The following is a 52,093-nucleotide window of genomic DNA, read 5'->3' as shown; positions in this document are numbered from 1 at the left end:
TCACCACGCCGAACCGCCAGCACACCACCAAGATCAACTTAAGCTACGTGGCATTGCCCTACTGCCGCGACTCCGTACTCAGTTGCGGATGAACAGACGGACGGACAGACGGACAGACCGTCAGGCAGACCAACAGACAGACCGTCAGGCAGACCAATAGACTGAGTCGCGCTTCTGACCTGGTGTTATGCGAGTGCTTCCGTGGATACGTGCGCAGTTCGCCCTCGCACGCGTACCGTGGAGATGCACGCGCAGTACGGGATCGTGCCCGAGTCCTAGCGTCGCAGGTACCCGTGACCCTGGAGCCATTCCAGTCCCAGCACTACGAAGCCGGATCGGCAGGCGAGGCGTAGGCGGCGGGACACTCCGAACGTCCTGGGAGTGTCCATGTTGCTTCTGTCCGTGCTGGTCGTGTGCGTCGCCTTCCTCATCGTGGTGAGTGGCTGTGCCGCGCACGTCGCCTTGTTCAACACAGACAAGCGGCGCCGAGCTGACGGCGCGAAGGTCCTCGGAATCACCTGGCGACCTACGGCAATCGCTAGCTTGGTCCTCGTAGCCGTGAAGCTGCACGAAAGCGGCGTGATCTAGCAGCGCTCCGGCGGTGCCGTCCGCAACGTGTCGTGGACGGCACCGCACCGGTTCGGCTCACGCCGCCGAGGCCACCAGTTCGCCGAATTCAGCCTCGCGAGGCCTCGGGACGCCGGGCAACGGCAGCAGGAGCTGCCCGGCGCCCGCCCACGTGCGGCCGATGCGCACGGGCTCGGCGAGCATGATCGGCTCGGGTTCAGGCTCGGCCCGTCGACGACGCAGGGCTCGGCGAGTGCGTTCGTAGTCGGTGTGCGCGGTGCGGCACAGGTCGCAGCGGCACCCGTGCTTGGCGTAGCGCGGGTTCGTGCCGTGCGCGGGCAGCACCGCGGGCAACTCGTGCCCGTCGCGCTCGGCGAGTCGCAGGCGTTCCTCGGCGTCGAGTCCACCCCACAGCCCCCAGGCTTCGCCGGTCGCGAGCGCGCTCGCGAGGCACTGCTCGCGTACCGGGCACCCGGCGCACAGCGCGCGACATTGGGCGTCCTCGGCGGGCGACTTCGGCTCGATGAAGTCGAGGTCAACGCGGCCCTTGCACGCCGCTCGGGTCTGCCACTCAGGCAGTCGGGGCAGCATCGAGCAGCCTCCGCACGGTGTCGAGCGCGTCGTCGAGCGCTTGCGTGATCGGGGAGTAGGCGACCAGCAGGGCGAGCGCGACCTCGGCGTCGTAGCGGTCGCGTGCCTGGTGGTGGGTGAGCGCGCGGTCGAGGGTCTCGGCCACGCCGGTGAGCGCGTCGCGGGTTTCGTCGGTCATCACGCGGCCTCGCTCACCGGCTCAGCGAGCGCGGCCAGCAGCCACGGCAGAGCGGCCGAACCTGTTGAGGCACAACGCCATTGCCGAGAATCCGTAGCGCGGCACTGCGTGAGATGCCGGGAACGTCGGTGACCCATCCCGGTTCGACACCCTGCATCCACTCGACGAACGCCGGGTTCAGGACCCGGTCGGCTCGTCGTCCGTCCACAGTGGGCGCAGGAGCGACTCGTCCGAGACGGCGTTCCCAGCGTTCGATGGCGGGTGCGTAGCCGCCGAAATCCACGCGGCTGGAACCTCGTCCCAGCTCGTGAACTCGTGCGGCAGCGTCCCGGAGGCCAGTTCGAGAGCCTGTTCGAGGCTCGCCCCCGAGGCGCCGCCCTGCTCCGCCGGACGCTGCGCCCACCGGACCCCGGTGCGCTTGGTCGCCGTGCGCGGTGTCGGCAGAAGCGCCGTCGGCTCGACGAACTCGCGGGCGAGCGTCTCCAGCGACGGGCGCACCGCCGCGCCGGGCGTCGGTGACTGGTTGGTGCCGTAGGGCGTGGCGCTCGCGGTCGGCAAGAGCTGCACCATCGTGCGCAGGTTCGGACTCCCGTCCCCGTGATGCCCCGGCCCGAAGCGATCCGACGACGTCGGAGTCGGCAGCAACGACGAAGATCCGGAAGCGTTCGTGAGGGGCGCCCACGTCGGCAGCGCGTAGGCCACACCACGCCGCGTCGTACCCGAGGTCGGCCAGGTCCGCGAGAACAACGCCGAGTGCCCGCATAGCTGGGCCTGCGTCGTCTCCCAGACACCACGGGCAGGGTTCCACCTGGCCATCGGCTCGCGCACTCAGCAGACCTCGCACGTTCTCGGCGATGATCAGCCGAGGGCGGAGGATGCTCGCGGCGTAGACCATCTGGGACCACAGCCCCGAACGGTTGTCCGGGCGCAGGCCTGCCCGCTTGCCCGCCGCGCTCAAGTCCTGGCAGGGGAACCCGCCGAGGAGCACGGCGACGTGCTCGACCTGCTCCCAGTCCACGGCCGCGATGTCACCGAGGTTGGGCACGCCCGGAAACCGATGCGCGAGCACCGCCGAGGCGTCCGGGTCGTTCTCGACGTGCCACGCGACGGTGCCGCCGAGCACGGCCTGAACGCCCAGGTCGAGCCCACCGAACCCTGAGAACAACGACCCGATCGCCGGCCCGTCGCCGAGAAAATCGACGTCGCCGAGGACACTCGCGGCGCCCGATTCTGACCCCCGATAAATGAGGCTTACCGGCGGCCAGACCTCACGCCGAGCAGCCTCGCCGACGTCGTCCTGACTCACCGAAGTTGGCGCCGGGCGCGGGGAATCCGGCGCAGCCTCGCGCCGTCTCACCGAACCTGGCGCGGCGTCGTCGCCGCGCTGCGGCGATGCCAGGTTCGATGAGACCGGCCTCGCGTGCGCGCGGAGCGGCCCGCGACCGGTCGCCGCCGCCGTCCCGAAATCCTTGTGCGTGTCCATCTCGTCCCCCAGGTGGTCAGTCATCGCGCGGCCGAGAACGCCTCGGCGAGCCGGGCGTCGTGCGCGGGTTGCTTGGTAAGCGGCTTGCCGCCCGGCCCGGTGCAGCGGGCGCCCGGCGGCGCCTTGCACCACGGGCAGGCCACGGCGAGGTACACGCGCCGGGCCTCGGCCTCGGTCTCGACGTGCTCGGGGTCGGCGCCACGGGCGAGAGCGAGCGCGGCGGTGACGCGAGCGACGCCGGAGCGGATCGAGCGCACGAGGTCCTAGGGCCGCTGCTCGATGGCACGGGCGCGCAACGCGGCGTTGTGCTCGCGCTCGGCGTCCTCGCGCCGGGCAGCGCGCCACGACTCGACGATGTCCGCGGGCATCACGGTTTCGGTGCTGCGTCGGTAGTGCTCGCGCAGCGCGTTCTCGGCGGCGGAGTACGGCACGTCGTCGAGCACGTGCGCCCACGTCCGCACCTGCATCGTGCTCCCGGCGCTGATCTTGTTGTCGAGCGTCGAGGCGATGCCGAGCAGCCGGGCGACCTCGGCGGCGTTCATCGCCGAGCCCCGTCGAGTGCGAGCAGCTCGGCGTCGACGACCTGCCCGTCGCCCTGGCCCTCGCGCTCGAACTCGGCGGCGAGCGCGAACCACCCGGCAGCCTTGGCGTCCCGCTTGGACAGCCCGGCGGGCGCGGCCGTGGTCTCGGCGTGCCGGACTCGGACGGCGTCGGCGTACAGGTGCGGCAGCAGACCGGGAGCGGCGCCGGGGCGGCCGTGCCACAGGTCGAGCGCGGCCGTGACCGTGTCCGGGTCGGCGCGGTCGGCGAGCAGCCCGTCGACCTGCTTGCCAAGCGCCCGCACCGTGTTCGTCGGGTACGGCGTGCCGACGGAGCGGTGCCACCCGGCGGTGAGCCGGTAGGCGTCCGGGCGCACGGCGGTCGCGGCGAGAGTGCCCGCGGTGACCCCGACGCCTCGCGTGCGCGTGCGCGCGTGACGCTTTTCTTGAGTTGGTAGTGAGTCTGGGTGACTACTCCCCTTACCCCCTACCCCCGCGTTTGACGGGAACCCTTCGGCGAAGGGTTCGGCGAACCCTTCCGACGGGGGGTTCATCAGGGGTAGGCGAGGACGAGGTCGAACGTGAGCTCGTGGGTTCCGTCTGGTGGTAGGTGGAAGTGCCGTCGAGGGTGTCGGCGACCGCGTCGGCGTGCACGTGATCGAGGCGCCGCAGCTCGGCGGCGAGCACGGCGCGCAGCCTCGGCGACTCGACCGCGAGGGCGTACCGGAACGCGGCCTTGAGCACGTTGGGTTGCTTGGCTACGCCGTCCTTGCGCAGGAACGCCCGCACGAGCACCTCGTCGGTGTCGGCGTCGACCACGGCGAACCGGGCGCGGTCCAGCTCGGCGAGCGCGGCCTCGATGTCGGCAACGCTGGTTGCCGAGCAGCCGCGCGCCCACCTGCTCACCGTGAGCGGCAGGACTCCGGCCTGGTTGATGGTCGGCTGCGAGAGCAGCAGGAAGTACAGCCGCTGTGCCTCGGGCGAGAGGGCGCGGAAGTCGTCGTCACGCCAAATCGCGGTCAGGATGCGTGCGTGTTCGCGGCTCACGCGGACGCACCTCGCAGGTGCGCCTCGGGCGCCGTAGGGCCGGCGGTCATGACGGCGATCGGGGCCTGTTTTGCCTGCTCGGCGGCACAGGATGCGCATCACCTCGGCAGCCTCGGCGGGCTGCAACTGGTCGAGCGGACGGCGGCCGACGAGGGCGGCCTCGACGGCAAGCGCGTCGAGCAGCCTCGGCTCGGCGGGCACACCGGTAGAGCTGATGGTCACGGTGAATCCCCCAGGAAGCGGCGAGCGCGGGCGTGCGCCATCGCGCCCGCCGCAAGATGACGACGGACTTCGTGGGATGTGGGTGTGAGCGGCTAGGCGGCCGACTGCGCGGGGTTCGCGACCCAGACGCGGTTACGGCTCGCTCGCCGACTGCGTCGTCGGCTGCGGTACTCGCCGCACGGCACGATCCGGCGGCGAGCGGCCCACGTGCCGATCAGGCTCGGCAGCACGTTCGGCGAGTGCGCCTCGATTCCTGTCGGGATGCCGCGCCGGATGTCCTCGGCGGTGAACGGCTGACCCGAGGCGACCAACTCGTCGAGCACGACCTCGGCGGCCTCGCGATGGCGACGGTGCGCGGCGACAGCGGCGGCGAGGTTGGCCTCTTGGCCCTGTTTGCGGTCGGCGAGGCCGAGCTGAAGCTGATCAGTCACGAAGTACCTCCCATCGCGGTGGGTTGTGGTCGAGTTAGCGAGCCCACTCGCCGAGGTCGGCGAGCAGGTGGTGATGCCGGGCGACCTCGGCGGCTCGCTCGGCAGGGTCGAGCCGGGCGAGCGTCGGACAGGTCGGGCACTCGGGGCAGCAGGGCACACAGTCGACGGCCGCGCAGCAGCCGCCGGGGAGGTGGTCGCCGCAGCACGCGGCAGGCACCTCCGCAGCGATGAGATCGGCGGTCACGCGGCGACGTCCGCACGAACCGGCGAGGGGCGCAGCGAGGGCGCCGCGCCGTTGCGACCAGGCACCCGGATTGCGACCGACTCGCCGTTCACCAGTGCCCGGCGGTGTCGTCCGAGCGCGTCGAGCACCTCGGACGTCGCTTGCAGCTTCACGGCCTCGGCGCGCTTGTGGTCGGCGACCGCAGCCCGGTACTGCTCGGCGAGCCTCGGCTCGATCTCGACCTCGGTGTCGTCGATCTCCGGGTGCAGCGCACGCACCGCTCGATACGTCGCAGGGTGCTCGTCGATCTCCGGGCGCACACCACGGTCGACCGAGTCGAGGAACTCGCGCGCGGCGGCGCGCAAGGCCTCGGCCTCGGAGAGGTTCCACTCGACGACGTACTCGCGGAACTCCAGGTTCGTGGTCAGCACCGCGACGTGCGCACGGTTCAGGCCGAGCGCGTCGAGCTGCCACATGACCTGACACCGGACGTAGCTCGGAACCTCGTCGGTGCCGCGCCGACCTCACTCGAACAAGTCGGCAGCGGTCTTGATCTTCAGCAGGGACCGCTCACCGAGCCCGGTCAGCATCCGGTCCGGCGTCGCGAGCTGCCACGGCCGTTGGCGGTTCGCCCGCATGCCGGTGCGGCGCACGCGGTACTCGGGATGCTGCTCGGCGAACCACTCGGCGATGACGGACTCAAGCCGGTGACCACGGCGCATCGCATCATTGCTCGGCGCCGAGGCGATGAGGCCCCGTTTCCTATTCCACAGAGAGAATACCGATTCATACGGCGAGACATTCATAACTGCGGCGATCTCTGAGCCCCCAAGGCCCATTGACCGAACCGCGTTCCATTCGCGAGAACCAGGCTCGAACGAGCCGACACGTACAGCGGGAGCCTTCACGCGGCGGCTCCGTTGTCCGTCCCGTCGACCTCGAACACGTCCTCAAACGAGACGTGGAGCTTGCTCAACGTAGCGGCGATTAAGGAGTTACCCGGCAGCTGCTCGCCGTCGAGCACCCGACCGACCGTGGACTGAGCGACACCGAGGTGCTTGGCGCGCGCATACCTGGATCTCAGGCCTTGCGCGTTTCCGATTCTCTCCAGCGCACCCGTGCGGATACGCACCTGTGCAGCCATCCAAACCCCCAGGCCGATTCGTGTACGGAACGTTCCCCGTTCACGATCACGACCCTACGTGCGCAGCTGGACAGGGCTCAACGATTGCGTTAACGGAAGTACCTGACGAAACCAACCGTCGACGCGCGTAGTGACGTAGGCAACTGCGCCGAACGGGTATGCGTTCGACCCGTCCGTTCTGTCCTGTTACGTCGGCGGGAGGTAGTTCGTTGCCGCGGCGTAACCAGCCACGGATAACATGGTTGAACCATCAAAGATCATGTGACGCAAGGGGAAAGATCGGCGCGAGATGTCCGTCGAGGAGCAATACGGCGAGTCGTCTGCGTGCGAATGACTACAATGCGCTTACTTGCGCAGATGGAACGGTTAGTCAAGCCTTGGCGACAACCTGTGTTTGTCCGAGGCGCCGAGTTGCGCCTAGATACAGTGATTGAAAACACATTGCTACGCAGGTGCGCACATGCATAACCGTTTGGGTCGGACTGAATTTTGGGCACTGATTATTGAGGTTGCATTGCAATGATATGTGTCGGATTGATGCTTGCTTAACCTAAGAAACTTCCCGTGTGTCTTAGTTGTGCATGGCGATCGCTTGCGGTCTGAGAGCTGCCCGAGATCGGTTGGTCCCAGGGGCTTGGGTAGCGGCTTTGAAGATCCACTTCTCACCCTTCACACATGCCACTTGCGCTCGTCTGTATGCTGGTGTTTGACCAGGTAAGTACAGCGCTAGTGCTGGTACGCCTTGTAAGCGAAAGGTTAGGGGTTCGATTCCCCTCGCCGGCTCTTGTACAACGAGGGTTCGCCCAGGTGGGCGGGCCCTCGTCTCAATTCGACGTGACAGTTCGTCAGCTTTTGCGAACGAGTCCGGTAAAGCCCGCGACACTCAGCGTGGCGAAAGACCAGCCGAGGATCTGCACCACCCAGCCTGCTCCTGTCGCCCACTGTCCGGCTGGTCCGTTCGCCAGTTCGCATCTCGGTGTGCCTCCGAGCTTGACGAGCGGGATCGCGAGATCCGCCGCAAGACTGATTCTGTTCACCGGTGAACAGGCGTCAGCTGGGCGATCTTTGGCCGGGGTCAGGCCGTTGAACTCTCCCGCTGTCCACACGAGACAGAGCGCGAGGACGAAGGTGATCAGCAGGCCGGCGACGGCTCTGGACGGTTTGTAGCCGTAGCCGAGGGTGACGCCGAGGAACCAGTGCCACAGCTTGTTGCCGGGGTCGCCTCTCCGTCGCAGATCTCGCTGCTGGGCAATCAGGACCTTTCGTGCGGTGTGTTCGTGGCCAGCGGCGCGATGGACGGCGGCAAGTTGTTGGTACGGCTGGGCTTCGTACCCGGCCGTGTGAGTGTTCAGCATCTTGAGCCATGCGCTGGTGTTGGATGGGGGCTCGGGATAGGTGAGGCCGTTGATGGTCAGGACGAAGTCTTCCGTCTCCAGCAGTGCTGGCACATTGAGGCTGAGCGCATCTCCGACCTTGGTACGGACGAGACTGAGCTCAGGGCCCGTTCCGTTATTGATCAACTTTGTCGGACGGAACGCCAGTTCGCTGTTCACGCTGGTGTCGCTGACCTCCACCGCAGCCCTTCGACTGGCAGCTTCGATGACGGTGTCGGTGACCACGACGCTCGCGCCTATCACCGCCTTGTTCAGCACCAGAGCTTGACCACCGTGGTTTCGAACACTGCCTCTGACGCCAAGACCGGCGCCGGTATGCGTATCAACCATCCGAATCGCGCAATCGGAGGCATGGTGAGCGAGCACGTCGAATCCGTCGTCAAGCCGCACTTCCTGGCGGAACTGTGCGCCGTCGAGATTGATCGCGGTTTCCTCCCAGCTGCGCACTACTGCGCGTCTCATCAGCAGGCTGCCGGCCGAAGCCTCTATGAGTCGAACTGCGGTGCCGCTACCACCTGCCTTGATGAAGACCTCGTCGAGGAAGATGGCGCCACCAACCCTGGCGCTGTTGGCGAGCAACGCCCCACCTGACTCGTTGACGATCACGGCCTTGTACAGCTGAAGATCGCCGCCGATATCGCAGCCGTCGAGCCAGAGTGTCGTGGCATACAGCCCGCTCGCGGCCACGGCTCGGTTGACCCGCAAGCCCCGCCCGTACATCAGGCCGACGCTGCTCCCGTGGATTAGCAGCGGGCCGTCGATCGATGCGTTGTCGAGGTTCAACGACTGTGTTCGGGCGTTCCGCATCCCGAAGTAGCGAACGCGCAGTCCGGCGGCATCGAGGCTCGGCAGCGTGGATCTGTCGAATGTCAGGGAACGGAGTTCGGCGTCGCAGACGGCTGGCGTCTCCTCGAACATGCACTTGTCCAGTTCCAGCGATGTCTGGAGGTGGAGATCGATGAGATCGAGACGACCAGTGACGCGTGCTCCATGCACCCTCACTCCGCGGGGATCAACGTCTCCGGCCCTAAGCAGGTCGCGGATCGCCTTCGCGGGGAGGGTGTTGTCGCCGCGCCGCGAGAGATCGAGCACCTCGCCGGCCTCGGCGGCACGCCTCAGCTCCTGCTCCGTCTCACCAGGACGTGACATCGTGTGCACCATGTCCTACCTCGCGGATAGCGCGCGCTACGACCAGATGACGTACCGGCGGACGGGCCGCAGCGGTCTCAAGCTGCCTGCCATCTCGCTCGGTCTGTGGCACAACTTCGGCGGTGACCGGCCGTACGAGCTGGGCCGCGGCATCGCGCGGAGGGCGTTCGACCTCGGTGTCACGCACTTCGACCTCGCCAACAACTACGGTCCGCCCTATGGTTCGGCGGAGATCACGTTCGGGCAGATCCTGAAGGATGATCTCAGGCCGTACCGCGACGAGCTGGTCATTTCGACCAAGGCGGGCTACGACATGTGGCCGGGTCCGTACGGGGAGTGGGGCAGCCGCAAGTATCTGCTCAGCTCGCTCGACCAGTCGCTGAGCAGGATGGGCCTCGACTACGTCGACATCTTCTACTCGCACCGGTTCGACCCGGAGACGCCGCTGGAGGAGACGATGGGCGCGCTCGTCTCCGCGGTGCAGCAGGGCAAGGCGCTCTACGTCGGCATCTCGTCCTACTCGCCGACGAAGACGCGTGAGGCGGCCGAGCTGCTCAGGTCCGCGGGTGTGCCGTTGCTGATCCACCAGCCGTCGTACTCGATGCTCAACCGCTGGATCGAGCCGGAGCTGCTGGACACCCTGGAGGAGGTCGGCGCGGGCTGCATCGCGTTCTCGCCGCTCGCGCAGGGCATGCTGACCGACCGCTACCTCAACGGGATCCCCGAGGACTCCCGTGCCGCGCAGGGCAAGTCGCTGTCGACCGACCTGCTCACCGAGGAGAACCTCGGCAGGATCCGCGCTCTCAACGACATCGCGAAGTCGCGCGGGCAGTCGCTGGCCCAGCTCGCGCTGACGTGGACGATCCGCGACCCGCGCGTCACGTCGGCGTTGATCGGTGCCTCGTCGGTCGGGCAGTTGGAGCAGAACCTCGCCGCACTGCAGGCGCCGCCGCTGACCGACGACGAACTCGCCGAGATCGACAAGTACGCCGTCGAGTCGGGCATCGACCTGTGGGCGACCAGCTCGCAGGCGGAATGAGCTAGCGCCGCCGGGGGAGACGGATGGTGAAGACCGTCGACCCCGGCCGGCTGGTCAGCTCGATCGTGCCGCCGTGGGCCTGGACCAGCGACTGCACCACGGCGAGACCCAGGCCGCTGCCGCCGCGCTGGCGGTTGCGCGAGTCGTCGACGCGGTAGAACCGGTCGAAGATCCTCGCCTGGTCGGCCTCCGGAATTCCGGGGCCGGTGTCGCTCACCTTCACCACCGCCCAGCCGTTCGACGCCGTCACCTGCAACGACACCGAGGTGCCCGCAGGGGTGTGCACGGCAGCGTTGGTCAGCAGGTTGTCGAGCACCTGCCGCAGCCTGGTCGCGTCCGCGCGCATGATCACCGTGTCGGCGTCGACCTCCAACGGGTGCGACGGACGGGCCGCGCGGAACGCGTCGGCGGCGGCCTCCGCGATCGCCGCCAGGTCCAGCTCCTCCGGACGCAGCGGTGGCTCCGACTCCGCGGAGTCCAGGCGTGCCAGCAACAACAGGTCGTCGAGCAGCACGCTCATCCGTGCCGCCTCCGAGCGCAGCTTCTCCAGGTGCTTCTCGCGTTCGCCCGGTTCGTTGGCCGCCGCGTACCGGAAGAGGTCCGCATAGCCGCGCAACGACGTCAACGGCGTGCGCAGCTCGTGGGACGCGTCGGCGATGAACCGGCGTAGCCGTTGCTCTGCTGCAGTGCGCGCGGCCAGTGAGGTGTCGATGTGCGCGAGCATCTTGTTGAACGCCTCGCGCAGCTCGTCGACCTCGACGCCGCCGCCGTTGCCGTCGACGCGCACGGTGAGGTCGGCCGAGTCGGTCAGGTCCTGCGAGGAGATGTCGTGCGCGGTGTCGGCCATGTCCGACAGCGGTCGCAGGCCCCGCCGCAGCAGTGCCTGACCGCCGACGACCAGCGTGACCAGCGCGGCCAGGAACGCGATCACGATGACGGTGATCAGCTGCGAGATGGTGCCGTCCCTGTCGTCCATGGGAGCGGCGCTGACCAGCACGATCTCGTTCGCTTTGATCGGGCACGCGCGCAGCCGGAACTTGCCCTGGCCGCGCAGGTACTCGGTCGAGAACTGTTCGGTGGTCAGCGCCTTCTTCGCGAGGTCGTCGAACTCCTCCCGGTCCTCGGGCTGCTGCTCACCCGGCTGGGCCTGCAGCCGGCCGTCCTGCACCTTGTAGACGACGGCGTACCAGGTCGGCGGAAGCTTGGTGACCTTGTCGTAGTACTCGACGTCGTGGGCGGCGCTGGTCTGGCTCATGGCCATCTGGTCGTCGAGCCGCTTGTCGAGGAACGTCTTCATCGACGTGACCATGACCGCGCCGACGATCGCGAACACCGCGAGGGCCAGCGCGCCGAGACCGAGGGCAAGCCTCGTGCCGAGGCGGAGCTGTGTGGTCATTCCGCGGCTCGGCGGAGCACGTACCCCACACCGCGCACGGTGTGGATCAACGGCTCGCGGCCGTCGTCGAGCTTGCGGCGCAGGTGGGAGATGACCAGCTCGACCACGTTCGAGCGGCCGCCGAAGTCGTACTCCCACACGTGGTCGAGGATCTGGGCCTTCGTCAGGACGGCGGGCGAGCGGCGCATCAGGTACCTGAGCAGCTCGTACTCGGTCGGGGTGAGGGTCACGAGCCTGCCGCCGCGGCGGACCTCGCGCGTGTCCTCGTCCATCACCAGGTCGGCGACCTTCAGCACGGAGCGCTTCCACGACGGACCTGTCGAACGGCGCAGCACGGCGCGAAGCCTGGCCATCAGCTCCTCCACCGAGAACGGCTTCACGAGGTAGTCGTCGCCGCCGCGCGTGAGTCCCGCCACACGGTCCGCGGTGCCGTCACGAGCTGTCAGGAACACCACGGGCACCATCGCCCCGGTCGCCCGCATTCGATCAAGAACAGTGAATCCGTCCAGGTCAGGCAGCATGAGGTCGAGCACGACGATGTCCGGCTGGAACTCGGCGGCCTCTCTGAGCGCGTCCTCACCGTTGAGCGCGGTCGCTGCCTGCCAGCCCTCGTACCGGGCGACCGTCGCGACCAGGTCAGCGATGTGCGGCTCGTCGTCCACGACGAGCAATCGAACCGAGTTCCCCTTGTCCACGTGCTCATGGTGCGTCACCTGGTGCCCCGCCCGCTCGATCGACAGGAAGTCGACAGCCCGTGCAAAGCGGAGCCACAGCTCGGACGCCCAGGATCGAGAACGACCGTCCGAAGAAGACAGACCGAGACCGCTGACCGAGGAGCTCGCCGTGACGACCACCCTGCAGCAATCCGCGCGACCGGCTCCGGCCGGCCGTGCGACGCCGCACAAGGTGCTGGCCAAAGCCGGCCTCTACGTGTTCCTCCTGGCCAACGCGGCGTTCGTGACCTACCTGTTCAACGCCGCCGGTGTCGGCTCGAACAAGCTCGTCAACCTCGGCCGGCTGGCCGGTCTCTACGGCGCGCTCGCGATGGCGTTCCAGCTGCTGCTGGTGGCCCGGCTGCCGTGGCTCGACCGGCGGCTGGGCATGGACAAGCTCACCTCGTGGCACCGCTGGGTCGGGTTCACGATCTTCTGGATGCTGATCGGTCACCTCGTCTTCATCGCGTTCGGCAACGCGGGCTCGGACGGGCCGATCGCCGAGATCGTGCGGCAGGCGACCGAGCTCGAGGGCATCCTCCGCGCGCTCGTGGCGTGGGCGATCATCATGGTCGTCGGCGTGGTCTCCGCCCGCTTCGCGCGGCGCAAGCTGGCCTACGAGACCTGGCACTTCATCCACCTGTACACCTACATCGCGATCTTCCTCGCGTTCACGCACCAGGTCGCGGTCGGCAGCACGTTCCGCAAGTCCGCGCTCGCGACCGGCTACTGGTGGGCGCTCTGGGCGTTCGCGATCGGGTCCGTCGTGATCGGCCGGGTGGTGCTCCCGTTGTGGCGCAACTGGCGGCACCAGTTCCGGGTCGCCGCGGTCGTGCCGGAGGCGCACAACGTCGTCTCGGTCTACATCGAGGGCAAGGACCTCGACCAGCTGGGCGCCAAGGCCGGTCAGTTCTTCCTGTGGCGCTTCCTCACCAAGGACCGCTGGTGGCAGGCCAACCCGTTCTCGCTGTCCGCGGCGCCGAACGGCAAGTACCTGCGGCTCACCGCGAAGGCGCTGGGCGAGGGCAGTGCCGACATCCGCAACGTCAAGGTCGGCACCCGCGTGTTCGCCGAAGGCCCGTACGGCGCCTTCACGACCATGCACCAGACGAAGCCGAACGCGCTCCTCGTCGCGGGTGGTGTCGGCATCACGCCGATCCGCGCGCTGCTGGAGGAGATCAAGGGCCACGTCGTGGTGCTGTACCGGGTGACCGACCCGCGCGAGGCCGTGCTGCTGCGCGAGCTCGAAGGCCTGGCGCAGGCCAAGGGCGCGGTGCTGCGGCTGGTGACCGGGTCCTCGAAGACGATCACGGCGAACGGTCCGTTGCTCGGGCCGAACAACATCGCGGCGCTGGTGCCGGACGTGGAGGAACGCGATGTCTTCATCTGCGGCCCGAACGGCATGACCAACGCCGTGGTCCAGAGCCTTTCCGAACTGGGAGTGCCCAGCAACCAGGTCCACGCCGAGCGCTTCGCGCTGGCCAACTGAGAGGGTTCGACGACGTGAAGAGGGCAATTCCCGTTCTGGCGCTGAGCGTGGCCGGCCTGGTCCCGGTGTGGCTGTACTCGCCGGGTCCCGCCCACGAGGGCGAGATCAACGAGGCCGCCGCCGCGCCGGAAGCCCAAGCGCAGACCCAGACCCAGACCCAGACCCCGGCTGCCCCGAAGACGACCGGCTCCGCGCCGAAGACGACCGGCTCGACACCAGCACCCCAGCAACAGCAACAGGCGCAGACGAGGACCGTGTCCGGCCCTGCGGTGAACACCTCAGAGGGCACCGTGCAGGTCCAGGTCACCTTCCAGGGCACCAAGATCACCGACGTGAAGGCCCTGCGGGCCCCGAACAGCAACCCGACCAGAATGGCGCTGCCGTTGCTGCGCGAGTCGGCGCTGAAGGCACAGAGCGCGGACATCGACACGGTGTCCGGCGCGACCGCGACCTCCGAGGGCTACAAGCAGTCGCTGCAGGCCGCCATCGACGGGGCGCGGTAGGAATGCCGGTGCGGCGCGTCGAGCACATCATGGGCCTGCCGATCTCGGTGGACCTGCGTGACGGGGACGCCGCCCTGGCCGAACGGGCGTTCGCGTGGTTGAGGGAGGCGGACGACCGGTTCTCGCCGTTCAAACCGGACAGCGAGGTCTCCCGGCTGGACCGGGGTGAGCTCACCAGGGAAGAGCTCACCCCGGACCTGGTCGAGGTGCTCTCGCTGTGCGACTGGTACGAGGAGTCGACCGGCGGCGCGTTCACGGCGACCGTGCCGGGACGCGGGCTCGACCCCTGCGCGGTGGTGAAGGGCTGGGCCGTGCAGCGCGCCGCCGACATCCTGCGCGAGGGTGGAGCGACGACGTACTGCGTCAACGCCGGTGGCGATGTCGTCACGGCCGGTGAGCCGGAACCGGGAAAGCCTTGGCGCGTGGGCGTTCGCCATCCCGACATCGCGGATCAGGTCTGCGTCGTGCTCGGCGTGCGCGACGGAGCCGTTGCCACGTCAGCGTTGTACGAACGCGGGCAGCACATCCTGGACGGCCGCACCGGCCGGCCGGTCGCGGGAATTCTGTCGGTGACGATTTTCGCCGAGGACCTCGCGATCGCGGATACCACTGCCACAGCAGCGTTTGCGCTGGGCAGGGACGGGATCGAGTGGGCAGCGGCACAGGAGGACTGCGAGGTCTTCATCGTCGACGAAGATCGCCGGGTGTTCTCGAGCCCTGGACTTCCCGTACACATCTGTTAACATGCCCGCCCAACGGAGCGTTGACTCCGGGGCACGGATTTCGTTGATCAAGAGCTGGATCGGAGCTCGCGCTCGGGGCAAGTCCCGGCCTGCTGTCGACCAACTACTCGTGCGGAACAGCCCGTGGACGAGCGAATTCGGGAGCGCTCCCCACGGGCTGTTCCTGTTCTCCCGCAACGATGATCGGCGGAACCTCGACGTCCTTCGCCGGCACGAGACGCGGGCCGTCCGGGCCGTGGACCGCACGCGGTTCCGGGAAGACGAAGAGCAGTGCGAGGAACAGCACGGCGGCGACGGCGATCGACAGCGGCAGGCTGACGTCCACACCACCGGCGAGATCACCCAGCGGCCCGACGAACTGCCCGGGAATGTTGGTGAAGAGCACGCCCACGAGCGCCGCGACCCACCACGCCGTCATGCCGCGCCAGTTCCAGCCGTGCGTGAACCAGTACCGCCCGCCGCGCTGCCGCCGGTTGAACACCTGCAGCGCCTCCGGGTCGTACCAGCCGCGCCGGGTGAACAGGCCGAGCATCATCACGACCATCCACGGCGTGGTGCAGGTGATGATCAGCGTGGCGAACGTCGAGATGCTGCGCACCAGGTCCAGTCCGAAGCGCCCGACGAAGATGAACACGATGGCCAGCGCGCCGACGAGCACCGTCGCCCGCACCCGTGACAGGCGCGGGAACACCGACGAGAAGTCGAGGCCGGTGCCGTAGAGCGCGGTGGTCCCGGTGGACATCCCGCCGATCAGGGCGAGCAGGCACACCGGCAGGAAGAACCACTGCGGCGCGATCGCGAGCAACCCGCCGACGAAGTCCTGGGTGGCCGGATCCACATAGGACGGTGCCTTGGCGGCGATGATGCTGGCGGTCGCGAGGCCGAACACGAACGGCACGAGCGTGGCGACCTGGGACAGGAACGCGGCGGCGACGACACGGCGATGCGGTGTGCTCGCCGGGATGTAGCGCGACCAGTCGCCGAGGAACGCGCCGAACGAGACCGGGTTCGACAGCACGATCAGCGCCGACCCGATGAACGCCGGCCAGAACAGGTCCTGGGTGATCGTGCCCGCGTACGACGGGTCGAAGCCGCCCGCGAACGCCAGGACGCCGAGCCCGAAGAGCAGCGTCGCCGACACGACGGCGATCTTGTTGACGAAGAGCATGAACCGGAACCCGTACGTGCACACGATGAGCACGAGACCGGCGAACACCGCGTACGCCGTCGCGTAGGCGAGGGTGCTCCGCGGTACCCCGAACAGCCGGTGTGCGCCGCCGACCAGCGCGTCGCCCGAACTCCAGACCGCGAGCGAGAAGAACGCCACCGCGGTGAGCAGCGACAGGAACGAGCCCACGATCCGTCCGTGCACACCGAGATGCGCCGACGACGAGACCGCGTTGTTCGTGCCGTTGACCGGTCCGAAGATCGCCATCGGACAGAGGATCAACGCACCGGCGAGCACGCCGAGGACGGTCGCCGCGAGCCCCTGCCAGAAGGACAGTCCGAACAGGATCGGGAACGCGCCCAGCACGCAGGTAGAGAATGTGTTGGCACCGCCGAAGGCCAGCCGGAAGAGGTCGAACGGGGTCGCGGTGCGCTCGGCGTCCGGAATCCGCTCGATCCCGTTGGTCTCGACCTGGGTGAGCGGCGGCGGTTGCTCGGCCATATCGGTCTCCTGGACGCGGCGGCAGCTGGTGCGCCGACGCTACAAACCGCGCCGTGACCTCGAACACTGGACGTTTCATCCAGCTGGCGGCCTCAGATTGTGCGAATCATCCCAGCGCTGACAGTACGCGGGGCCCTTTCGTACTGCATGAGCGCACGCGGGGGCCCCGCGTTTCCTTCTGGGGAACGTGGGGCCCCGCGTGCCGAAAGCAGCAGGGGGTTAAGCGTAGCGGTCCTCGTTGAAGTCGAGGTTCACGGCGGAGCGGCCCAGGTCGCGGCCCATCTCGTCCAGGAGGTCCACGAGTTCCAGGCCGCTCAGCCAGTCGCGGGGCAGAGCTTCGGTGCCGTGCAACGCGCCTAGCACGTTGCCCGTCAGCGCCGCCGTCGCGTCGCTGCCGCCGGAGTGGTTGGCGGCAGCGCGCATCGCGTCCACGAACTGCACGGGCTTCGGGTGGGTGAGCACGGTGTAGACCGCGATCGCCAGCGCTTCCGGACCGGTCCAGCCGCTGCCTAGCCGGTCGACGCGCACGGACGACTCGCCGTCGTGCTCCTCCGCGAGCACCACGGCGCGCGTCAGCACCGTCGCGGTGTACGTGTCGTCGCGCAGCACGCGGCCGATGACCTGGTCGATCGCCTCGCGCAACGGCCTGCCCTTCACCGCGAGCAGGTGGATCAGCAACGCGAGCGCGCCGCCGGACACCCAGCCGCCGGTCCCGCCGTGGGTGATCGCCGCGAACCGGCAGCCCAGGTCGTAGGCGATCGCCGCGGACGGTGCGAAACCGGCAGGCGCGGTGCGCGTGACGCCGTTGCAGCCGGACGACTCGTTGTGCGGGTTCTGCGGTGTGGACATGGTTTCCGCGGCGAGCGCGCGCAGGCACGTCAAACCCGGCGACCGGCTCTCGTACAGCCGTTCGTCTGCGAGCAGCCCCACCGCCCCCTGCTCGGGGGCCGGCTGCTGCTGGGTGATCAACCAGCGCCGGTAGCTGTGCCACACCATCTCCGACGGCTCCCACTCGCCGGTGCGCTTCCCGCGCACCCACGCGCGGAGGTAGCCGTCGGCGGTGAAGAGCGTCAGCTGGGTGTCGTCGGTGACGAGGGCGGGCTTCGGTGGTGCGAGCACGCCGCCGGCACCGTGTTCGCGCTGGATGTCGGCCCAGCCGAGGTACTGCACCGGTGCACCGAGCGCATCACCGAGAGCGCCGCCGAGGAGGCACCCGGCGCCGCGGTCAACCACGGAGTCACGATCTCGCGGCACGGTTGAACAGTAGCGTCCCGCGAACTTGAACCGCACTTGTATCTGAGACCCCGGCTCTCGCACCTGTTGAAGTGACGAGGTCAGCGGGCGTGAGGGAGGGGCATGCGGAGCAAAACCGGACTCGAGTTCGGCGTGCTCGGTCCACTCCAGGTGCTCGCGGACGGCCGGCTGATCCAGCTGGGCCGTCGCGGCATGCGCGGGCTGCTGGCCATGCTGGTCGTCGAGGCGAACCGACCCGTCTCGATCGACCAGATCGTCGACGCGCTGTGGACGGACTCGCCGCCTGCAACCGCGCGGACGATCGTGCACGGGTACGTCTCGCGGTTGCGCAAGGTGCTGGAGGAGGCCGACCCGTCCGGCTCTGCGGTCATCCGCACCACGCCGACCGGGTACCAGCTGACCGTCGACCCGTGGCGTCTCGACCTGCACCGCGCCCGGCAGCTCGTGGCGTCCTCCCGCGGCAAGCCCGCCGCCATCAGGGCGGGCTTGCTGCGCGAGGCGCTGGGTCTGTGGCGCGGGCCGGTGCTCGCCGACGTGCCGGGTGACCCGATGACCTCCGATCTGGAGGAGCTGCGGCTGTCGGCGCTGGAGGAGCGCATCGACGCCGAGCTGGAGCTGGGCCGCCACCTGGAGCTGGTGGGCGAGCTGAGGGGCCTGTGCACCGAGTACCCGTACCGGGAACGTCTGGTAGCGCACAGCATGCGCGCGCTGTACCGGTCTGGGCAGCGGGCCGACGCTCTCGATGCGTACCAACGGTTCCAGCGCCGTGCCAGTGAGGAGCTCGGCATCGATCCCGGTCCGCAGCTGCGGTTGCTGCACGAGCAGGTGCTGCGCGACGACCCGGCGCTCAGCCTGATCGGCCCGGTCGAGTCGCGTCCCGTCGCGCCGCGTGCGGGCATCGTGGCCCCCGCGCTGCTGCCCGCCTCCGCATCCCGGTTGTTCGGCCGTGACGACGACAAGGCGTGGCTGGACAACGTGTGCGCGGCCAGGAACCTGCTCGGCACGACCGTGGTGGTGCTGACCGGCGCCCCCGGTGTCGGCAAGAGCGCGCTCGCGATCACGTGGGGGCACGAGAACTCCGAGATGTTCCCGCACGGCGTGCTGTTCGCGTCGCTCGGCGACACCGAGCCCGGCGAAGTGCTGACCAGGTTCCTGGTGGCGCTGGGCGTTCCCGCCGACGGCGTGCCGGTCGCGGTGGAGGACCGCGTCGGGCTGTACCGGTCGCTGCTGAACCGCCGCCGTGTGCTGGTGGTGCTGGACGACGCGACGGGCTTCGAGCAGGTGCAGCCGCTGCTGCCGCCGGGCTCGGGCTCGGTGGTGCTGGTGACGTCGCGGTCGAAGCTGGAACGGCTGGTCGTCACGAACAGCGCTCGGGTGCGCAAGCTCGGGCCGCTGGACGACGAGGCCGCGCGCGAGCTGGTGGACGACGTGCTGGGCAAGCCGTTGTCCGCGGAGGACCCGGTGGCCGCCAGAAAGCTCGCCGAGCTGTGCGGAGGGCTGCCGCTGGCGCTGCGGGTGGCCGCGGCCAAGCTCGTGATCAGTCCGGAGTGGACGATCGAGGAGCTGGTGGGGGAGCTGGCCGACGACGGGCACCGGTTGCGCGGCTTGGACCTACCTGAGGCAGGCGTGGGGGTCTCGCGGGCGCTGGACCTGTCGACCCGCGACCTGCCGTCCGAGCTCGGCGAGGTGTTCAAGTCCGTCGGCATGGCGCCGGGTCGCTGGATGTCCTCGCACGCCGTGGCCGCGCTGACGCGCACGCACGTCGACTCGGCGCGCGACCGGCTGGCCCAGCTGGTCGGCGTGAACCTGCTGGCCGAACCGTGGCCGGACGGCTTCACGATGCACGAGCTGGTGCGGCTGTACGTGCGGGGAGCAGGCCGCCCGGACCTGGACTCGTTGCGGCGCCTGGTGAACTACTACCTCGTCGCGTGCGACCACGTCCGCCGCGCCATCCGGCCGGCGCGCGACGGGCTCGACTTCGCGTTGGGCGACAACGGTTCCACCGCGCTGCCCGCGTACGGCGACCCGATCGCCTGGTTCGACCAGGAGTGGCCCAACATCGTGGCGGTCGTGCACGCGGCCGCCGAAGCGGGCCTGCACGACCAGGTGTGGCAGCTCGTCAGGCTGTTGCACCACTACGCGACCGTGCGCGCGCTCACCGGGGAGTGGGTCGCGCTGGTCGGGTTCGGCCTGGCCGCGGCCGAGGTGACGGGGAGCCGCCTCGGCCAGGTCCTGATGCTGGACACGACCTACACGACGAACGCGAGGCTCGGACGTCCAGTCCTGCTGCCGGACGCTCGCCGCGCGCACCGGCTCGCGACGGAGCTGGGCGAGCGCCAGTACCTGGTGCTGACGCTCGCCCAGCTCGCGGACGTGCTGTTCCGGCTGGAGCACCACGACGAGGCGTTGCTGCACTTCTGGGAGTCGGTGCAGCTCGCGCAGCAGTCCGGTGACGTCGTCGGCGAGGGCCACGGGCTCAACAACGTGGCGCAGGTCGAACAGGCCCGTGGCCGCGTGGACGTCGCGCTGCAGCACCAAGCCCACGCCGTCGAGGTGTACCGGCGGTCCGGCGACCAGATCGCGTTGATCAGGGGCCTGGCCAACCTGGCCGAGCTGCACCTGCAAGCGGGGTCACTGGACCAGGCCGAGTCGTTGGCGCGGCAGGTCGTCGACCAGGCCGCCGTCGCCGAGGCCACGTACCTGGAGGGGTTCGGTCGCCAGGTGCTCGGCGGGGTGTTGCTCCGGCGGGCGGAATGGGTTGCGGCAGCAGCGGAATTGACCGAGGCGCTGCGCCTGTACACGCAGGTCAACTCGGCCCGCGCGGTCGAGGTGAGGACCGCTCTGGACTCGTTGTCCTCGGAGGTTTAGCCACCGTTTAGTCGTCTGGTCCCAAAACATGGGAATGTGGGAGGTGCAGGCCGCCGAGTGGGGGATTACCGAGGGGGTAAGGCGCCTGCGACGAGAAGGCCCGACCGGCATTCGGGGGAGAGTGCCGGTCGGGCCGCTTTCGTCACTGGAAGTTCTCGCCGGTGGCCCTGGCGACGGGCAGCAGCTCCGGCCGCTTCGGCGCCAGGCCGTCACCCATCGACTCGCCCCGCAGCTGCCTGCCGATCCACGGCACCACGTGCTCGCGGGCCCACTTCAGATCGGCCTTCCGCTGCGTCACCCAGTCCGTCTGCTCAAGCGCGGGCCACGGCTCGTTCCACGAGTGGTCGTCCGTCAGCCCCAGCACTTCCGCCGTCTTGAGCGCGACCCGCTGATGCCCCTCTGGCGACAGGTGCAGCCTGTCCTCGCTCCACGCGCGCCGGTCGTGCAGCACGTGCATCGACCAGAGATCGACCATCCGGCAGTGGTACCGCTCGGCGATCGACCACAGGTGCGAGTTGTAGATCGCGACCTTGCCGCGGATGCTGCGCAGCAACGGCGTGGCGCGCGTGTCGAAGCCGGTGAAGATCACGACGTCGCACCCGGCCGACCGGAGGTCCGCCACCGCCACCTCGTAGACCTCGGCCAGCGCGTCCGGATCGCTGTTCGGGACCAGGATGTCGTTTCCGCCCCCGCAGAACGTCACCAGATCCGGTTTGAGCGAGATCGCGAGCGGCACCTGCTCGTCGACGATCTCCTGCAGCATCTTGCCTCTGATCGCGAAGTTGGCGTACCTGAACTCAGGCGCCTTCGCGGCGATCATCCCCGCCAGCCGGTCGGCCCACCCGACGTAGGTGTCTCCCGGGCCTGGATCGTCCATGCCCTCGGTGAAGCTGTCCCCCAGGGACACGAGACTGTTCCATCGCAGCAGCACAACATCCCCCTCACCTAACGCGACTCCTGCCTGACCTGCCCCGCCCGCGGCTCCCGATCGCAGGCGACTGGTTAGCATGCACAACCAACCGCTGGTTACGCCACCGTCGGTTACGGCATCGTAAGTTTCGTTCGCTCTGGGTGACGATTCTTTTACCACTCGATCGAGCGAAGCTTGAGGTGGATCCGAGGAGATCCGGGGGATTCGTCTCATTCGGTCGCTACCTTCTGGCGCGTGCGTTCTGGTTTGCCGCTTCCTTCCCTTTCGGTGGGTGTAGCGCTTGTCACAGTCGGCGTGCTCGCGGGGCTGGCGATGTCCACCGGTGTCGTGCCGGGGCCAGGGCCCTCGGGTGGTGGCGGCGCCGAGGAGCCCGAGGTGGCTCAGCTCGGCGGGGATCAGCCGCCCATGGAGTTCACGCCGGTGCCGTCGGCGGTGAAGGTGGCGCCCTCGCGGCCGTCCTCCGCCCGGCCGGTGGTGACCCCGCCGCCGCATTCCAATCCGGTCGTCACGCCGGAGGCCGCCGAGCCGCGGTCGAGCGTGGTGGTGACGACCGTGGTGCCGTCGGTGTCGCTGCCGGCGATCTCGTCCGAGCCTCTGCAGAGCTCGTCTTCCGCCCCAACGGAAAACCCCCGCAGCGACGTCGGCGCGTGACGTCGCTGCGGGGGCCGTTGGGACCTTTCCGAGGGGGAGCGCCGCCGCCGATCAGCTCCCCCTCGGAAAGGGGTTGGGACCACTGCCCGGGACGCCGCCGCCGATCTGCCCCGAGCAGTGGGGTTGGGACCGTCTCAGGGGGCGCCGCCGCCGATCTACCCCCTGAGACGGGGTCTTCACCTCACCCGCTCGCCGCCACGTCCAGCGGGGACGCCGCGGCGGGCTGGTGATCGTCGTAGGCCGAGCGCAGCCTCAGCTCCGCGCCCGGCGAGGCACCGATGAAGTCGAGTCCGGCCAGCGCGGCGCCCACCACCGGGGGCACGTCGACGACTCGGACCTGGGCGAGCGGGGCGGCCTCGAGCACCTTCTCGCGGACAGGGCCCACCACCACCTCGCCCGTGTTGGTCAGGACGCCGCCGCCGAGGATCACGTCCACCGGCTCGTCCAACAGGTCGAGCTTGCGCATGGAGACGGTGGAGAGCAGCACGATCTCCTCGACCAGGCGGTCGACCTGGGCCAGCGCGACGGCATCGCCGCGGGCGGCGACCTCGAAGACCAGGGGGCACAGCGCGTGCGGGTCGAGTGCGATCTCCTCGAAGTGGATCTTCTCGACCACCGTGAGGATGGACTTCTCGCCGTAGTGCTCCAGCAGGGCGGGCAGCAGCTCGGTGGGCTTGCCGCGACCGTCCTCCGCGCGGACCGCGTGCCACAGTGCGTCGTTGCCGAGCTGGCCGCCGCCGCCCCAGTCGCCGGAGATGGCGCCCAGGGCGGGGAAGCGGTGGGTGCGGCCGTCGTGGGCCACGCCGACGGCGTTGATGCCGGCGCCGCACACCACGGCGACACCGACGCCGGACGTGGTGCCCGCGCGCAGCAGGGCGAACGTGTCGTTGCCGACGAACGTCGTCGTGGACCAGCCTCGCTCGGAGATCGCGCGCGTCAGGTCCTCCTCCTCGCGGGGCAGGTCGGCCCCGGCGAGGAAGGCGGCCGTGTGTGCGGCGATCGGCTCGTCGGGGGACAGTCCCGCCTGAGCTGCGGCCTCGCGTGCCAGTCCCTCGAACACGTCGAGTCCGCGCTTCATGCCCACGGTCTGCGGCGGGGCGCCGGGCCCGCGCACCTGCGCGAGCACCTTGCCGTCCGCATCGACCAGCAGCACAGCGGTCTTGCTGTTCCCGCCGTCGATGGCGAGCACCCGGTCGGTCATCGGTTTCAGGCTCCCTTCACCCACGGCAGCAGATCGCGGTTCTGCGCGATCAGCTCGTCGGCCAGCTGGTCCGCGATGGCGTGCTGGCCGATCAGCGGGTGGGCGAGCAGCGCGTTCGCCACGCGGTCGCGACCGCCGTGGAGCGCCGCCTCCAGTGCCAGGTACTCGTACGCGGTCACGTGCGAGATCAGGCCGGAGATGGAGGGCTCCACGGGGCGGACCGGCAGCGGCACGCCACCAGAAGAATCCACAGTGGACGTGACTTCGATCACGGCGTCGTCCGGCAGGAACGGCAGCGTGCCGTTGTTCTGCACGTTCACCACGTGCTTTTCGGCCTCGTCGCCGCCCGTCAGGGCGTGCACCAGCTGCACGGCCGCCTCGGAGTAGTAGGCGCCGCCGCGCTGCGAGAGCTGTTCCGGCTTCGTCACGACCGACAGGTCGCCGTAGATGTCGAGCAGCTCCTTCTCCACCGCTGCCACGACTTCGGCGCGCGGCGGCTCGGTCTGCTGCTTCTTCACGACGGCGTCGTGGTTGTAGAAGTAGTTCAGGTAGTACGACGGAACCATGTTCAGGCGCCGCATCAACGCGCCGTCGATGCCGATGTGCTCGGCGAGCCCCTCGACGTGGTCGAACAGCAGCTCCGGCAGCCGGTCCACGCCGTCGACGTAGACGCCGCGCTCCCACGTGAGGTGGTTCAGGCCGACGTGCTCCAGCTCCACTGTGGACGGGTCGACGCCGAGCAGGCCGGAGGTCCAGCGCTGGAACGTGATCGCCACGTTGCACAGGCCGATCGCCTTGTGCCCGTGCTGCAGCAGCGCCCGCGTCACGATGCCGACCGGGTTCGTGAAGTTCACGATCCACGTGTCGGGCCCGGCGATGCGACGCACCCTGTCCGCGATGTCCAGGACCACCGGCACGGTCCGCAGGGCCTTGGCGAGGCCTCCCGCGCCGGTGGTCTCCTGGCCGACGCACCCGCAGGTCAGCGGGAACGTCTCGTCCGAAGCACGCGCGGCCTGGCCGCCGACGCGCAGCTGCAGCAGTACCGCGGACGCGCCCTCGGCGCCTTCTTCGAGCGACGTGGTGGTGCGCACCTTCGCCGGGTGACCCGCGTGCTCCAGCAGGCGCTGGCTGAACGGGCCGACGATCGACAGGCGGTGCTCGTCCGGGTCGACGAGGACGATCTCGTCCACCGCCAGGCTGGTGCGACGGCCGGCGATGCCGTCGATCAGCTCAGGTGTGTAGGTGGACCCGCCACCGACGACGGTGAGTTTCATCCCTTGACTCCCGTGAACGTGATTCCCTTGACGAACGACTTCTGGGCGAAGACGAATAGGACGACGGCCGGGATCATCGTCAGGAACGTCACCGCCATCGACGAGTTCCACTGGACGATGTGCATGCCCTTGAACGTCGCCAGGGCCAGCGACAACGTCCACTGGTCCTTCACCTCGCCGGTGTAGAGCAACGGGCCGAAGTAGTCGTTCCAGGTGAAGAGGAAGCAGAACAGCGCGGTGGCCGCGATGCCGGGCTTCGCCATCGGCACGATGATCCGGACCAGCGCCTGGAACTCCGAGCAGCCGTCCACCCTTGCCGCGTCCACATAGGACTGAGGGATGGTGAGCATGAACTGGCGCAGCAGGAAGATGCTGAACGCGTCGAACAGGAAGTACGGCACGATCAACGGCCACAGCGTGCCCGTCAGGCCGAGCGAGGACCACGTGTCGTACAGCGGCACGGCCACGACCTGCGGTGGCAGCATCATCGCGCCGATGACGAGCAGGAAGGCCAGGTTCCGGCCGCGCCACTGGAGCTTCGCGAGCGCGTAGGCCGCGGGGATCGACGAGATCAGCATGCCCGCGGTCGCGAGCAGCGAGTACGTGAGGCTGTTGACGAGATACTGCAGCAGCGGGGCCTTGTCGAAGACCTCGACGAAGTTCTCCCAGTGCCACTCGCGCGGCCACAGGTCCGCGGTGAACGCCTGGTCGTCGGACATCACCGCGGTGAGGAAGACGAACACCACCGGCGTGGCGAACATCAGGCCGAGCGCGAGGCCGATCGCGTGCGTGGCGACCCAGTTCAGGAAACCGCCGACATCGCGCTTGCGTGCCGGCTGCTCCGGGTCCGCGGTGACGTCGACCGGTGGTTTGGTCAGCGTGGCGGTCATGCTCCCGGACCTCCTTCCTCGGCGGTGGAGTTCTTGCGCATCCGCTGCACCAGCACGATGGTCACGGCGAACGAGATGACGAACAGGACCGTGGCCATCGCGGCCGCGTAGCCCATGTCGAAGTAGCGGAAGCCTTGCGTGTACAGGTAAACCGGGAACGTCAGCGTGGAGTTGTCCGGGAAGCCGAGATATTTGGTCGATCCCGTCGCGTCCGCGGCGCCCGAGCCGGCCGACCCCGCGACGACCGCCTGCGTGAAGAGCTGCAACGCGAGGATCACCGAGTTCACGATGCCGAAGAGCAGCACCGGGGAGATCGTCGGCAGCGTGACGTGCCACCAGCGCCGGATCGGGCCCGCGCCGTCGAGCTCGGCGGCCTCGTACTGCTCCTGCGGCACGTCGAGGATCGCCGCCAGGATGATGATCATCAGGTCGCCGGAGATCCACAGCATGATCGCGGTGATGCCGGGCTTGGCCCACGCCGGGTCCGAGAACCACAGCGGCGAGTCGATCCCGAAGACGCCGAGCAGGTTGTCCACCGGGCCGCCGTTGGGGCGCAACACCATGAAGAACACGAGTGTCGCGGCCACCGGCGGCGCCAGCGAGGGCAGGTAGCAGAGCGTGCGGATCAACCCCACGCCCGACTTCAGACGAGCGATGACCGATGCCACGCCCAGCGCGAACACCGTGCGTGCGATCGTGAGCACCACGACGAACCACAGCGTGTTCGCGATCGCCTTGGTCAGCAAGGGATCCTTGAACATGTACGCGTAGTTGTCGAGGCCGTTGAACTCCGGCGCGTTGATCAGGTCGTACTTCGTGAACGAGAAGACGACCGTGGCGACCAGCGGGTAGCCGAAGAACAGGACGAAGCCGATGATGGCCGGGGCCATGAACCCGAGCACGGTGAGACGGTGGCGGGCACGTGCCCGCCCCCTGCCGGGGGCGGGACGGGCGCCGAGCGTGGCGGTCATCGTGCGAATCCCTACTTGCCGCTCTTGGCGATCTGGTCGTCGATGTTCTTGTCGACTTCCTTCAGACCGGCGGCCAGGTCCGGAACCTTGCCGGAGGTGTACGACACCGCGAAGTCCGTGACCGCCTTGATGTGCGCGTCACCGATCGGGGTGACCGGGTTGCCCTTGAGCTTGTCGCTCTTTGCGAGGTCGATGAACGTCTTGAACTGCTCGTCCACCTCGAGCTTCGGGCTCTCCATCGCGGCCTTGGTGCTCGGCACGTTCTTGATGGCGTTGGACAGGTCGACGATCGTGTCGGTGTCGAACGACAGGTGCTTGATCAGCTCCCACGCGGCACCGGGGTTCTTGGCGCCCTTGGGAATTCCCATGATCGTGCCGGTGGTGAACGCGGTGCCGTAGTCGGCGGGCTTCCAGGTCGGGAACGGAGCCGTGCCGAACTTGATCTGCGGCGCCTGCGCCTTGAGGAAGGCGGTGCGGTACTCGCCGTCCATCATGATCGCGATCTTGCCCTGGTGGAACGCGTGGTCAGCCGAGTACTCCTGGCCCAGACCGGCGCGGAAGCGCTCCAGCGCGTCGAAGCCGTAGAAGTCCACGAGCTTCTTCTGGAACGTCATCATCTCGGTGAAGCCGGGCGAGGAGGCGAGCGCCGACTTGCCGTCCTTCTCCCACTCGGCGCCGAACGACGGAGCCAGGATGGTCGGGCGGTTGGCGTAGAAGCCCATCGTGGGCAGGTAACCCGCGACCTCGATGTCGCCGTTCGGCGCCTTCTTGGTCAGCTTCTTCGCGGCTTCGAACAGCTCGTCCAGCGTCTTCGGCGGGGCCGTGACGCCGGCCGCCGACATCATGTCCTTGTTGTAGTACATGGCGTAGACGTCGGTGAGCATGGGCATCGCGCAGCGGTTGCCCTTGTACTCGGTGTACTCGCGGACCGCGGGCGAGATCTGGTTGAGGTCGACCTTGTCGCGCTCGATGTAGGCCTTCAGCGGCTGGAACGCGCCGGAGGAGCAGAACTGGCCGATGTTGTCGGTGGTGAACGACAGCGCGACGTCAGGCGTGTTGCCCGACCGGATGCCCGCGGTGATCTTGTCGTCGTCCTGCGAGCCCTCGTGCTTGATCTCGATGTTCGGGAACTTCTTGTTGAACGTCTTGAGAGCCTTGGTGACCTCTTCGTACTCGCGGTCGGAGTAGTTGCTCCAGACCGTGAGGGTCAGCTTGTCGTCCTTGCCAGGAGCAGCTGCGGCGTCGGAACTGGCGCCGCCACCCTTGCCCGCCGCACATGCGGTGAGGGTCAGCGCTGTAGCCATTCCTGCGGCGACACAGAGCAAGGCAGCACGGGTGTGCTTGCGCATGTGCACTCCTTCTCGATCAACGTGGGGACCCGGCGACCACAGGGCCGCGGAATGGAGCCGTGGTGGCTGCCGGCAGGCCGAACACCTGCTCGCGTGCGACGGCCAGCGCCGAGTGCAGTGCGCCGCTGCGCACCGGCTTCCCGGTCACCAGGGCCAGCTGGACAGGCGTCCTCGGCACCACCAGTTGCCGCAGTTCCGCGGCGACGAGATCGTTCAGCGTGGCTCCCCCTGCCTGGGCGATGTCGCCGGACAGGAGGATGAGTTCCGGGTCGAGCACCGCGACGACGCTGGCCACGCCCGTGGCGATGCGCCTGGCGAGATCGACCAGGAACTCCCGGCCCGCCGGCCCCGCGGCCAGCGCCTTGCGCACGGCACCGTGACCGTTGCGCGCGGCGAGCCCGTGAGCCCTGGCGAGCCTGCAGATCGATGCGTTGCTGAGCAGCTCACCGAACGTGCCGCCGGAGCGGTCGGTGTCGGTGTCGGCGGAGGCGCGGTCCGGGATCATCAGCCCGTCGATCTCGCCCGCACCACCGGAAGCGCCCTTGAGCAGCACTCCGTTGATCACGACGGCGGCACCGACGAGGTCGGCGGGCCAGATGACGACGAAGTCGCGCACCTCGGTGGCCCGTCCGGCGACCATCTCCTCCAGCGCGACGAGGTTGACGTCGTTCTCGACGCTCACCGAGGTCGCGAGCTGCTCCCGCAACCGGCCGGGCATGTCGAAACCGCACCAGCCGGGCAGATGTGGCGCGTAGGCGAGCTCGCCGTTCGCGGGGTTCACCGCGCCGGGACAGCCCACCACGACGTGCAGCAGCTGGTCGGGCTGCAGGCCTGCCTGCCCGCACGCCTTGCCGACCGCGCTCACGAACGCCTCGAGCACACCGTGCTTGGCGGGCATCGGCGCCTTGTGCTCGGTGAGCACGGTGCCGGAGATGTCCGCGATCGCGATGTCGACCGTCTCGGGGGTGAGGTCGACTGCCGCGATGTGCGCGAGGGCCCCGTTGACCGACCACAGCTGGGCACGAGGCCCGCGTCCACCACCGCGCAGTCCGTTGCGGACCACGGTGTCGGCGGTTTCCAGCCGGGTGAGCAGCTGTGCGGTCGCCGGCTTGGAGAGACCGATCAGGCCCTCCAACTCCGACCTGGTCAGCGGCCCGTTGCGCAGCAGAGCCTCGATGGCTGCGCGGTCGTTGATCTCCCGCAGCAGTCGTGGGCTTCCGGCACGCATTAGGTCGCTCCTGTCTGTTAACTTTCCAGACGATTTCCGTAGACGGTAGTGACCTGGTTCACCGCGGTCAATCCCCGATATGGGTCCGTTACCTGACTTAGGTTCACCTAAGGCAGTCTGGAAGCATGACGGACGTGCGCCAGGAGTCGCTCGCATCACTGCTCGGAGGCCGGGGCGGCGCCCTCGACGCCTCCCTGCCGCCTCTGGCGTTCGTCGCGGGCTGGCTGCTGTGGGGCCACTCGATCGGCGCGGGAGCCGTCGCCGCCGTGCTGTGCGGCGTGGTCATCGGCGTCGTGCGCTTCGTGCGCGGCGAGAAACCCCGTGCCGTGGTGCTGTCGGTGCTGCTCGTCGTGGCGGCGTCGCTGATCGCGCTCTACACCGGGCGCGTCGAGGACTTCTTCCTCATCCAGCTGCTGTCCAACGTGGCCTCGGCCCTGGCGTGGGCGGGCTCGATCGCGGTGCGCTGGCCGTTGCTCGGCGTCGTGGTGGGGACGTTGCTGGGCCAGAAGACGCGGTGGCGTCGAGATCCTGCCCTTCTGCGCGCCTACTCAGTCGCGTCGTGGGCCTGGGTGGGGCAGTACGTGCTGCGGGTCGCCGTGTTCACGCCGTTGTGGCTCGACGCCCAGGTCGTCTGGCTCGCCACGGTGCGGGCGGTGCTGTCGTGGCCGCTGCAGATCGTCTGCATCCTGGTGTCGGGATGGCTGCTGCGGCGGGCGCTGCCCGCGGGCCATCCCGGCTTCCGGCATCCGCAGGTGCCCGCCTCTTAGCTGTCCAGGCTCCATGCACTCACGCCTCACGTGATTGCGGATTTGCCGGACAAACCGTCACGATGGGTGACAACCTCAGTGGGAGGGGAGCCCATGACGGTGGAAGATCAACGATCTGAGGATCGGGATCCGGTGGTTGCCGCGCAGGACAAGCCGCCTCAGGCACTGGGGACCATGATCACGACGGCGGTGATGACCGCTGCGATCGTGCCGTTCGTGCAGGAGCTGGCGAAGAGGGCGGCCCAGGACTCCTACGACGCGACCCGGACGCTGCTGCGGCGTCTGTTCCGGGAGGCGCGGACGAAGAGCGGTGACGGTCCCGGACAACTGCTCATCGTCAAGGACGACGACCCCGGTGCGAAGGCGGTCCTGTACGCCAAGCCGGACATGTCGGACGAGGCGATCCGCGCCCTCGCCGAACTCGATCTCGACGGGCTCACGGCCAAGAACCGGAAGAAGCCGGACAAGGTCCGGATCTTCTGGGACGAGGCGGCAGGCCGGTGGCGCGTCGACCGGAAGTGACCGCTGGGGGAACTGGTGCTGTTGGGCGCGATGTCCTGCGAGTGCTTCCACTGCGTGGCCTACCGCGTGGTGCACAACGAGAGCCAGAGCAGGGATTTCATCCTGTCCGTCGCCGGGACGACGTGCCCGCTGTGCGGGGTGCGCACCGAGGAGTTCTACCTGGTCGCGGACACGGTCGACATCCAGCACGTCGAGAGCGGCACCGGGACGTGGAACCTCGCGACCGGGCCGGACGGCGGGTACGCAGGGTTCGGTGGCAAGCAGGAGAACGCCTCGCGCGGTACTTCGAGCGCTGCGCAGCGGTTGCGCCGGCAGCTGGCCGAGCAAGCCGATCAGGAGAAGCAGCGGATGTGCCGGCTGATCACGGACTCGGCGCAGGCCGGCGTCGCGTTCACCGTCGGTGACAAGGCTGAGCAGGACGGTCGCCTCGACCAGGCCAGGCGTGCGTTCGAGGTGTGCGCCGGCACCGGTGGCCGGGAGTCGTTCCAGGCCGCGCTGCGCCTCGGGCAGCTCTGGGAGTCGGAGCAGGACCACCGGTCCGCCGCGCGGTGGTACCGGCAGGCAGCGGACGCGCCGGACGCGGAGCTGCGGGCGGCGGCGAACCTCCTCCTCGGCAGCGCCCGCCAGAAGATCGGCGAGGTCGACGCCGCGGAGCGGGCGTACCAGCGAGCCGTGGACTGCGGCACAGGCTCCTTGCAGGCGCTGGCCGCTCTCCGCGTCGGCATGTCGCGCCACGACCGAGGCGACCGCACCGGAGCTCGCGACGCCTACGAACGCGTGATCGCGCTCGAGGACGAGGTGGCCTCGCCCGACGCCGCGCTGAACCTCGGCGCGCTGGAGGAGGAGGCCGGGAACTGGGAGCGGGCCCGTGAGCTGTGGGACTACGCCCACAGCTGCGGCGCTCTGGAGACGAGCAGGCTGGCGGCGTTCAACCTGGGGCGGTACTGGGCGCACCGGGGCAAGCGCCGGAGGGCCCGCAAGTTCTACCGGATCGCCGAGCACTCCGAGAATCCGGAGATCGCCGTCCGCGCCGCGAGGGAGTCCAGGTGACCGGCCCGCCCTCTCCCGTGGAGCAGGAGTACCGCGACCTGCTGGCCCGCCACGGGTTCGCGCACCTGCTCGATCCCCCGGATCCCGAACTCGTCCGCGAGTTCGTCGAGCGGCTCAGCGAGACCGATCGCGAGTTCCTCGGGAACGACTTCCTCGACGAACTCCGGGCGAACGACTACCGGCAGCCGTACCACAACCGGTTCGACGAGGCCCACCAGAACATCCGCAGGGCGCTGGCCGCAGGCGGCCTCGAACTGCCGGGTGAGGTGTACGTCGGCGAATACCCGCACCGGTCGTTCAACGCGCAGGCAGTGGCAGGCCGGACCGGCACGCTGATTCTGCTCAACACCGGCCTGCTGACACTGCTCGATCGGGTGGGCACGGCGATCGGCGCTTCCCTGCTGACGTTCGGCAGGACGCCCGACGGGCGCATCACCAGGGCGACGGCGACACCGAGCCAGGAACAGCAGCGCGTCTCGGCCACCACCGTGTTCGCGGAGTCGTTGGTCACCTACCTGGCCCAGGACGGCGTGCGCCTGCCCGAACGGTTGTCGACACCGTTCGACGAACGGGGCATGTTCGGCTTCCTCATGGCCAGTTCTGCCGTGAACTTCACCGTGGGCCACGAGTTCGGCCATCTCCTCGCCGGACACCTGCACGAGACGACGGGGCACCACGACATCCGGGACTGGCGGGCCGAGAGCCTGCGCCGAGAGCACGAGGCGGACGAGCTGGCGGCGCTGCTGTTGTTGCGCGGCCTGGACCCGTCGGCGGATTTCCTGCACCGAGCGCTCGCGGTCGCCGGACCGTTCCTCTTCCTGGCGCTGGACCACCTCATCACCAGGGTGCAGCAGGAGATCTACGACCTGCCCGACGGAGTGATCGAGCGGACCCACCCGCCGTCGGACGAACGCGCTGCCGCGGTGCGGGCCGTCTTCACGGAGCTGGGCGATCCGAACGCTCTCCAGTTCGCGGATGCCGTGGTGACCTGGCTGTCGGGGCGGGAGGACGAAGTCCTGGCACACGTGCGCCGGCTGTTGGCGGACTAGGCCGGGCGTGGAGCCCCCGGTCCGAGCACGTCGACGGCCGCGAGCCAGGCCGCACCCGCCGCCCCCTCGGTCGCCATGATCACCTGAGCGTTGCAGCGAGTGAGCAGCTCCTGCTTCAGATGCGTGCCGACGGGGGTCTTGATCAGCGAGCCGACCAGCACGATCGGGGAGGTGTCGGACGGTGAGCGGACAGCAGAAGCCGTGTTGGCGAGCAGCCGGGCGGCCGAGGCCACGATCGTCAGCGCTTCGGGATCGCCGTGGTGGTAGGCGGCACTGACCAGAGGGGCGAACTGGGCCAGCGCGATGGGCGGCCTGGCGTTGACCGCGTTGATCAGCTGACCGCGGGTGCGTGCTCCGGCGGCGGTCAGCACCGCCGTGGCGAGGCCTTCGAGCGGGGCGTCGAGGTCCAGCAGCCGCAGCGTCGCGCGCACGGCTTCGCGGCCCAGCCAGAACGCCGAGCCGTCGTCGCCGATCAGCCAGCCGTAGCCGCCGGACTGGGCGACCATGCGGTGGCCCTCCACGCGCCCGGCGATGGAACCCGTGCCCGCCACCAGGACCGTGCCGTCCGGGGACGACGTGCCGGTGGCGAACGCGGCCTCGCAGTCGGTGATCACGCGCATCGGGCAGTGCAGGCCCGCGCCTTCCCAGGCCTGCTGGAAGAGTTCCAGGACCGCGGGGTCGGACATCTTCGAGGCGCCTGCCATGCCCAGGACGCCGGAGCGGACCTTGCGGGAGTCGAGGCCGTCCAGGGCTTCGGCCAGCGCCTCGCCTATGTGGGCCGCGGCGACCGAGGGCGGGTGCGAGTTCGGGTTCGCGCCGCCCGCCACGCCCTGGCCCAGGCGGGCGCCCTCGAGGTCCAGCACCAACGCCCTGGTCGACGTGCCGCCCGCGTCGAGTCCGACCACCAGATCCATATCGACCGAGTATGCCGAGAGACGCTCCGCTGGGGCACGCCCAACCGGGTGTCACCTGGTCAGCGCGCGGTTACCCGTTGCGTTGTGGTGGAACAGCACCAACGATCCAGCCGGAACCCGATCACCCGGATGGACCACAGTGGACAGTGACGGGACGAGCACCTCGTAGGAGAAGACGGCGGAAGGAGCAACGTCGATCAGCTCGTCGGAGTCCGCCGGTGCGGTGTAACGGCCGTCTACGCCGACGGTGTAGGTCACCGGGCCCTGCGGCAGCACCGACCGGGACACCGGCAGCACCACGACGTCGCTGTCGAACACGTTCGTGTCGGAGCTGCCGTCCAGGCCGTTCAGGGGCTGCTCGTCCACGACCTCGTCGGTGCCTGCCACGACGGTGCGTGCCAGCCAGATGTCGGCCGTCACCTCGTCGTCGGCGTTCGTCGGCTTCACGGCCGTGGTGACGAAGTCCTTGCCGCCCACCGAGAACCGGACCTGAGGCTTGGTGTTGCTGCCGAGGTTGGTCCACGTGTTCCAGGTGGCGATGCCGAACGCCAGCAGGTCCGGCGTCGCCGTCGCGCCGACGTACCTCAGGTCGCCGCCGCGGGCCGTGCGGTTGACGGCGCAGTCGTCCTGCACGCCCTGCCCGCAGTCCGGCAGCCGGTCGGAGCGGGCGCCGAGCCGCAGGACGGTCATGCGCGCGCGGTAGTCCTGCTGGTCGAGGCCCTGGCCGACGACCCGCCCGGCGACGACGCTCAGGCGCGACACCGGCTTCGGCGCCGCGTACACCGGCACCCGCAGCGACCGGTCGCCCGAGAACATCACCAGCCCGGACGCCTCCGCCAGGAACTGCCGCCCGTCCTCCAGCGACACCGTGGGGTCCGGCGTCTTGCGCAACGCCGCCGGGTTCGAGATCCGCAGCTGCACGTTCACCGGCGACGACCCACCCGCCGGCACCACCACGTACGGCGGAGTGACCTGGAAGGACACGCCGGGAACCGACGTGATCGGCTCGTACCGGGCGTGCAGGCGGACAGGAGCGGATCCCTTGTTCACCACCCGGACCGTTCGGCCGTCCAGCAGCGGGCCACCGACCTCGACCGTGCCGAACGACGCGTCGCCCAGCGCCAGCACGTCGGCCGACAGCGCCGCGAGCCCGTCGACGCGACCGGCGCCGACCCGCATCGGTGCCTCCCGCACGCCGTCGGCGGACCGGATCACGCCGGAAGCGGTGTTCGTCAGCGCGGCCTTGATCTCCGCGACCGTCCACTGCGGATGAGCCTCGCGCAGCAGTGCCGCGATCCCCGCGACGTGCGGCGACGCCATCGAGGTACCGCCCAGCGAAGCACCGTCCGAGGCCGTCCCGGCAGCCGCGGAGAAGATCGTGTCACCCGGCGCGGCCACCGAGATCGACGAACGGGACCGCGACGAGGAAGGCGTGATCGTGTCCGCGATCGACGGGTCCACCGACGGCGCCGCGAGCTTCAGCGCGGAGGTCAGGTGGACCGTCAACGTCCCGGCCTCCAGTGCTGGGCGCAGAGCGGTGGACGCGCCCGAAGTCAGCTGGAACACCGGGATGTGCGCGTTTCCGGCGATCTTGGCCGCGAACACCGGCAGCGAGGTGGGCAGCAACACGCCGTCCGCCCCTGCCTTCCACGCGTTGTCCGTGCGAGCACCGGAACCGCAGGCACGCGTGGCGTCGTTGTCGTCCCACTCCAACCAGACGATCTTCCCGTCCAGCGGTTCCGAGATCGGCTGACATCCGTCCACATTGGACGAAAGCCGCACGACGGGCCGCGTGAGGTCGAAGGACTCCTTGTAGTTCAGGCTGTACTGCCCCGGCCACTGCTTGCCTGCCGCCTCCAGCCCGTCCAGCATCGAGAACGCGTCCCGGCTGTTGGCCACCGAGATCGCCTCGGCGGAGTTGCCGGGCGAGCCCGCCACGTCGTAGAGGTCGCCACCGTTGCCGGCAGCGGCGACGACGACCACCCCGTGCTGCACCAGCTTGCGCACGAACAACGAGTCCGGGTCGTCGGAAGCGCCGAAGTCGCTGCCCAGCGACAGGTTCACCACGTCGAGCCGGTCGGCGAAGTCCCCGTCGCCGTTGGGGTCGAGCGCCCAGTCCAGCGCCTGCGCGGTGAGGTTCGTGCTGCCCTTGCACCCGAACACCTTCAACGCGTAGAGCAACGCCTTGGGCGCGGTTCCCGGCCCGATCCTCAGCGAGTCGAGGTCGATCGACGAGTAGGACCCGCGATACGTCGAGCCGTCGCGGTTCACGCCGAACCCGGCCGCGGTCCCCGCGACGTGCGTGCCGTGCCCCTCGCAGTCCAGCGGGTCGGCGTCCGGTTCCGGCACGGACCCCGACGACCCGGTGTAGGCGTCACCCGCGAAGTCGTGGCCGCCGACGACCTTCGCGTTCGGGTACGAGCCGCCGCCGAAGTCCGCGTGCCGGTAGTCGATGCCGGTGTCGATCACACCGATGCGCACGCCGTCCCCGAGGCGTCCGAGCGACTTCCACACCTCGGAAGTCCGGGTCAGACGGACGGCGTGCGCGTTGGCGATCTTCTTCGGCACCATCCGGTGGACGGCACGCACCTCCGGCATGGCCGACAAAGCAGACAGGCGCGACTTTTCCGTCGAGAGGACGACACCGGGTACGGCGTTGGCCGTTCGGGCAACCTCTCGGCCGCCTGACCGGGAAACCACCCGAGAAGCCTGCGCCGACGTCGTGTCGCGGGCTGAACGCGCCTGCGCAACCGTCGCCGCGTCGGCGGCTGCGACCGAGGTCAGCTCGACGAAAACGGTTACAGGCTCAACGGGGCCGGACGGTGTGAGCAGTGCGCCCGCCAGGAGTGATGCGGCCATCAACTTCATGATCAACCCTCCAGTCATCGGACGACTTCACACTGAGACCTAGACGAACGTGCCCTCGCGGGGCTATACATCCGATGTATTTCGGCGGTGTGAGCAGAGGAGGAACGGCCGTGCAGCTTGTGCGCCTCGGGCCGGTCGGCGATGAACGTCCTGCAGTGAGGACCGACGACGGGACCACATACGACCTCCTGCCGATCACCCCGGACATCGACGGCTCGTTCCTCGCGAACGACGGGGTGGCCCGCGTGCGTGCCGCGCTCGAAGCCGGTGAGCTGGAGGTCCTGGACACCGAGGGGCTGCGCACGGGGCCGCCGCTCGCGCATCCCGGCAAGATCATCTGCATCGGCCTCAACTACCGCGACCACGCGGAGGAGACCGGCGCGGAGATCCCTGGCGAGCCGGTGATGTTCCTCAAGACACCGGACACGATCGTGGGCCCGTACGACGAGGTGCTCGTCCCGCGCCGGTCGGTGAAGACCGACTGGGAGGTCGAGCTCGGCGTCGTCATCGGGCGCACCGCTCGCTACCTCGAGTCCGAAGAGGACGCTCTGGCCTGCGTCGGCGCGTACGTGCTCTCGCACGACGTCTCCGAGCGCGAGTTCCAGATCGAGCGCGGCGGGACGTGGGACAAGGGCAAGAACTGCGAGACGTTCAACCCGCTCGGCCCCTTCCTCGTGCCCGCTGACGAGATCCCCGACCCGCAGAGCCTCGAGATGCGGCTCTGGGTGAACGGCGAGATCAAGCAGAACTCGTCCACCAAGAACATGATCTTCCCGGTGGCGGAGATCGTGCGCTACCTCAGCCAGTTCCTCGTCCTTCGACCGGGTGACGTCATCAACACAGGTACACCCGCTGGAGTGGCGCTCGGCCAGCCCGAGCCGAAGCCGTACCTGCGTGCCGGTGACGTCGTCGAGCTGGAGATCGAGGGCCTCGGCAAGCAACGTCAGACCCTCGGGCAGGCGTGATGCCGAAGATCACCGCGCTGGACGTCCTGGACATCAGGTTCCCCACGTCCCGCGAGCTCGACGGCTCCGACGCGATGAACCCGGACCCGGACTACAGCGCCGCGTACGTGGTGCTGCGGACCGACGACGGACCGGAGGGCCACGGGCTCGCGTTCACCATCGGCCGCGGCAACGACGTGCAGGCGGCCGCCATCAAGGCACTGGCACCGCACGTCGTCGGCAAGGACGTGCCGGAGAACGCGAAAGCGCTGGGAGAGCTGTACTTCGAGCTGATCGGCGACTCGCAGATCCGCTGGCTCGGGCCCGAGAAGGGCGTCGCGCACATGGCGATCGGCGCCGTCGTCAACGCCGCGTGGGACCTCGCCGCCCGCCGCGCCGGGTTGCCGGTCTGGCGGTTCCTCGCCCAGATGACGCCGGAGGAGATCGTCAGCCTCGTCGACTTCCGCTATCTCAGCGACGCGCTGACGCCCGACGACGCGCTGCAGATCCTGCGCAAGGTCGAGCACGGCAAGGCCGAACGCGCGGAAACCGTTGCCCGCGAGGGATATCCGGCCTACACGACGTCACCCGGCTGGCTCGGCTACTCCGACGAGAAGCTCGCCGGGCTCGCCAGGCAGGCACTCGCCGACGGCTTCGACATGATCAAGCTGAAGGTCGGCGGCAGCCTCGACGACGACGTCCGCAGGATGAAGCTCGCCCGCGAGGTCGTCGGTGACGAGGTGCGCGTGGCGGTGGACGCGAACCAGCGCTGGGACGTCGACACGGCGGTGCGCTGGATGCGGGAGCTCGCGCCGTACAACCCGTACTGGATCGAGGAGCCCACCTCACCGGACGACGTGCTGGCACACCGCGCGATCGCCGACGCGCTGGCCCCGATCCGGGTCGCCACCGGTGAGCACGTGCAGAACCGCGTGGTGTTCAAGCAGCTCCTCCAAGCCGGCGCGATCGACGTGCTGCAGCTCGACGCGTGCCGGGTGGCGGGTGTGAACGAGAACATCGCGATCCTGTTGCTGGCCAGGAAGTTCGACGTGCCGGTCTGCCCGCACGCCGGTGGTGTCGGCCTGTGCGAGCTCGTCAGGCACCTGTCGTTCTTCGACTACGTCGCCGTCTCCGGCGAGATCGGCGACCGCGTGATCGAGTGGGTCGACCACCTGCACGAGCACTTCCTGGACCCGGCCGTCGTGCGGAACGGCCGCTACCTGGCCCCCGCGGAGCCGGGATTCTCCGCTCAGCTCAAGGACGAGACGCTGTCCGACTACCGCTACCCCGATGGTCCGGTGTGGACTGCAATGGAGGGCGAGAGTGACTGACTTCGAAGGACTGGTCGCCGTCGTCACGGGCGGCGCGTCCGGCATCGGCCTCGCCACGGCGAACCTGCTGTCGTCGCGCGGCGCGACGGTCGTGGCGCTGGACCTCAACCCGGACGTCAAGGACCCGCTGGTCGGGATCCGCGCGGACGTGTCCGACGACGAGAGCGTGAAGGCCGCGATCGACGAGGTCGTGCAGCGGTTCGGACGCCTCGACGTCGTGGTGAACAACGCGGGCATCGGTGCGCAGGGCGACGTCACGGCCAACGGCGACGACGAGTGGCGGAAGGTGCTCGACGTCAACGTGCTCGGCATGGTGCGCGTGTCGCGGGCCGCGTTGCCGCACCTGAGGAAGTCGCCGTCCCCGGCGATCGTGAACACCTGCTCCATCGCTGCCTGGGCCGGGCTCCCGCAGCGCGCTCTCTACTCGGCCAGCAAGGGCGCGGTGTACTCGCTGACGCTCGCGATGGCCGCCGACCACGTGCGCGAAGGCATTCGCGTCAACGCGGTCGCTCCCGGCACGGCGGACACCCCGTGGGTGGGCCGTCTGCTCGACTCGGCGCCGGACGCGGCCGCCGAACGGGCCGCGCTGGAGGCACGCCAGCCGCACGGGCGTCTTGTCTCCGCCGATGAGGTCGCGGGCGCGATCGCCTACCTGGCGAGCCCGCTGTCCGGTTCCACCGCGGGCACGATCCTGGCTGTCGACGGTGGCATGTACGGCCTTCGCTTGCGTCCCCAGAAGTAGGACACAGCAGTCATGAAAGGCAAATGACACGATGATGCGTCGCAACCTCACCGCCGCGGTATGCCTCGCGCTCGCCGGTGCGCTCACACTCACGGCCTGTGGCGGTGGTGCCAGCGGAACGGGCGCCGGCGGCGTCGGCCCGATCGGTGCCGACCACCCGCGGGCGGACTCCGACTTCTGGAACTCGTACATCAAGTACTTCCCGGACAAGGCCAAGGAACTCGGCATCAACCTGCTGAACCCCACCAACTCGCAGAACAAGGTGGAGAACCTGGTCGCCAACGCGCAGTCGCTGCAGTCTCAGGGCGCCAAGGCGATCGTGATGGCACCGCAGGACACCGGCGCGATCGCGTCCACCCTGGACCGGCTCGACAAGGCCGGCATCCCGGTGGTCACCGTCGACACCCGGCCGGACAAGGGCAAGACGTACATGGTCGTGCGCGCCGACAACAAGGCGTACGGCGAGAAGGCCTGCAAGTTCCTCGGGGACAAGCTGCAGGGCAAGGGCAAGGTCGTCGAGTTCCAGGGCGCGCTGTCGTCGGTCAACGGCCGTGACCGCTCCGAGGCGTTCGCCGCCTGCATGAAGCAGAACTACCCCGGCATCACGGTGTTCGAGGAGCCCACCGACTGGGAGGGCCCGAAGGCGTCGGCGGCCCTGCAGACCAGGCTCAACCAGCACCCGGACATCAACGGCATCTACATGCAGGCCGGTGGCGTGTTCCTCGCGCCGACGCTGCAGGTGCTCAAGCAGAAGAACCTGCTGGTCCCGCCGAGCGACCCCAAGCACATCTTCATCGTCTCCAACGACGGCATCCCGTCGGAGCTGGAGGCCATCCGCAAGGGTGAGATCGACGCGACCGTGTCGCAGCCGGCCGACCTCTACGCGCAGTGGGCGCTGTTCTACGCCAAGGCGGCCGTGGAGAAGAAGACGTTCTCACCCGGCAAGACCGACCACGACTCCACGATCGTCGACGTCGGCGGCGGCCGCTTGGAGGACCAGCTCCCGGCACCGCTGATCACCAAGGAGAACGTGGACGACAAGGCCTTCTGGGGCAACCAGATCGCCAAATGACCGAGTTCGCAGCCACCGCGCGTGGCGTGACGAAGCGGTTCGGGCGGACGCTCGCGCTGGACGACGTGGGCATCGAGATCCGGGCCGGTGAGTCGCACGCGCTCGTCGGTCGCAACGGCGCGGGCAAGTCGACGCTCGTCTCGATCCTCACCGGCATGCAGGTTCCGGACGCGGGCGAGGTCAGCTTCTTCGGCGAGCCCGCGCCGCCCGTCGCCGACCGCGCGGCGTGGCGGCGGCACGTCGCGTGCGTCTACCAGAAGTCGACCGTCGTGCCGGAGCTGTCGGTCGCCGAGAACCTGTTCATCAACCGGCAGGACCTCGGCGGTGGCACTTTCGGGGGCCTGATCAGCTGGAAGAAGCTGAAGCGCGAGGCCACCGAACTGCTGGAGACCTACGACGTCGCGGTGAACCCTGACGAGCTGGTGTCCGCGTTGACCGTCGAGCAGCGGCAGCTGGTGGAGATCGCGCGGGCGCTGTCGATCGGCTCGCGGTTCGTGATCCTCGACGAGCCGACCGCGCAGCTCGACGGCCCGGCGATCGAGCGGCTGTTCGACCGCATGAGGTCGTTGCAGGACAAGGGAGTGACGTTCCTGTTCATCTCCCACCACCTGCAGGAGGTCTACGAGGTCTGCCAGACCGTGACGGTCTACCGCGACGCGCGGCACATCGTCACCGCGCCGGTCGCCGAGATGTCCAAACCGGACCTGATCGAGGCGATGACCGGTGAGGCGGGCGGGCTCAACGTGCCCAGCGGCGCAGACCGTCCTTCGTCCGAGGAACTGGTTCTGTCGGTGTCGTCGTTGAGCGGGGAGTCCTTTTCGGACATCTCGCTGTCGGCGACGCGCGGCGAGGTCATCGGGCTCGCGGGCAGTGCCTCGTCGGGCAAGCACGAGTTCGCGGAGACGGTCTACGGGCTGCGCAAGCCGTTGTCCGGCACGATCTCGGTGGACGGTACCGAGGTCCGCGGCGGTGACGTTCCGGCTGCCCTGAAGGCCGGAATCGGCTGTGTACCAAGGGATCGGCACCACCAGGGGCTCGTGCTGGACCTGTCGATCGCGGAGAACGCGACGATGAGCACGGCCAGCCGGTTCGTGTGGCCGTCGGCGCAACGTGCCGCCGGCAGCACCGCGATCGCCTCGTACGACGTCAAGGCCGCCGGTCCGGACCAGCCCGTGTCCGACCTGTCCGGCGGCAACCAGCAGAAGGTCGTGATGGCGCGGGCACTCGCCGGCGACCCGTCCGTGCTGGTGCTGATCAACCCGACCGCGGGTGTGGACGTGAAGTCCAAGGAGTCGCTGCTCGGGGTCGTCGACGCGCAGGCGCGCAGGGGCAAGGCGGCGATCGTCGTCTCCGACGAGCTGGACGACCTGCGGGTCTGCGACCGTGTTCTGGTGATGTTCCACGGCTCTGTCGTGCGCGAGTTTTCTCGTGGCTGGCGTGACCAGGAGCTGATCGCCGCTATTGAAGGAATGAGCTCGGAATGACCAAGGCCATGACTCCTGTGCAGGCGCCGGCACCACCGCCGCAGAAGCAGAAGTTCCAGTTCGCGCGCTATCAGGACCTGGCGCTGGTTCCGGTGATCATCATCCTGCTGATCGTCGGGGCTGTGTTGTCGCCGATCTTCCTGACGCCCGGCAACCTGATCGCGGTGCTGACCCAGCAGAGCGAGCTGTCGTTGCTGGTGCTCGGCCAGGCGATGATCCTGATCGTCGGCAAGATGGACCTGTCGCTCGAGTCGACGGTCGGTCTCGCCCCCGCGCTCGCGGTCGCGTTGATCGTGCCCGCGTCGGCGGGCGGGCTCGACGTCGGGCTCGCGGCGTGGATGGCGTTGCCGTTGTGCCTGCTCATCGGCGTGGTGATCGGTGGCCTGAACGGGTTTTTGATCCTGAAGGTCGGGCTGTCCGGGTTCATGGTGACCCTGGGCATGCTGACGATGCTGCGCGGTCTGCAGCTCGCGATCACCGAGGGCAAGTCGCTGATCGACGTGCCGGAGTCGTTCCTGTACCTGGGTTCCACGACCTGGCTCGGGCTGCCGGCGGCGGTGTGGATCTGCGTCGTCTGTTACGCCGTGGGCATCTTCGTGCTGAAGTACCTGCGCGCGGGCCGTTCGTTGTACGCGATCGGCGGCAACTCGGAGGCCGCACGGGCCGCGGGCATCCGGGTGGACCGCGTGGTGTGGACCGTGCTGATCATCGGTTCGGTGCTGGCGGTGGTCGCGGGCATCCTGATGACCGGACGGCTCGGCTCCGTCGCCGCGACGCAGGGCGAGGGCATGATCTTCCAGGTCTTCGCGGCCGCGGTGATCGGCGGCATCTCGCTGCAGGGCGGCAAGGGCACGCTGTTCGGAGCGCTGTCCGGTGTGCTGATGCTCGGCCTGGTCGAGCAGATCCTGCGCCTGCAGGGCGTGTCCGGCTTCTACATCAAAGCCTCGTACGGCGCGGTGATCATCCTCGCGCTGATCGTGACCAGGTTCGCGACCGGCCAGAAGCAGGAGTGACCCGTGGAGACCGTTGCGCTGCACACCCGGCTCCGCGAGGGGCGGGAAGCCGACTACGACCGGATCCACGCTTCCATCCCGGCGGAGCTGGACGCCGCGCTGCGCGAGGCCGGGGTGCATTCGTGGCGGATCTGGCGGTCCGGCCGCGAGCTGTTCCACCTCGTCGAGGTGGACGACTACAAGGCGATGCGCGCCCATTTGGCCACCCACCCGGCGAACATTCCGTGGCAGGCTGAGATGGCAGAACTGCTGGAGGTCGAAGACGACTACTCCGGTGCCGAACCCGATGTGCGACTCGTGTGGGAGCTGCCGTGAAGGTTGCTGTTTCTCGTCTGGGCTTCGGTGCCGCGCCGATCGGAAACCTGTACCGGGAGGTCTCCGATGAGGAGGCGTTCGGCGCGGTCGAGGCGGCGTGGCAGACCGGCGTCCGGTACTTCGACACCGCGCCGCACTACGGCCTCGGGTTGTCGGAACGGCGGCTGGGCGTCGCACTGTCGGGGCGGCCGCGCGACGAGTACGTGATCTCCACGAAGGTCGGGCGGCTGCTGGAACCGTTCGACGGAGAGGGCATGGACGACGAGGGCTTCGCCGTGCCGCGTCACTTCCGTCGAGTCCGCGACTACTCGGCCGACGGCGTCCGCCGGTCGATCGAGTCCTCTTTGGAGCGTCTGGACACCGACCGGGTGGAGATCGTCTACATCCACGACCCCGACGACTACTGGGAGGTGGCCGTCGGCGAGGCCTACCCGGCGTTGGAGGAGCTGCGGTCGCAGGGCGTCGTGGGTGCGATCGGTGTCGGGATGAACCAGTGGGAGATGCCGGAGCGGTTCGTCCGCGAGACCGACATCGACGTGGTGATGCTGGCCGGGCGGTACACGTTGCTGGAGCAGCCGTCTTTGGCGTCGTTCCTGCCTTTGTGCGTCGAGCGCGGTGTTTCGGTGGTGGCGTGCGGGGTGTTCAACTCCGGTCTGCTGTCGAAGCCGGAGGTGCCCGCCGACGCGAAGTACAACTACGAGACCGCGCCGCCCGAGCTGGTCATGCGGGCGCGGTCGATCGCCCAGGTGTGCGGGCGCCACGGCGTGACGCTGCCGCAGGCCGCCATCCAGTTCCCGCTGGGACACCCGGCGGTGGTGTCGGTGGTGATCGGCTCGCGGACGGCGGAGCAGATGACCGCCAACGCCGCTCACTTCTCCGCCGAGATTCCCGCTGACCTGTGGGCCGAGCTGAAGGAGCTGAACCTGCTCGACCAGGAGGTGCCGACGCCGTGATCGTCGACGCCCACCACCACCTGTGGGACCTGTCCGTCCGCGACCAGGACTGGATCACCGATCCGCCGATGGGTGCGATCCGCCGTTCCTTCCTGGAGCCGGACTTCATCGCCGCGGCACCCTCGGTCTCCGCGTCCGTGCTGGTGCAGACGGTGTGCGTGCCGGAGGAGACGCCGGAGTTCCTGGCGGTGGCGGCCTCTTCGGACGTCGTCGCCGCGGTGGTGGGCTGGACCGATCTGACGTCAGCGGGCGTCGGCGACGCGTTGGCGGAGCTGACCGGCGGTCCGCACGGTTCGTGGCTGCGCGGGATCCGGCACCAGGTGCAGGGCGAGCCGGACCCGGAGTGGTTGTGCCGCAAGGACGTCTGGAACGGGCTCGCGCAGGTCGGTGCGCACGGGCTGATCTACGAGCTGCTGACGTTGCCGCACCAGCTGCCGGCGGCGCGGAAGACCGTGGCGGCGCTGGGCAACGTTTCCTTCGTGGTGGACCACTGCTCGAAGCCCGCGATCGGATCGGGTGTCGGCGAGTGGGCCGAACTGATCAGGTCGTTGGCGGCGCACGAGAACGTGACGTGCAAGCTGTCGGGCCTGGTCACCGAGGCCGACTGGAAGTCGTGGACCGTTGCGCAGCTGCGACCGTACTTCGAGGTCGTGCTGGACGCGTTCGGTCCTTCCCGGCTGATGTTCGGCTCGGACTGGCCGGTGTGCCTGTTGGCTGCTTCGTACGACGAGTGGCTTTCGGCTGCTCGCGAACTGGTGTCGGAGCTGTCACCCGACGAGCAGGCCGCGATCTTCTCGGGCACCGCTCGCCGGGTGTACTCGCTCTAGGCGAAGAGCGCCTTCAGCTCGTTGATCAGCTTCGGCGTGGCCCCGGTCAGCGGCTCGCGCACCGGCCCCGCCGGCAGCCCGAGCAGGTTGAGCGCCGCCTTGACCGCCACCGCGCCGGGCTCGCGGGTCATGATCGCGGTGAACACCGGCAGCATGGCCTGGTGGCGGCGCAGGGCCTCCTTGTTGTCACCCTGGTCGAAGGCGTCGAGCATCGCCTTGATCTCGTTGCCGACGACGTGCCCGACAGTGCTGACCGTGCCGACGCCACCGATCGAGTACAGCGGCAGAATCAGCTCGTCGTTGCCGGAGTAGAAGTCCAGCCCGGTCTCGGCGATGACCCGCGCCGTCGCGAGCAGGTCGACCTTGCAGTCCTTCACGCCGACGATCCGCGGGTGCTCGGCCAGCCGCAACAGCGTCTCGGTCTCGATCGCCGTGGCCGTGCGGCCGGGGATGTCGTAGAGCAGCGCGGGCAGCCCGCTCGCGTCGGCCACCTGCCGGAAGTGGTTCTCGACGCCTTCCTGCGTGGGCTTGCTGTAGTACGGCGTGACGACGAGCAACCCGTGCGCGCCGTTCTCCTCGGCCTGCCTCGCGAGCTCGATCGTGTGGCGCGTGGAGTTGGTGCCAACCCCCGCGAGCACCTTGGCTTTGTCGCCGACCGCCTCGACAACAGCCTTGATGACCTGCGCCTTCTCGGCGTCGGTCGTGGTCGGCGCCTCGCCCGTCGTGCCGTTGACGACCAGCCCGTCCACGCGTTGTTTGTCGACGAGGTGCGCCGCCAGCTCCTGCGCACCCTTGAGGTCCAGGTCACCGTCGGGGGTGAACGGGGTGACCATCGCTACCAGCACTCGTCCGAACATGACTCCAGCCTGACGGTGCTTTATGCAAAGTTCCAGTTAGAAGTTCTGCCCGGAACGTTAAGCTGAGCTTTGTGTTGGACGTTCGACGGCTCCGCTTGCTCCACGCTCTGTCGGTCCACGGCACGGTCACCGCCGCTGCCGAGGCCCTGCACGTGACCTCTCCGGCTGTGTCCCAACAGCTCGCTGCACTGGAACGCGAGGCCGGCGTCGCCCTGGTCGAACGGGACGGGCGCCGGTTGTCTCTGACGCGCGCCGGGCACGTGCTGGCCGCGCACACGCAACTGGTGCTGGATCAACTGGCGGCCGCGGAGGCTGATCTGGCTTCTTTGCGGACGTCCGTGTCCGGCGTGGTGCGGATCGGGGCGTTCGTGTCGGTCGCGGCCCTGCTGCCACGCGTGATCCAGGTGCTGCGGTCGGCGCACGGGTCCGATGTGGACCTTTTCGTGCACGAGATGGAACCGGAGGCGTCGCTGCCTGCGTTGCGGCGCGGGGACATCGACATTGCGGTCATCCATTCGTACAACATCATGCCTCGGTCGCTGCCTGAGTCGTGCGAGTCCTTCGAGCTGTTCGTGGAGCCGGTGAACGTGGCTTTGCCGCTGTCGGATCCGTTGGTGCAGCAGGATTCTGTGGATCTTTCGGTCCTGGCGGATCGGCCTTGGATCATGCCGCGCACCGATGCTTCTTGTCACGAGCTGACGCAGCGGGCCTGTGGGGCGGCGGGGTTTGTGCCTCGGGCGCAGGCTTACTGCGACGATTTTGGTGTCATGTGCGGGCTTGTCGAGGCCGGGCTCGGGGTGGCCTTGGTGCCGTCGGTGGCGCGGCGGCCCGGGGTGGCGTTGCGGCCGTTGAAGCAGCAGGTTTTCCGGACTGTGTCAGCGGTCGTGCGGAACCGGGCGGACGGACAGCCAGCCGTTCGGGTGGTCTTGGAACAGCTACGCCAGATCTGATTTCTTGGCGCCCGCTGCGCTACTGGTAGTGGTCTGGCATGTGCTGACCGTCACCCGTTTGGCGTCATTGTCAATCCCTATCTGGGGAGGCAGACTCCTGCGACGAGGGTGGGTTCGCGTGTTGTCGGGGGCATGCGCGAATAGCGGGGGGCTTTACTTGACACGCGCCGGGGTGGCGCAGGCTTTGTCCTGCGCGTTCTTGTCGTGCACGGTTGTATCTGCGTTCGTTACGATCAGAGCGCGCTGTTAGGGGCAGGACATGAGTAATCCGACCTTTGAGGTCAGTCGCGTGGTTAGAACCGGCGCTGGCATGTGCGGGATTTGGCAGCCAGAGCACTTCGAGTACGTGACGAGCCTGGATGAATGGGAGGACGAGGTCTCCGATCCTGAAGCGCTTGAAGCGCACATCGAAGCAGGTGCGTTCGTGCCGCTTGATGTGGGCGGTGACGGGGTCTTCCAGCTGACGCTCCGCGTGGGAGGGCTGAACGCGAGGGAAGGGAGATACGTCCTCGTTTCATCGGATCCGTATCTCTTGATTTCGAGGGGATCGGTAGCGCTCGGCGGCCTGGAAGATGTCGGGCCTTACGCAGGCGGTGCAGACGAAATCGCCCTCGGTGTGGGAAGATATATGGTTATCGTCCACCTCATCGATTGGAAGGCTGAGCCCGGCTCCATGGATGGCGAAGGGCGACCGACAGCAGCTGCTCTACCGGACTTCTTGGTAGAAGTAGCCCCGGAGGCTGGATCCGTACCTATTACAGCGCTTTCGCTTTCTGGTTGACCGGGAAGGACTTTTGGGCTACCCGTCGGCGGCTCGGGGGCCTGGCGCGGCGTTGCGGCCGTTGAAGCAGCCAGCCGTTCGGGTGGTCTTGGAACAGCTTCGGCAGATCTAGGCGCGGTGAGAATCTCAGATTCCAGATCACGCCGATAATGTCTCATTCGTGTCCGAACCCACGTTCCGGCAGAGGCGGCTCGGCAGAGTGCTGCAGGAGCTGCGGGAGAGGGCCGGTCTCAGTCAGCGGGAGATCGCCGAGCGGCTGCATTACAACATCCCCAAAGTCAGCCGCATCGAGAACGGCCAGGTGCCGGACTACAGCGCCTTCGAGACGATGCTGGACGTGTACGGCGTGATCGCCGACGACGTCGAGCCGTACATCGAGATGTGGAAGCTCGCGGCTGAAAAAGCTTGGTGGCACCAGTACCGATTGGACGACACGGGGTACATCAGCCTTGAGCACGACGCCACCGTGATCAGGACGTTCCAGGCGACCTACATCCCGGGAACGCTTCAGTCCAGGCGGTACATGCAGGCGGTGTTCGCCAGCGTGCGGGCGCCGCGGTCGAAGAGGTGGGTCGAGGAGCAGATCGCGATTCGGGTGCGCCGACAGCAACGTCTCCGCGGTGACACGCCGCTCGAATACCACGCGATCATCACCGAGTTCGCGCTTCGCCACGCGGACCGCCAGCAGTTGTTGCACATCAACAAGGTTGGTGAGCTGCCCAACGTCACCGTTCAGGTCATCCTCGACTCGGTGGGCCTGCACGAGGGGCACAACGGCTCGTTCACCTTGCTGGACTTCCCCTACCCGAGCGACCCCAGGGTGTTGTACGTCGAGCACACCGAAGGGGCGATCCACATCGAGGACTTGGCTCGGGTGAAGTCGGCTACCCTCACCTTCAAGCATCTCTCGAAGCTGGCGTTGACTCACGAGCAGTCCGCCGCGTTGATCGAGAGGTTGGCTGCCGAGAGGTAGGGGTCGAAGTGTCCGTTGTGTGGCGCAAGAGCAGCCGCAGTGGCAGCGGGGGCAACGCCGACTGCGTCGAGGTCGCCCTGGACGGCTCCACTGCGCTGGTGCGTGACTCCAAGAACAAGGCGGAGACCATCGGCGTGCCCGGTTGGCACGCCTTCCTGGACGCGGTCAAGCGTGGAGACCTAAGCCAGGTCTGAAAGCCACTGCTCGACGCCGGCCACGTGCACCGTCGACCAGCTCCGCGCGAGCTCCGGCTGGTGAGCCGCCAGCGCGTCCACGATCGCCCGGTGCTCAGCCACCGTGCGGTCTACCGCGTTCGACTGCGTGATGCCGCGCCAGATTCGTACCCGCACCGTGGGTCCGGCCAGCGTGTCGAGGAGCTGGGCCAGGTAGGCGTTGCCGGAGCACGTGGCGATCGCGCGGTGGAACTCCAGGTCGTGTTCGACCAGTTCCTCGACGGACTTCGCGGACTCGGCGGCGTCGCAGAGGGCGCGAAGCTTCACGATCTCGTCCGGGTCGATGCGTTGGGCGGCCATCGCGGCGGCGGCCGGTTCGAGGATGCGGCGGACCTGGAGGACCTCCAGCACCGAATCTTCGCCTCGGTGCAGGTCGAGCACGAACGAGAGGGCGCCCAGCAGGTCGTCGGCGCGCAGCGAAGAGACGTACGTGCCGTCGCCCTGGCGGACGTCGAGCACGCGGACGAGTGACAGGGCCTTGACGGCCTCACGCAGGGAGTTGCGCGACAGGCCGAGGCGTTCGGCCAGGTCAGCCTCACGCGGGAGGCGGTCGCCCGGCTTCAGCTCGCCCGAAACGATCATCTCCTTGACGCGCAGGATCGCATCGTCAGTGACTGCCACGGCACCCTCAACTCGTCGTAGACCTCGGATGTCTGGGGACCAGTATGCGCCACGGCTGGTCGTCTTCCGTGCATCCCGGTGCTGATGGTCGTGATTCACGAAGTGATGTGTGAGATGGTTATCTACTAACGTTACGTGACGCGAACCCCTGTTGTCGCCATAATGGTCTGGACCATTCAAGGAGGGATCTTGGACGCCGTTGTCGCAGCACCGCGCGCTTTGCTCGGTCGCACGATCGTCGGTCCTGCCTCGGTGCGGATCAGGGACGGCCGCATCGTCGAGGTGACCACCGGTGAAGCACCACCTGGCGCGGAGGTTCTGTCCGGCGGCCTGCTGACGCCCGGACTGGTGGACGTCCAGGTGAACGGCGCCGTGGGCGTCGACTTCGCCGAGGTGGACGCCGCCGGGATGCGGTCCGTGGCCGAAGCACTGCCGTCGACCGGTGTCACCCGGTTCCTGCCTACGTTGATCACCGCGCCCGTCGACGTGGTGCTCCGCCAGGCCCGTGCCGTGCTGGCCGCTTCGGCCGCGCTGCCGGACGGGGTGGGTGCTCGGCCGCTCGGCGTGCATCTCGAAGGGCCGTTCCTGTCGCCGAAACGGGCCGGTGTGCATGATCCGGCGTTCATGGTCGAGCCGGGGCCGGACCAGATTTCGGCTCTGCTCAACGACGACACGCTCCGCCGCGCCCTGCGGATGGTGACGATGGCGCCCGAGCAGCCCGGTGGTCTGGAGGCCGTGCGGCGGCTCGTCGAGGCCGGGGTTCTCGTGGCGGTCGGGCATTCCGACGCCACCGGTGAGCAGACGCGTGCCGCTGCCGACGCGGGTGCGCGCATGGTCACGCACCTGTTCAACGCCCAGCGTCCGCTCGGCCACCGCGAACCCGGTGTGCCCGGCGTCGCGCTGGTGGACGACCGGTTCACGCTGGGGCTCATCGCCGACCTCGCGCACGTCGGGCCGGACGTGTGCCGGTTGGTGTTCAACGCGGCCGGGGCGCGGGTCGCTCTCGTCACGGACGCCGTTGCGGCGGCGGGGATGCCGCCCGGCCGCTACCAGCTCGGTGGCGCCGACGTGCTGCTGACCGAGGACGGCGTGCCGCGGTCGCCGGAGGGCACGATCGCCGGATCTGCCCTCACGCTCGACCGCGCGGTGCGGAACATCGTGTCCGTGGGCGTGCCCGTGGCGGATGCGCTGGCCTCGGCCACGATCGTGCCCGCGGAGGTCATCGGGGAGCCCGGTCTCGGCCGCCTCGCGCCCGGTGCCGTCGCGGACCTCGTGTGGTGGGACGACGACCTCCGGCCGAAGAAGGTGTGGGTCGACGGCCAGGTCGTGTTCGACGCCGAGGTGCCGGCCGAGCCCGTCTCCGCCGGGTACGCGACGGCGGGGCAGTAGCGTTCAGGATTAACTCATTGCAACGATCGTTGCATTGAAAACGGAGCCGTTGCAACGATCTTACGGCTTTGAACTGCAGGAACATTGATCGTGAGCCGCAGGCTCGTTGTCTCCAATCGTGAACGCAACGTAGCGTTTTCGACATCGGAAACAACGAGCACTGGGGCTGATCACAATGCAGAAGACCATCGACGAGCTCGTCGCGACCGGCTTCACCGGTCTGCAGCTGAGGGTGAACGGGTGGGTCGGCTCGGCCGGGCTGAGCGAGATCGGGAAGACCGCGCCGCCGCCGCTCGACGGGCGGGTCCGGATCGGCAGCAACACCAAGACGTTCGTCGCGACCGTGGCGCTGCGGCTGGTGGCGGAGGGCAGGATCGAGCTGGACCGCCCGGTCGACGACCACCTGCCCGAGTTCGGGATCGACCGGCGGATCACGGTGCGGATGCTGTTGCAGCACACCAGCGGGATCTTCAACTTCACCGGCGAGGTCTTCGAGGACGGCACGACCATTCCCGGAATCCCTTGGCAGGGCGAGGAATGGGTGAACAACCGGTTCAAGACGTACCTGCCGGAGGAGCTGGTGCGGCTCGCGCTCGCCAAGCCGGCGCGGTTCGAGCCCGGCACGGATTGGAGCTACTCCAACACCAACTACGTGATCGTCCGGCTGTTGATCGAGAAGGTCACCGGCCGTTCGCTCGCCGAGGAGATGGGACGGCTGGTCTTCGAGCCGCTGGGCCTGACGGACACGGTCGTGCCGACCACCGAGACGGAGATCGGTGACCCGCACGCCCACGCCTACTACCGGTACGAGACCGGCGGCGAGGAGAAGACGATCGACGTCACCGAGCACAACCCGTCGTGGATCTCCAGCGGTGGCGACATGATCTCGACGACCGCCGACCTGCAGACCTTCATCACCGCGCTCGTGGGCGGCAAGCTCGTGCCGGCCCCGCTGCTGGTCGAGATGTTCGAGCCGCACCCCAAGGTGCCCTACGGCCTCGGCGTGTTCGTCCAGGAAACGGGCAGCGGCAAGGTGATCACCCACAACGGCGGCATCATGGGCCACGCGGCGTTGATGTACTGCACGGTCGACGGCAGCAAGACCCTCATCGCCGCACTGAACTACGTGGACGACGCCGACCTGTCGCTGGCCGTGCCGTTCCAGAAAGCGACGGCGAGGCTCCTCGAGGAGATCTTCGGCTGACCTGGTGAGCGATGAAGGGCTCCTTCATCCACCTCAGGCTTGGGTTCTAGGGATCGTTGCAACACCTGAGTTGTGCAGGGGTTGCAGTGTTCAAGAT

General features: G+C 68.6%; 54 protein-coding genes and 1 tRNA gene. 27 read left to right on the top strand and 28 right to left on the bottom strand.

Going from position 1 to position 52,093, the window contains the following annotated elements:
* The first annotated feature begins 387 nt into the window (after nt 1–387).
* Nucleotides 388–588 carry a hypothetical protein gene (locus IEZ09_RS37900; RefSeq protein WP_189258664.1) on the top strand — a complete coding sequence of 67 codons (201 nt, stop codon included), beginning with the start codon at nt 388–390 and terminating at the stop codon, nt 586–588.
* Between the two features lie 57 nt (nt 589–645).
* Here IEZ09_RS37900 and IEZ09_RS37895 read toward each other — a convergent pair whose 3' ends face one another.
* The 12 genes from IEZ09_RS37895 to IEZ09_RS37840 all read right to left on the bottom strand — a co-directional run bounded on the left by IEZ09_RS37895 (nt 646) and on the right by IEZ09_RS37840 (nt 6,425).
* Entirely contained in the window at nt 646–1,158 is a 513-nt protein-coding gene (locus tag IEZ09_RS37895) for a WhiB family transcriptional regulator (protein WP_189258663.1), read from the bottom strand.
* A complete protein-coding gene (locus IEZ09_RS37890) occupies nt 1,139–1,336 on the bottom strand; it encodes a hypothetical protein (RefSeq protein ID WP_189258662.1) in 198 nt (65 codons plus the stop codon). Before IEZ09_RS37890 ends, IEZ09_RS37895 begins: the two co-directional genes overlap by 20 nt.
* A gap of 13 nt (nt 1,337–1,349) precedes the next feature.
* On the bottom strand, nt 1,350–2,819 hold the full coding sequence (locus IEZ09_RS48010; protein WP_189258661.1) for a DNA cytosine methyltransferase: 1,470 nt from the start codon (nt 2,817–2,819) through the stop codon (nt 1,350–1,352).
* Between the two features lie 20 nt (nt 2,820–2,839).
* Entirely contained in the window at nt 2,840–3,076 is a 237-nt protein-coding gene (locus IEZ09_RS37880; RefSeq protein WP_189258660.1) for a zinc finger domain-containing protein, read from the bottom strand.
* A gap of 6 nt (nt 3,077–3,082) precedes the next feature.
* The gene (locus tag IEZ09_RS37875) at nt 3,083–3,361 is read right to left on the bottom strand and encodes a hypothetical protein (RefSeq protein WP_189258659.1); all 279 of its coding nucleotides are present in this window, start codon (nt 3,359–3,361) and stop codon (nt 3,083–3,085) included.
* A complete protein-coding gene (locus tag IEZ09_RS37870) occupies nt 3,358–3,735 on the bottom strand; it encodes a hypothetical protein (RefSeq protein WP_189258658.1) in 378 nt (125 codons plus the stop codon). Before IEZ09_RS37870 ends, IEZ09_RS37875 begins: the two co-directional genes overlap by 4 nt.
* A gap of 103 nt (nt 3,736–3,838) precedes the next feature.
* Entirely contained in the window at nt 3,839–4,627 is a 789-nt protein-coding gene (locus IEZ09_RS37865; RefSeq protein WP_189258657.1) for a hypothetical protein, read from the bottom strand.
* Between the two features lie 92 nt (nt 4,628–4,719).
* Nucleotides 4,720–5,058: a hypothetical protein gene (locus IEZ09_RS37860; RefSeq protein ID WP_189258656.1), complete on the bottom strand. Its 339-nt coding sequence runs from the start codon at nt 5,056–5,058 to the stop codon at nt 4,720–4,722.
* 34 nt (nt 5,059–5,092) lie between these two features.
* Entirely contained in the window at nt 5,093–5,302 is a 210-nt protein-coding gene (locus IEZ09_RS37855; protein WP_189258655.1) for a hypothetical protein, read from the bottom strand.
* Nucleotides 5,299–5,757: a hypothetical protein gene (locus tag IEZ09_RS37850; RefSeq protein WP_189258654.1), complete on the bottom strand. Its 459-nt coding sequence runs from the start codon at nt 5,755–5,757 to the stop codon at nt 5,299–5,301. The genes IEZ09_RS37855 and IEZ09_RS37850 overlap by 4 nt, the downstream gene beginning before the upstream one ends.
* A 48-nt stretch (nt 5,758–5,805) precedes the next feature.
* On the bottom strand, nt 5,806–6,189 hold the full coding sequence (locus tag IEZ09_RS37845) for a YqaJ viral recombinase family protein (RefSeq protein ID WP_189258653.1): 384 nt from the start codon (nt 6,187–6,189) through the stop codon (nt 5,806–5,808).
* The gene (locus tag IEZ09_RS37840; RefSeq protein WP_189258652.1) at nt 6,186–6,425 is read right to left on the bottom strand and encodes a hypothetical protein; all 240 of its coding nucleotides are present in this window, start codon (nt 6,423–6,425) and stop codon (nt 6,186–6,188) included. Before IEZ09_RS37840 ends, IEZ09_RS37845 begins: the two co-directional genes overlap by 4 nt.
* A 698-nt stretch (nt 6,426–7,123) precedes the next feature.
* On the opposite strand from IEZ09_RS37840, the gene IEZ09_RS37835 reads away from it, so the two are divergent.
* Nucleotides 7,124–7,208: transfer RNA gene (locus IEZ09_RS37835), tRNA-OTHER, on the top strand.
* 62 nt (nt 7,209–7,270) lie between these two features.
* Here the strand turns inward: IEZ09_RS37835 and IEZ09_RS37830 are convergent.
* The gene (locus IEZ09_RS37830) at nt 7,271–8,980 is read right to left on the bottom strand and encodes a hypothetical protein (RefSeq protein ID WP_189258651.1); all 1,710 of its coding nucleotides are present in this window, start codon (nt 8,978–8,980) and stop codon (nt 7,271–7,273) included.
* On the opposite strand from IEZ09_RS37830, the gene mgrA reads away from it, so the two are divergent.
* Entirely contained in the window at nt 8,979–10,007 is a 1,029-nt protein-coding gene (mgrA, locus tag IEZ09_RS37825) for an L-glyceraldehyde 3-phosphate reductase (RefSeq protein WP_189258650.1), read from the top strand. The genes IEZ09_RS37830 and mgrA overlap by 2 nt on opposite strands.
* 1 nt (nt 10,008) lies before the next feature.
* Here the strand turns inward: mgrA and IEZ09_RS37820 are convergent, their stop codons facing one another.
* Nucleotides 10,009–11,403, bottom strand: coding sequence for a sensor histidine kinase (locus IEZ09_RS37820; RefSeq protein WP_189258649.1), 1,395 nt, complete (start codon nt 11,401–11,403; stop codon nt 10,009–10,011).
* Nucleotides 11,400–12,098: a response regulator transcription factor gene (locus IEZ09_RS37815; protein WP_229813311.1), complete on the bottom strand. Its 699-nt coding sequence runs from the start codon at nt 12,096–12,098 to the stop codon at nt 11,400–11,402. The genes IEZ09_RS37820 and IEZ09_RS37815 overlap by 4 nt, the downstream gene beginning before the upstream one ends.
* A gap of 148 nt (nt 12,099–12,246) precedes the next feature.
* On the opposite strand from IEZ09_RS37815, the gene IEZ09_RS37810 reads away from it, so the two are divergent.
* From IEZ09_RS37810 to IEZ09_RS37800, 3 genes are read left to right on the top strand one after another with little or no spacing between them, the layout of a single operon-like run.
* Entirely contained in the window at nt 12,247–13,605 is a 1,359-nt protein-coding gene (locus IEZ09_RS37810) for a ferredoxin reductase family protein (RefSeq protein ID WP_229813310.1), read from the top strand.
* A 14-nt stretch (nt 13,606–13,619) separates the two neighbouring features.
* Nucleotides 13,620–14,108, top strand: coding sequence for an FMN-binding protein (locus tag IEZ09_RS37805; RefSeq protein ID WP_189258646.1), 489 nt, complete (start codon nt 13,620–13,622; stop codon nt 14,106–14,108).
* Nucleotides 14,109–14,116: 8 nt separating this feature from the next.
* A complete protein-coding gene (locus IEZ09_RS37800; protein WP_189258645.1) occupies nt 14,117–14,851 on the top strand; it encodes an FAD:protein FMN transferase in 735 nt (244 codons plus the stop codon).
* Between the two features lie 103 nt (nt 14,852–14,954).
* Here the strand turns inward: IEZ09_RS37800 and IEZ09_RS37795 are convergent, their stop codons facing one another.
* Together IEZ09_RS37795 and IEZ09_RS37790 are read right to left on the bottom strand one after the other, a co-directional pair.
* Nucleotides 14,955–16,520 carry a purine-cytosine permease family protein gene (locus IEZ09_RS37795; RefSeq protein ID WP_189258644.1) on the bottom strand — a complete coding sequence of 522 codons (1,566 nt, stop codon included), beginning with the start codon at nt 16,518–16,520 and terminating at the stop codon, nt 14,955–14,957.
* A gap of 219 nt (nt 16,521–16,739) precedes the next feature.
* Nucleotides 16,740–17,774 carry an ADP-ribosylglycohydrolase family protein gene (locus IEZ09_RS37790; RefSeq protein ID WP_189258643.1) on the bottom strand — a complete coding sequence of 345 codons (1,035 nt, stop codon included), beginning with the start codon at nt 17,772–17,774 and terminating at the stop codon, nt 16,740–16,742.
* Between the two features lie 102 nt (nt 17,775–17,876).
* Between IEZ09_RS37790 and IEZ09_RS37785 the strand changes: the two genes are divergently transcribed.
* The gene (locus IEZ09_RS37785; protein WP_189258642.1) at nt 17,877–20,642 is read left to right on the top strand and encodes an AfsR/SARP family transcriptional regulator; all 2,766 of its coding nucleotides are present in this window, start codon (nt 17,877–17,879) and stop codon (nt 20,640–20,642) included.
* Between the two features lie 142 nt (nt 20,643–20,784).
* Here IEZ09_RS37785 and IEZ09_RS37780 read toward each other — a convergent pair whose 3' ends face one another.
* On the bottom strand, nt 20,785–21,570 hold the full coding sequence (locus IEZ09_RS37780; RefSeq protein WP_189258666.1) for an SGNH/GDSL hydrolase family protein: 786 nt from the start codon (nt 21,568–21,570) through the stop codon (nt 20,785–20,787).
* A 270-nt stretch (nt 21,571–21,840) separates the two neighbouring features.
* Here IEZ09_RS37780 and IEZ09_RS37775 point away from each other — a divergent pair, with 270 nt between their 5' ends.
* Nucleotides 21,841–22,224 (top strand): hypothetical protein, encoded by a 384-nt coding sequence (locus tag IEZ09_RS37775; protein WP_189258641.1) that lies wholly within the window; start codon nt 21,841–21,843, stop codon nt 22,222–22,224.
* Nucleotides 22,225–22,405: 181 nt separating this feature from the next.
* Here the strand turns inward: IEZ09_RS37775 and IEZ09_RS37770 are convergent, their stop codons facing one another.
* Genes IEZ09_RS37770 through IEZ09_RS37745 form a run of 6 tightly spaced genes read right to left on the bottom strand, consistent with a single transcriptional unit; the run spans nt 22,406 to nt 29,137 of the window.
* Nucleotides 22,406–23,425, bottom strand: coding sequence for an N-acetylglucosamine kinase (locus tag IEZ09_RS37770; protein WP_189258640.1), 1,020 nt, complete (start codon nt 23,423–23,425; stop codon nt 22,406–22,408).
* 5 nt (nt 23,426–23,430) lie between these two features.
* The gene (locus IEZ09_RS37765; protein WP_189258639.1) at nt 23,431–24,699 is read right to left on the bottom strand and encodes a 6-phospho-beta-glucosidase; all 1,269 of its coding nucleotides are present in this window, start codon (nt 24,697–24,699) and stop codon (nt 23,431–23,433) included.
* Nucleotides 24,696–25,589: a carbohydrate ABC transporter permease gene (locus IEZ09_RS37760; protein ID WP_189258638.1), complete on the bottom strand. Its 894-nt coding sequence runs from the start codon at nt 25,587–25,589 to the stop codon at nt 24,696–24,698. Before IEZ09_RS37760 ends, IEZ09_RS37765 begins: the two co-directional genes overlap by 4 nt.
* Entirely contained in the window at nt 25,586–26,560 is a 975-nt protein-coding gene (locus IEZ09_RS37755) for a carbohydrate ABC transporter permease (protein ID WP_189258637.1), read from the bottom strand. The genes IEZ09_RS37760 and IEZ09_RS37755 overlap by 4 nt, the downstream gene beginning before the upstream one ends.
* 11 nt (nt 26,561–26,571) lie before the next feature.
* A complete protein-coding gene (locus IEZ09_RS37750; protein WP_189258636.1) occupies nt 26,572–27,909 on the bottom strand; it encodes an ABC transporter substrate-binding protein in 1,338 nt (445 codons plus the stop codon).
* A gap of 16 nt (nt 27,910–27,925) precedes the next feature.
* Entirely contained in the window at nt 27,926–29,137 is a 1,212-nt protein-coding gene (locus IEZ09_RS37745) for an ROK family transcriptional regulator (RefSeq protein ID WP_189258635.1), read from the bottom strand.
* Between the two features lie 125 nt (nt 29,138–29,262).
* Between IEZ09_RS37745 and IEZ09_RS37740 the strand changes: the two genes are divergently transcribed.
* The 4 genes from IEZ09_RS37740 (at nt 29,263) to IEZ09_RS37725 (ending at nt 32,525) form a co-directional block, all read left to right on the top strand.
* A complete protein-coding gene (locus tag IEZ09_RS37740) occupies nt 29,263–29,904 on the top strand; it encodes a DUF3159 domain-containing protein (protein WP_189258634.1) in 642 nt (213 codons plus the stop codon).
* A 132-nt stretch (nt 29,905–30,036) separates the two neighbouring features.
* A complete protein-coding gene (locus tag IEZ09_RS37735) occupies nt 30,037–30,426 on the top strand; it encodes a hypothetical protein (RefSeq protein ID WP_189258633.1) in 390 nt (129 codons plus the stop codon).
* Between the two features lie 15 nt (nt 30,427–30,441).
* Complete coding sequence (locus IEZ09_RS37730; protein WP_189258632.1) at nt 30,442–31,476, top strand: tetratricopeptide repeat protein; 1,035 nt, start codon at nt 30,442–30,444, stop codon at nt 31,474–31,476.
* Nucleotides 31,473–32,525, top strand: a complete 1,053-nt coding sequence (locus tag IEZ09_RS37725; protein ID WP_189258631.1) for a phage exclusion protein Lit family protein — start codon at nt 31,473–31,475, stop codon at nt 32,523–32,525. Before IEZ09_RS37730 ends, IEZ09_RS37725 begins: the two co-directional genes overlap by 4 nt.
* On the opposite strand, the gene IEZ09_RS37720 is transcribed toward IEZ09_RS37725, so the two are convergent.
* Together IEZ09_RS37720 and IEZ09_RS37715 are read right to left on the bottom strand one after the other, a co-directional pair.
* A complete protein-coding gene (locus tag IEZ09_RS37720) occupies nt 32,522–33,439 on the bottom strand; it encodes an N-acetylglucosamine kinase (RefSeq protein ID WP_189258630.1) in 918 nt (305 codons plus the stop codon). The two genes, IEZ09_RS37725 and IEZ09_RS37720, sit on opposite strands and share 4 nt — an antisense overlap.
* 51 nt (nt 33,440–33,490) lie before the next feature.
* Nucleotides 33,491–36,037 carry a S8 family peptidase gene (locus tag IEZ09_RS37715; RefSeq protein ID WP_229813309.1) on the bottom strand — a complete coding sequence of 849 codons (2,547 nt, stop codon included), beginning with the start codon at nt 36,035–36,037 and terminating at the stop codon, nt 33,491–33,493.
* Nucleotides 36,038–36,417: 380 nt separating this feature from the next.
* Between IEZ09_RS37715 and IEZ09_RS37710 the strand changes: the two genes are divergently transcribed.
* The 9 genes from IEZ09_RS37710 to IEZ09_RS37670 are packed head-to-tail and all read left to right on the top strand — an operon-like array spanning nt 36,418 to nt 44,988.
* Nucleotides 36,418–37,272, top strand: a complete 855-nt coding sequence (locus IEZ09_RS37710; RefSeq protein ID WP_189258628.1) for a fumarylacetoacetate hydrolase family protein — start codon at nt 36,418–36,420, stop codon at nt 37,270–37,272.
* Complete coding sequence (locus tag IEZ09_RS37705) at nt 37,272–38,582, top strand: enolase C-terminal domain-like protein (RefSeq protein WP_189258627.1); 1,311 nt, start codon at nt 37,272–37,274, stop codon at nt 38,580–38,582. Before IEZ09_RS37710 ends, IEZ09_RS37705 begins: the two co-directional genes overlap by 1 nt.
* Nucleotides 38,575–39,324 carry an SDR family NAD(P)-dependent oxidoreductase gene (locus tag IEZ09_RS37700; RefSeq protein WP_189258626.1) on the top strand — a complete coding sequence of 250 codons (750 nt, stop codon included), beginning with the start codon at nt 38,575–38,577 and terminating at the stop codon, nt 39,322–39,324. Before IEZ09_RS37705 ends, IEZ09_RS37700 begins: the two co-directional genes overlap by 8 nt.
* A 31-nt stretch (nt 39,325–39,355) precedes the next feature.
* A complete protein-coding gene (locus tag IEZ09_RS37695) occupies nt 39,356–40,396 on the top strand; it encodes a sugar ABC transporter substrate-binding protein (protein WP_229813308.1) in 1,041 nt (346 codons plus the stop codon).
* Complete coding sequence (locus IEZ09_RS37690) at nt 40,393–41,880, top strand: sugar ABC transporter ATP-binding protein (RefSeq protein WP_189258625.1); 1,488 nt, start codon at nt 40,393–40,395, stop codon at nt 41,878–41,880. Before IEZ09_RS37695 ends, IEZ09_RS37690 begins: the two co-directional genes overlap by 4 nt.
* Nucleotides 41,877–42,893, top strand: coding sequence for an ABC transporter permease (locus tag IEZ09_RS37685; RefSeq protein ID WP_189258624.1), 1,017 nt, complete (start codon nt 41,877–41,879; stop codon nt 42,891–42,893). The genes IEZ09_RS37690 and IEZ09_RS37685 overlap by 4 nt, the downstream gene beginning before the upstream one ends.
* A gap of 3 nt (nt 42,894–42,896) precedes the next feature.
* On the top strand, nt 42,897–43,208 hold the full coding sequence (locus IEZ09_RS37680) for an L-rhamnose mutarotase (RefSeq protein WP_189258623.1): 312 nt from the start codon (nt 42,897–42,899) through the stop codon (nt 43,206–43,208).
* The gene (locus tag IEZ09_RS37675) at nt 43,205–44,161 is read left to right on the top strand and encodes an aldo/keto reductase (protein ID WP_189258622.1); all 957 of its coding nucleotides are present in this window, start codon (nt 43,205–43,207) and stop codon (nt 44,159–44,161) included. The genes IEZ09_RS37680 and IEZ09_RS37675 overlap by 4 nt, the downstream gene beginning before the upstream one ends.
* Nucleotides 44,158–44,988, top strand: a complete 831-nt coding sequence (locus IEZ09_RS37670) for an amidohydrolase family protein (protein WP_189258621.1) — start codon at nt 44,158–44,160, stop codon at nt 44,986–44,988. The genes IEZ09_RS37675 and IEZ09_RS37670 overlap by 4 nt, the downstream gene beginning before the upstream one ends.
* Here IEZ09_RS37670 and dapA read toward each other — a convergent pair.
* Nucleotides 44,985–45,845, bottom strand: coding sequence for a 4-hydroxy-tetrahydrodipicolinate synthase (gene dapA, locus IEZ09_RS37665; RefSeq protein WP_189258620.1), 861 nt, complete (start codon nt 45,843–45,845; stop codon nt 44,985–44,987). The genes IEZ09_RS37670 and dapA overlap by 4 nt on opposite strands.
* 71 nt (nt 45,846–45,916) lie before the next feature.
* On the opposite strand from dapA, the gene IEZ09_RS37660 reads away from it, so the two are divergent.
* The 4 genes from IEZ09_RS37660 (at nt 45,917) to IEZ09_RS37645 (ending at nt 48,743) form a co-directional block, all read left to right on the top strand.
* Entirely contained in the window at nt 45,917–46,795 is an 879-nt protein-coding gene (locus tag IEZ09_RS37660) for a LysR family transcriptional regulator (protein ID WP_189258619.1), read from the top strand.
* A gap of 259 nt (nt 46,796–47,054) precedes the next feature.
* A complete protein-coding gene (locus IEZ09_RS37655; protein ID WP_189258618.1) occupies nt 47,055–47,576 on the top strand; it encodes a hypothetical protein in 522 nt (173 codons plus the stop codon).
* Nucleotides 47,577–47,736: 160 nt separating this feature from the next.
* The gene (locus tag IEZ09_RS37650) at nt 47,737–48,549 is read left to right on the top strand and encodes a helix-turn-helix domain-containing protein (RefSeq protein WP_189258617.1); all 813 of its coding nucleotides are present in this window, start codon (nt 47,737–47,739) and stop codon (nt 48,547–48,549) included.
* 8 nt (nt 48,550–48,557) lie between these two features.
* Entirely contained in the window at nt 48,558–48,743 is a 186-nt protein-coding gene (locus IEZ09_RS37645) for a DUF397 domain-containing protein (protein ID WP_189258616.1), read from the top strand.
* Here IEZ09_RS37645 and IEZ09_RS37640 read toward each other — a convergent pair.
* Nucleotides 48,729–49,403 (bottom strand): FadR/GntR family transcriptional regulator, encoded by a 675-nt coding sequence (locus tag IEZ09_RS37640; protein ID WP_189258615.1) that lies wholly within the window; start codon nt 49,401–49,403, stop codon nt 48,729–48,731. The two genes, IEZ09_RS37645 and IEZ09_RS37640, sit on opposite strands and share 15 nt — an antisense overlap.
* Before the next feature lie 189 nt (nt 49,404–49,592).
* On the opposite strand from IEZ09_RS37640, the gene nagA reads away from it, so the two are divergent.
* Nucleotides 49,593–50,792, top strand: a complete 1,200-nt coding sequence (gene nagA / locus IEZ09_RS37635; protein WP_189258614.1) for an N-acetylglucosamine-6-phosphate deacetylase — start codon at nt 49,593–49,595, stop codon at nt 50,790–50,792.
* Between the two features lie 175 nt (nt 50,793–50,967).
* Entirely contained in the window at nt 50,968–51,996 is a 1,029-nt protein-coding gene (locus IEZ09_RS37630) for a serine hydrolase domain-containing protein (protein ID WP_189258613.1), read from the top strand.
* Nucleotides 51,997–52,093 lie beyond the last annotated feature (97 nt).

The sequence above is a fragment of the Lentzea flava genome, assembly GCF_014648475.1.
GTDB lineage: Bacteria > Actinomycetota > Actinomycetes > Mycobacteriales > Pseudonocardiaceae > Lentzea > Lentzea flava.
This window is presented reverse-complemented; position numbering and strand designations above follow the sequence as displayed.

What these genes read in the sequence shown, in the direction of transcription:
- IEZ09_RS37900 (WP_189258664.1), top strand. Translation starts at nt 388, where the DNA reads ATGTTGCTTCTGTCCGTGCTGGTCGTGTGCGTCGCCTTCCTCATCGTG.
- IEZ09_RS37895 (WP_189258663.1), bottom strand. Translation starts at nt 1,158, where the DNA reads ATGCTGCCCCGACTGCCTGAGTGGCAGACCCGAGCGGCGTGCAAGGGC.
- IEZ09_RS37890 (WP_189258662.1), bottom strand. Translation starts at nt 1,336, where the DNA reads ATGACCGACGAAACCCGCGACGCGCTCACCGGCGTGGCCGAGACCCTC.
- IEZ09_RS48010 (WP_189258661.1), bottom strand. Translation starts at nt 2,819, where the DNA reads ATGGACACGCACAAGGATTTCGGGACGGCGGCGGCGACCGGTCGCGGG.
- IEZ09_RS37875 (WP_189258659.1), bottom strand. Translation starts at nt 3,361, where the DNA reads ATGAACGCCGCCGAGGTCGCCCGGCTGCTCGGCATCGCCTCGACGCTC.
- IEZ09_RS37850 (WP_189258654.1), bottom strand. Translation starts at nt 5,757, where the DNA reads ATGTGGCAGCTCGACGCGCTCGGCCTGAACCGTGCGCACGTCGCGGTG.
- IEZ09_RS37840 (WP_189258652.1), bottom strand. Translation starts at nt 6,425, where the DNA reads ATGGCTGCACAGGTGCGTATCCGCACGGGTGCGCTGGAGAGAATCGGA.
- mgrA (WP_189258650.1), top strand. Translation starts at nt 8,979, where the DNA reads ATGTCCTACCTCGCGGATAGCGCGCGCTACGACCAGATGACGTACCGG.
- IEZ09_RS37830 (WP_189258651.1), bottom strand. Translation starts at nt 8,980, where the DNA reads ATGGTGCACACGATGTCACGTCCTGGTGAGACGGAGCAGGAGCTGAGG.
- IEZ09_RS37820 (WP_189258649.1), bottom strand. Translation starts at nt 11,403, where the DNA reads ATGACCACACAGCTCCGCCTCGGCACGAGGCTTGCCCTCGGTCTCGGC.
- IEZ09_RS37795 (WP_189258644.1), bottom strand. Translation starts at nt 16,520, where the DNA reads ATGGCCGAGCAACCGCCGCCGCTCACCCAGGTCGAGACCAACGGGATC.
- IEZ09_RS37785 (WP_189258642.1), top strand. Translation starts at nt 17,877, where the DNA reads ATGCGGAGCAAAACCGGACTCGAGTTCGGCGTGCTCGGTCCACTCCAG.
- IEZ09_RS37770 (WP_189258640.1), bottom strand. Translation starts at nt 23,425, where the DNA reads ATGACCGACCGGGTGCTCGCCATCGACGGCGGGAACAGCAAGACCGCT.
- IEZ09_RS37765 (WP_189258639.1), bottom strand. Translation starts at nt 24,699, where the DNA reads ATGAAACTCACCGTCGTCGGTGGCGGGTCCACCTACACACCTGAGCTG.
- IEZ09_RS37760 (WP_189258638.1), bottom strand. Translation starts at nt 25,589, where the DNA reads ATGACCGCCACGCTGACCAAACCACCGGTCGACGTCACCGCGGACCCG.
- IEZ09_RS37755 (WP_189258637.1), bottom strand. Translation starts at nt 26,560, where the DNA reads ATGACCGCCACGCTCGGCGCCCGTCCCGCCCCCGGCAGGGGGCGGGCA.
- IEZ09_RS37750 (WP_189258636.1), bottom strand. Translation starts at nt 27,909, where the DNA reads ATGCGCAAGCACACCCGTGCTGCCTTGCTCTGTGTCGCCGCAGGAATG.
- IEZ09_RS37745 (WP_189258635.1), bottom strand. Translation starts at nt 29,137, where the DNA reads ATGCGTGCCGGAAGCCCACGACTGCTGCGGGAGATCAACGACCGCGCA.
- IEZ09_RS37740 (WP_189258634.1), top strand. Translation starts at nt 29,263, where the DNA reads ATGACGGACGTGCGCCAGGAGTCGCTCGCATCACTGCTCGGAGGCCGG.
- IEZ09_RS37720 (WP_189258630.1), bottom strand. Translation starts at nt 33,439, where the DNA reads ATGGATCTGGTGGTCGGACTCGACGCGGGCGGCACGTCGACCAGGGCG.
- IEZ09_RS37715 (WP_229813309.1), bottom strand. Translation starts at nt 36,037, where the DNA reads ATGCCGGAGGTGCGTGCCGTCCACCGGATGGTGCCGAAGAAGATCGCC.
- IEZ09_RS37705 (WP_189258627.1), top strand. Translation starts at nt 37,272, where the DNA reads ATGCCGAAGATCACCGCGCTGGACGTCCTGGACATCAGGTTCCCCACG.
- IEZ09_RS37695 (WP_229813308.1), top strand. Translation starts at nt 39,356, where the DNA reads ATGATGCGTCGCAACCTCACCGCCGCGGTATGCCTCGCGCTCGCCGGT.
- IEZ09_RS37690 (WP_189258625.1), top strand. Translation starts at nt 40,393, where the DNA reads ATGACCGAGTTCGCAGCCACCGCGCGTGGCGTGACGAAGCGGTTCGGG.
- IEZ09_RS37685 (WP_189258624.1), top strand. Translation starts at nt 41,877, where the DNA reads ATGACCAAGGCCATGACTCCTGTGCAGGCGCCGGCACCACCGCCGCAG.
- dapA (WP_189258620.1), bottom strand. Translation starts at nt 45,845, where the DNA reads ATGTTCGGACGAGTGCTGGTAGCGATGGTCACCCCGTTCACCCCCGAC.
- IEZ09_RS37655 (WP_189258618.1), top strand. Translation starts at nt 47,055, where the DNA reads ATGAGTAATCCGACCTTTGAGGTCAGTCGCGTGGTTAGAACCGGCGCT.
- IEZ09_RS37630 (WP_189258613.1), top strand. Translation starts at nt 50,968, where the DNA reads ATGCAGAAGACCATCGACGAGCTCGTCGCGACCGGCTTCACCGGTCTG.